Raw genomic sequence first — 57,671 nt, 5'->3', positions numbered from 1 at the left:
CTGGCTCACCGACCACGCCGACGAGGAACTGCTGGCCGTCGTCGCCCCCGACGCCAGCGACGCCTTCAGCGCGCGGGAGATCGCCGCGGCGGGCCTGGACCTCGGAACGGACACCCCTGCCCGGCGGGAGTTCGACGGCACCGGCGGCCTCGTCCCGCACGCCGTCGACCTGAACCCGGTGACCCGGGCCGAACTGGCGATCGCCCAGCTCCTGCGGCGGGGCGACGCCGAGTCCGAGGCCGGCTGGAACCACTCGGCGGCGGACCTGCTCCCGCTGCTCGCCGCCCGGACCTTCGGCGTGCGCGTCACGGTGGTCCGGAGCGACGGCGGCTTCCAGGACTTCACTCCCGGGACCCCCGCCGGGGACAGCGGCCTTCAGGGGCTGGTCGAGCCGCCCGACCCCACCGGGCCCACCGGCGGGCAGGTGGTGCTCAGCCTCGACGACCGCCACTACCGACTGGCGCTGCCGACGAGCCGGACCTCGCCGAAGGGCACACAGCCCCCGCCGGAGGGTACGCAGCTCTCGCCGAAGGGCACACAGCCCCCGCCCTCCCATGTCCCCGCTCCGCCGGACGTGCCGGACGTGCCGGACGTGCCGGACGTGCCGGACGTGCCGAAGGCGCTGGACGTGCCGGACGGCAAGAAGGGGCCCGGGCCGAAGCCGGCCGACAGCGTCCGGGCGAGGGGGCGCCGGGTACGGGTGCCCGGCACGGGGGAGTGCCTGCTCTACTCCTTCCTGGCCGGCGACCCGGTGCACCTGCGCAGCCGGCTCAGCGCTCTCGCCGCCACCGACCGCGCCGCGTACGACTGGCTCGCGAACCCCGACGCGGTCCGCGGTGAACTGCGCCGCCGGGCCGCGGTCCGCGGCCCGGCCGACCGGCGCACGGCCGGCCCCGCACAGACCGTGCTCCGGGCCATGCGGTCCCACGTGGAGGACTATGTGGGGCGCAGCGGGGGGCGGCTGCATCCGCAGATCATCGGCCAGTTCCGGCAGACGGTCGCCGACGCGTTCGCCGCCCGCGTCCGGGGCATGAACCGGACACAGATGCTCGCCCAGCTCAGCCACCACGGCGTCCGGCACGACCCCGTCGCCGTCCCCGAGGCCCTCGAACCCGCCGAACTGCTCAAGCGGTACGTCGACGCCCGCATGGCGTCGGAACCCGCCGCCCCGGACCTCTCGGCCCAGGATGCCAGGGCCGTCCAGGAGGCCGTCGCCGAGAACCTCAGCCCGCGCCAGATGTTCGCGCACCTCGCGGAACACGGCCTGCTCCCGACCCCGGACGACCTCGACGACACGGCACTGAGCCGGCTGCTGCGTACCGTCTACGTGGAGAGCGCCGCGCCGCTGGACGCCCAGGAACTGCCCAGGCTGCTGGACGCCGTCGTCAACTGGGAGCAGCGCTGGTGGACACCGGCGGGAGAGATCTTCCTGCCGCTGCTGGCGCACGCCTTCCAGACGCGGGTCGACGTGGTGCAGTCGCTGCCGACCGGTAACCGGCGGGTCAGCGAGGCGGGGCCCGTCGACGCCCTGCGGCGCACGGAGGTCTACTACAACGGCGTCAACCACTACGACGGCAGCGACGCCGCACCCCGTGACAGGTTCGGCGACGCGGTCCTCCCGAAGCGGATCAAGGACGAGGAACGCGACCCGCTGGACAAGGAGATACGGCTGAACCCCCTGTGGGTGCCGCTGGACGAGGTGGACCCGAACCTGGTGATCACCGGAAACCGGGATGCGGTGTGGCTGTACACCGTCACCGACGACGGCCGGGTGATCCTGGGCACGGAGGAGCCGGGCCAGATGGTGACGCAGGAGCAGTTCGACGCGTTGCTGGCCGGTATGCGCAGAACCGATCCGGCGCTGACGGCGGAGTCGCTGCGCAAGGCGATGGACGGGCTGGGCCACACCGGCATCGCCGCCGGCTTCGCGCCGGCCGACGGCGGGGCGAAGGCCGGCCGGACGCTGACGGGGCGCAGCCGGGTGTCCGGCGAGTTCCGCTGGAGTGCGGAGCAGCGCTCCTGGGTGGTGAACGACAAGTCCGGCCGTTACATGAGTGACCAGGTCCGGCCGGACCTGGACGCCGACGAAGCCGCGGACTGGCTGGCCAACGTGGCGGCCATGTTCAGCGACCGACTCGGCGTCGTGGTCCGGACCGACCAGGTGAAGACGGCCGCACCCGTCCCGCCCCCGGCACCCGTCCCCATCCCCGTCCCCGTCCCCGTGCCCGACCCGGGACAGGGTGCTCCGGAACCCGAGGGCCTGCGGACGGTGGCACTCAGCCCCGACGGTCCCACGGACGCGCCCACCGACACCCCCACCGACACCCCCACGGAGGCGCCCACCGACGCGCCCACCGGGTCCGAGTCCTCCCCGGAGCACGCGCCGGAAGGCCGGCCAAGCACCACTGCCACGCGGGGCACCACCGCCCGGGTCGCCTTCGCACATCGCCACCGGGACGTCACCGATCCGGCTCACCGGCAGCATGTGGCCGAGCTGGCGGAGGAGATCGTGGTGTCCGGACTGCGGGACCTCAGGGCCGGTCTCCGCATCCCCCGGATCACGGTCACCGGTTACAGCAACGGCCCGCGCTTCGCGCTGTCCGGCGGTGCCGTCGAGCACGCGGGGACGGTCGGCCGGCAGCGGGCCGACGCGGTGCGAGATCTCCTCCTCGACGAGATCCGACGGCAACTGGAGCTGCACGAGGAGGCCGTGCGCAACGTCGAGAAGGTGCGCGGCGGAAAGGTCCGGGCCGAGGACTTCCCGATCAGCACGGAGAGCGGCGGCCGGGACATCAGTGCCGTGGGCCCGATCGACGGCGCCACCGGGCGGGCCGCACGGAGACAGGCGTTGATCACGGTCGACCGGTCCCCCCTGTCGGCCGCAGTCGACCGGCTGGCGGAGCTGAGTCCGCAGGACTTCGGCCCCTCGGACTACTTCACCGGTCCGGACCGGCTCGCCACACAGCTCCTGCACCTGGACGACAACCCCGGGGACGACCCCGACTCGGACAGCGACTCCGAGAGCGACTCGGACAGCGACGCCGAGAGCGAAGCCGACAGTGTCATCGATCCGGACGAGGTCGTGTCGGACGACGAGCCCACCCGCTCCGCCCCGGAGCCGGAGCCGGAGCCGGAGCCGGAGCCGGAGCCGGCACGCTTCGACGTCGACAAACTCTCCACCCGGGTGCGCAGGATGTACGAGCTGGTGGACGAGGCCATGACGGCGGGCCGGGCGACCGGCCGGGCCGCGCTGACCGCGTACCACCTGGGCAAGCAGGGCCTGCTGTCCGAAGCCACCGGCCTGACCGCACCGGACGGCACCCCGCTCGGCCGGAACTGGACCGGCCGGCCCGTGCGGGACGTGGACGTCTTTGCGTACGACGTGGTGGACGGCGCCGACGCGGACACCCGGCAACCGCTGTGGGCCCGGCAGCCCGACGCCCCCCTCCCGTACGTGATCGGGACGAAGGACGGCGACCACGAGAAGGTCAGGCTGTCCCTCCCGGACGGCAGCAAGCGGTGGACGCTGTCGCCGGAGGAGTTCGCCGAACTGCTGGCACAGGACGGGGAGCTGGCGGGCCGCGGTGCCACCGCCGAGGTGGTGCTCGTCTCGCCGAACGCCGGTGCCATGGGCCTGGACCTGCCGCGCAGGGCCGCGGCCCGGTCGCGCCGGACGCTGTGGTCGCACAGCGGCGAGGTCGGCCTGCGGTCGGACCCCGACACCGGCCGGCACCGTATCGAGGTGACCGACGACCGTGTCTTCGGCGGCACGCCGCTGGGCGAGTGGATCGGCAGCGAGCCGGACGACCTGGGGCCGGACGAGGGTGTGCCGGAATCCGGCGAGGACGCCCTGCACACCCTCGACGGGAAGACGCTCCGGGACGCGGAGGTCAAGTCCTTCACCCTCACCGACGAGGGCCGGCCCGTCGGCCGGGCGGTGGTCGACGGCAACGACTTGTCACAACGCGAGCCTTGGCTGCAGCAGTTGACCCGCTCGACCGAATGGCATGCCTACGACCCGGTCACCGGCAAGCCGTTCGGGGGCGCCCGGCCGGTGCCGTGGAAGGGCCGGAAGCCCTACTTCTTCATGGTCCACGGGCTGCCGGGCCGGACCCACATGGTCGAGAAGATGTTCGAACGCACTACTCCGGTCCGGGGCCCGGAGGCCGGTGGCTTCCTCCGCCGGCGCCCGAGCCTGGCACGACTGGACCGGGACACCCCCATCGTCTTCCTGTCCTGCTGGGCGAACCAGGCGGAAGGCCCCACCACCGCCACCGACACCACCACCGCCGCGCGCGGACCGAGGCGGCGGCGCCCGTTCGTCCCCGACCCGCTCGCCGCCCCTTCCGCGGCCCAGGGCGTCTCCAACGTGACCCGGCGCGACGTCTACGCCCCGAACGGGGAGCACCTGAGCCGCTACGCCGACGGCAGACTGCACGACCACGGGATCGGCACCCCGACGCTGAACGACCCGGTGGACATGGCGAAGCTGCGCCCCGAGCCGACCCCGGACGAACTCGACGCCCTGGCCGTGGCGGCCGGCCTGGAAACCGCCGCCGACTTCACCCCCGCCCAGGCCCGGGACACGGCCCTGCGGCTGGTCCGCGCCCTGCGCGCCACGTTCGGCGTCGAGGTGGAGCACGACAAGGACGACCCGGCCGGCACCTACCACCGGCTGCTGCGCGGTATCGGAGCCCTGGAGGTCATGCGCCGCGGCGACGAGAACCTGCGGGAGCACGGGGAGCTGACACTCGACCTGCTCGACCGGGTCACCCGCGCACACCACGGCCCGCCGACCGCCCCCGGCACCCGGCCCGCGCCGCCGGAACCCGCCGACGTACGGACGATGCTGGAGGCCGCGTCGGCCCGGCTGGCCGCCGATCCGCGGACCGCACTGCCCGCCTTCGTCGCCCTGCCCTCGGTGGACCGGGCCCGCGCGCTGATCGAACAGGACGGTGCGGACCTCTGGGTCCGTCAGGTGCTGGGGTTGCGCCCGTCGACGCCGATCACCGCGGCCCACCGGCAGTACGCCCTGTGGGCCACGGTCCAGGCGGTGGAGAGCGTCGAGAACCATCCCGACCCCGACGCCCTGACGACGAAGGCACTCCATCTGCGTCCCGGCGAGGACCCGCGGGACGAGGCCCGGCGGGCGGACCTGCTCCGGACGGCGGCCACGGCGGCGGCCCTCGGCCGCGACGCCCACGATGCCACCGCGCTCGCCGCGTACGACCTCGAACGCAACGGGGCGCTCGACGACCGCACCCTCATCACCTCCGTCAACGGTACGAAGGCCGGGCGGAGTTGGACGGGGCGGCGGGGTCCCGACCGCTTGTGGGCGGACCGCTACGTGATATCGCCCAGCGGCGGCCTGAAGGACGGCAAGGGATCGTTGGCGCCCTGGCATCGGAACGACGCCGGGAAGAGCACCCACCCCGGCGGGTACGTGCTGGACATGGTCGGCACCACCCCGGGACAGGTGGACATGCCCTGGCCGGACGGCAGCACCCGCCCGGTGCCGTACGAGGAGATCGCCGAGTTGCTCGCCCACGACCCCGTCCTGACGCAGTTGGACCGGGACGTCACCGTCATCCCCGTCGGGACGGGGGAAGGGGATCTCGCGCTGGCCGAGGCGGTCGCCGCCCGGGCGGGCGCGGCCCGGACGGTGTGGCTGCCGACCCGGCCCCTGAAGCTGCTGGACCGCCGGCCGGCGGTACAGGAGACCCTGCTCGTGCTGACCGCACCCCTGGACGGCACGGAGTACTGGTCGCAGACACATCCCCCCGAGCCGGCCGAGCGGTCCACCGCCACCACGCCCACGGACGTCGCCACGCTCGCCGAGACACCCCCGGAAGCCGAGGGGACGGCCGAAGCCGAGGGACCGGCCGAAGTCGAGGGAGCGGCCGAAGCCGAGGGACCGGCCGAAGTCGAGGGGGCGGCCGACATCAGTCTCCAGCGCCAGTGGGTCGCCGAGCAGGTGACTGCCGAGGACCTGTCCGGGACTGCGCCCCGGTTCGACGGTGACGACACCGTGGATCCGGCCGAGCTGAGGGCGGCGGGAGTCGTGGTGACCCCCGGCATGGAGGTCGAGGCCCAGCTCGGCGGCGGTCTGCGCGGCAGCGGACTGGCACCGCTGGACCAGGTGCGGCTGCTGCTGGCCCGGTCGGGCCCCTGGCCGGCCGCCGTCCGGGCCGTCGCGGCCGCGGTCTCGCGGCGGATCTGGCAGTCGGCGTTCACCGACTTCCGAAACACCCTCCCGGCCGGGACCGCCGGGACCGCCGGGAACGCCGAGGAGACGAGTCCGGATGCCGTCCGGGCCTGGGAGACGGCCGTCGGGCTGGTGCTGCCGGGCGAGGCGGACTCCGCGCTCGCGGACGTCCGGTACGCCGGCCAGGAGTACCGCGACGCGGTGCGGCAGGTGGCCGAGTTGTTGGCGGCGGACCTGACGGACCTGCGGTCCGCCGGTCTGCTCGCCGCCCGGCTCCGGAACGCGATGACGGTCACGAACGCGGGGAGAGCACATGCGGGTCGATGAGGCGAGTGAGCGCGGCAGGGCGGCGACGCCCACGCCGCCCGAGGACATCGTCGAGGCCGCGCGGCTCGCGCCGGAGCACTGGATCAGCATGATCGACCCCGGCTGGCACGACGAGGGCGTACCCCCCGACCGGGTCGTGATCGGCCGTTGGCGCACCGGCGTCACCGGCGAGATCGAGGAGTGGGAGGAGAACGAGGCGTACCGCCCCTCCCCGGAAGCGCTCGGCTGGCCCCGGGCCACCGACCCCGTCGACGAGGCCCTCCAGCGGGCGGTCACCGGTTACGGCCCCGACGAGGACGTCCTGCGCGCGCTGGCCGACGCCGAGGTGGCGGTGCTGACCCTGGTGGACGGCACACCGGTCACCGCCGCCGTGGCGGACGGCAGGCCCGTGGTCCCGGTCTTCACCTCCGCGCCCCACCTCGACACCGCGGGCGGCTTCGCCTTCGCCCTCGTCACCGTCCCCGACCTCCTGGACCGGGTGCCGCCCGGCCACGCGCTGTACGTCAACCCGCCCAGCCCCGCGGGCACCGTGCTGGAGACCGACGCCCTCGCGAAGACGGTCGCCGCCCGCCCGGGTGCCGACCGGGCCGCCGGGTGACAGTCTGCCCGACCCGCTACCTGACAATGAAAATGATTACCGATAGCGTGGCCATCGCATAGCCCGCTCCCTCCGCTCGGAGGTGTCGTCGGGCTGCCCTGATGTCAGAACCGCGCCGTACAGGCGACATGGAATGGGGAGCTGTGGCTCATCTGCTGGTGGTCGAGAGCTGGGTCGGATCGATGAGCAGGCTGCTGCCACGGGCGATACGGGAGAGTGGGCACGAGTTCACCTTCCTCACCCGTGACCTGCACCACTACCTGCGTCCGGCACCCGAGGGCGTGGCGCATCCGCTGCTCGGGGCGCGCAATGTGATCACGGCGGACACCAACGACACCGAGGCGCTGCTGCCTCAGGTCGAGCGACTGCACGCGGTGTTCGGCTTCGACGCGGTGATCACGTCCTGCGACTACTACCTGCCGACGGTGGCGCGCGCGGCCGTCCGGCTCGGCCTGCCCACCCCGAGCCCCGAGGCGGTCGAGAACGCCTGCCGCAAGGACGCCACCCGCCGCGTCCTCGCCGACGCCGGGGTGCCCGGACCGAAGTTCGCGGTGCACGAGGAACCGGCCGGCCTCGCGCGGGCGGCGCGGGAGATCGGCTACCCGCTGGTCGTCAAACCCGTCGACCTGTGCGCGGGCATGTACGTCCGGCGGGTGGACGACGAGGAACAACTCGCCGCCGCCGTGCAGGCGCTGTCCGACTTCCCGGTCAACGCGCGCGGGCAGCGCCGGGCGCCCCTCGTCCTGCTCGAAGAGTTCCTGGACGGGCCGGAGGTGAGCGTCGAGACGGTGTCCCACGCGGGCACGGTCCAGGTGATCGGCGTGACCGACAAGAGCGTCGGCGGAGCACCCGCGTTCATCGAGACCGGCCACATGTTCCCCGCCGCACTGCCGGCCGCGGAAGCCGAGGCGGCGGTACGGACCGCGGTGGGCGCCCTTGAGGCGCTCGGCCTGACCGACGCTGTGGTGGCGCACACCGAGATCAAGCTGACCTCCGATGGTCCACGCGTGGTCGAGGTCAACCCGCGCCCCGCGGGGAACCGCATCACCGAACTGGTCCGCCACGTCACCGGTATCGACCTCGCCGCGGCCTTCGTGGACGTCACCCTCGGCCGCGCACCCGACCTCGGGCGCACGGACACCGGGCTGCGCAGCGCCGCCGTCGGCTTCCTGGTGCCGGACACCCCGGGCACGCTCGAAGCCCTGGACGGCGGCCGCCTGCGCACCGAGCCGGACGTGCTGGAGGCGCGGTTCGCCGAGCCCGGCACCCGGGTGCGGGCGGCGGGCAGCAACAACGAGTACCTCGGCCATGTGATGGCGGGCGACCCGGACGGCACCGGCGCCCGCGCCCGGGTCGAGTCGCTGCTCGACGAGGTGCGCTCCGGGCTGGTGATCCGGTGACCCCCGCCCCCTCGGTGACCGCCCGCGCGACGACGTACGACGAACTCCTCAGGCGGGTCCGGGCCGGCGGGCTCGGACCGGATCCGGCCGCGCTGCGGATCTCCGTCGCCTTCACCACCCGGCAGGCCGTACGGCACGACGGGCGTGGCACCGGCTACCGCAACGAGGTGCTCAGTCTGCGGCTCGCCGAGGCCGTCGGGAGCTGCGCGGTCGAACCCGGCACGCTCCACGACAGCGCGGTGGAGGAGTGCGTCGGCGCGGACCTGGCCCGCCTGCTGGAGCACCCCCTGACGCCGGTCCGTGTGGCCGCGCTCGACGCCTACCTGATGCACGTCACCCCGCACACCCCCGACCACGGGGCCCAGGCCGTGCCCCTGCCGGCCGGGCCCTCGCTGGAGAAGTCCCGGGCCCGGGCCCGGACGGTGGTCGACCTGCTCGACCTGGCACCGGGGTCGACGGTCCTCGTGGTCGGCGTGGTCAACTCCCTGCTGGAGGCGTTGCGTGCGCGGGGGCTCCGCTATGTTCCGTGCGACCTCAAGGGCGGGATCACGGAGTGGGGCGAGACGGTCGTCACCGACGCCCTCGCCGCGACCGACCGCTGTGACGCGCTGCTGGTGTCCGGGATGACACTGGGCAACGGAACCTTCGAGGCGCTGCGGGAGCACGCGCTGGCGCGGGGCCGGCAACTGGTGATGTTCGCCCAGACCGGCAGCGCCGTGCTGCCCCGGTTCCTGGGTCACGGGGTGAGCGCGGTGTGCGCGGAACCGTACCCCTTCTTCTGGCTGGACGGCGGCCCCGGCACCCTCCACCGCTACCGCGCCGCCGACCACCCGGGAGGCACCCGGTGACCACCACCGCCCCGACCACCACCGCCCCTGTCCCGGCCACCGTCCCTGTCCCGACCACCGCCCCTGTCCCGGCCACCGCCCTTGCCCCGGCCACCGCCCCCGCCCTGTCGCCCGACGCCCGACCGGAACTGCTCACCCTGCTCGGCCGCAGCCCCGTCGTCCGTATCACCGCCGGCCTGCCCGGACCGCACCCCGGCTTCTGGGCCAAGCTCGAAGGACTGTCGGCGGGCGGCATGAAGGCCCGGGCCGCCGTGTCCATGCTGATGGGCGCCCGTGAACGCGGCGAACTGCGGCCCGGCGCCCCCGTGGTGGAGTCCACCTCCGGCACCCTCGGCCTCGGACTCGCCTTCGCCGGACAGGCCCTCGGCCACCCCGTCGTCCTGGTCGGTGACAGCGAACTGGAGCCGTCCATGCGCCAGTTGCTGCACGCTCACGGTGTACGGCTGGAGATCGTGGCCCGGCCCGCCCCCCAGGGCGGCTGGCAGGCCGCCCGGCTGGCCCGGCTGCGCGAACTGCTCGCCGTACTGCCGGACGCCTACTGGCCCGACCAGTACAACAACCCCGACAACACCGCCGGTTACGCCTCGCTCGCGGCCGAACTCGCCGTCCAGCTCGACCACCTGGACACCCTGGTGTGCAGCGTCGGCACCGGCGGCCACAGCGCCGGCCTCATCGGCCCGCTGCGCCGCCACTGGCCCGGCCTGCGGCTGATCGGCGTCGACGCCACCGGCTCCACCATCTTCGGCCAGCCCGCCCGCCCGAGGCTGATGCGCGGCCTCGGCAGCAGCATCCACCCGCGCAACGTCGCCTACGACGCCTTCGACGAGGTCCACTGGGTGGGACCCGCGGAGGCCGTGGACAGTTGCCGCCGCCTGGCCCGTACCAGCTTCGTCAGCGGTGGCTGGAGCACCGGCGCCGCCGCCCGCGTCGCCGCCTGGGCCGCCCGCGTCCACCCCGGCACGGTCGTCGCCGCCGTCTTCCCCGACGGACCGCACCGCTACCTCGGCACCGTCTACGACGACGAGTTCACCGCGGCCCACGGCCTCGACCCGGCCGCGGCGGCCGTCCGCCCCGTGGAGATCCCGCACCCGCGGGCGGCCGAGGCCACCGGCTGGCTCAGGTGCGCCCGCGTCACCGACCCGCTGAAGGCCGCACCCCGAACGGAGCTGAAACCGTGAAGACCGGCCTGCACACCGTACGGCTCGAACTCACCGAGCCGCTGCGCATATCCCGCTCCACCATGTCCGCCCGCGAAGCGGTCCGGCTGAGCGTCGAGCACGACGGCGTGACCGGCCACGGCGAGGCCGTCAGCAGCGTCTACCAACGCCTCGACGCGCAGACCCTCGGCCGCCTCCTCACCACCGCCGGCACCGACCTGCTCCGCTTCCCCGATCCGGAGAGCGCCCTGGAGGCCCTGCGGACCGGCGAGTCGCTCAGCCCGTCGCTCAGCCCGTCAGCCAGCACCTCGCTCGGTACGGCGGCCGGTGACGCACCTCCCCCCGCGGTGACCGCCGCCGTGGAGGCGGCCCTGCTCGACCTCGTCGGCAAGCGCGCCGGCCGTCCCGTCCACCGACTCCTGGGCACCACCGACCCGCCCCGCGCGGCCACCGCCCGCACCCTCGGCATCTCCTCCCTCGCGCACGCGGCGGCGCGGGCCCGCGCCCTCGCGGCGAGCGGCTTCGAAGTGATCAAGGTGAAGGCCGGGGCCGCCGACCCCGAGGACGACGTCGAGCGCGTCCGGGTCGTGCGCGACGCGGCGCCCCGGGTCCGGCTGCTCCTCGACGCCAACGGTGCCTGGTCCACGGCGCGGGCCCGGGCACTGCTGCCCCGGTTCGCCGCACTCGGCGTGGCAGCCGTCGAACAGCCCCTCGCCCCCGGCGATCCCGAGGCCCTGGCGGCCCTGGCCGCCCGCTCACCGCTGCCCGTCATCGCCGACGAGGACGCCGTGGACCTGGCAGACGTGCGCCGCCTGGCCGGACGTGTGCACGGCGTGAACGTCAAACTCGCCAAGTGCGGCGGGGTGTACGCGGCCCTGCGCATCGCCGCCCTGCTCGACGGCAGCGGCACCGACCTGATGCTGGGCTGCCTCACCGCCAGCAGCCTGGGCCTCGCCCCCGCCGTCCACCTCGCCGACCGGGCCCGCTGGGTCGACCTCGACGGGCATCTGCTGCTCGCCCACGACCCGTGGACCGGTATCGGCGGCGAGAACGGCCGGGTGCACGCCGGCGGCCTGCCCGGACTGGGCGTCGAACCGCGCCGAGCCGGGGGAGATACGGCGTGAAAACCTGGCGTGAGCTGCGGCGCTTCCCGCTCGCGGTCCAACTCCTGCTGGTCAACCAGCTCGGCGTGAACACCGGCTTCTACCTTCTCGTCCCCTACCTCGCCACCCACCTCACCGAGAACCTGGGCCTGTCGGCCGCCCTCGTCGGCATCGTCCTGGGCGTGCGCAACCTCAGCCAGCAGGGCCTGTTCCTCATCGGCGGCTCCGCCTCCGACCGCCTCGGCGCACGCGGCGTCATCATCGCGGGCTGCGCCCTGCGCACCCTCGGCTTCGCGCTGTTCGCGCTCGGCGACGACCTGCCCGTCCTGCTCGCCGCGTCCGTCCTCAGCGGGCTGGCGGGCGCGCTGTTCAACCCCGCCGTGCGCACCTACCTGGCGCAGGAGGCCGACACCCGCAGAGCCGAGGCGTTCGCCCTGTTCCAGGTGTTCGCCACCGCGGGAGCACTGATCGGGCCACTGCTGGGAAGCGCGCTGCTCCTGGTGGGCTTCCGCGCCTCGGCCCTGACCGCCGCCGGGATCTTCGCGCTCCTCACCGTCGCCCAGGCCCTGGTGCTGCCCGCCCGGAAGGCCACCCCGCACGGGAGCACCGTGCTCGCGGACTGGCGCGAGGTCCTCGGCAACCGCGCCTTCCTCGCCTTCGCGCTCGCCATGGCCGGCCTGTTCACCCTGGAGAACCAGCTCTATCTGCTGCTGCCCGCCGGAGCACGGCAGGCGACCGGCTGGGACGGCGCCGCCGGTCTCGTCCTCCTCGTCGCCACCCTCGCCGGTCTCACCTTCCAACTGCGCCTGACCCGTGCCCTCGCACCCCGCGGGGACCGGGTCCGCTGGATCGCCACCGGTCTCGGCCTGATGGCACTGGCCTTCCTGCCGCCCGCACTGGTCGCGGACGTGTCCGGCGCCCCGGACGGCCCGGCCGACGCTGCGCTACGGGTCCTGCCCGTGCTGCTGGGCGCCCTGCTGCTGCACCTCGGGGTGATGGTCGCCCAGCCGTTCGTGCTGGAACTGATCCCCGGTTTCGGCCGCCCCGAACTGACCGGCACCCGCTTCGGCATCTTCTACGCCGTCTCGGGCGTCGCCGCCGCCCTGGGCAACGCGGCGGTCGGGTGGGCCATGGACACCGGAGAGCGGGGCGGCGCCGGCTGGCTGCCGTGGGCGGGCTGCGCGCTGTGCGGACTCGCCTCCGCACTCGGCGTGGCCCGGCTGCGCCGGCGGGGATCGCTGCCCACGACGCCGAAGCCCGCCGTACCCGTCGCGGCCTGAGGCCGCAAGGACGAAGGACACCGACATGGCCTCCGACACCGACATGGCCGTCACCCCTACTCCCACCCCCGCCTCCACCCGCACACCCACCGGGGCCGGCCGCAACCTGCTGACGGACAACCCCGGCCTGTACGAGGCGCGTTTCCCCGACGCCGGCCGGCTGGCCGGGCGCTGGGCGGAGGACTGCCTGCGGCGGCACGACGCGGGCCGGCGCGTGCTGGACATGGGCTGCGGCACCGGCCGCGACGCCGCCCATCTGCACCACGCCGGCCGCCGGGTCACCGGCGCCGACCTCTCCGAGGCGATGCTCACCCACGCCCGTGCCCATCACCCCGGCCCCGCCTACGTCCGGGCCGACCTGCACCGGTTCGACCTCGGACAAGGGGCGTTCGACGCCGTGGTGTGCCTGGACAGCACCCTGTTGTACTGCCACACCGACGACCAGCTCGACGGCTTCCTGTCCTCCTGCCGCCGCGCCCTGACCCCGGGCGGACTGCTGATCGCGGAGATGCGCAACGGCGCGTACTTCCTCGGCCGCGGCGACCTGCTCGACGCGCCCGCGGCCGACGAGTTCACCTGGCGGGGCACCGTCCACCGGTCCACCACCACCCTCACCGTGGACCGCACCGCCCAGTTGCTGCGCCGCACGCGCGTCTGGACCACGGACGACGGGGCCGGGCCCGTCGAGCAGCGTTCGGCCTGGCGGCTGCTGTTCCCGGGGGAGGTACGCCGTCTCCTGGCCGCGCACGGCTTCGAACTCCTCGAACTCCACGACGGCCCCGGCCCGCGCACCGAACCGCCTTGGCACGAAGGCCTCCTCCCCGGCCGGACCACCGACGCCGATCGGCTCCACGTACTGGCCCGGGTGGTCGGGGACCGCCCCACCGCCTGACCCCGCGCCTCCGCACCACCTCACCACCTCACCGAACCGCCACCTCCGCATCTTCTGAGGACACCCACGTGCAAACCCACCCGCAGGATGAATCCACCCGTCGGCCTTCCTCGCCGGACCGCTTCCCGGGACTGCGCCGCCGCGGCTTCCTCGCCGCGACCGGCGCCGCCGCCCTCGCCCCACTCACCCTGGCCGGATGCGGCTCCGGTCCCGACACCGACACTGGCGCCGGCAAGGGCGACGGCACCCCCAAGCGCGGCGGCCGCCTGCGCGCCGCCTTCGCGGGCGGCGGCGCGAGCGAGACCCTCGACCCGCACCTGGCCAACCTGTTCGCCGACGTCGCCCGTGCCAAAGCCCTGTTCGACAAGCTCGCCGACTACGGGGCCGACCTGTCCGCCCGGCCCCGCCTCGCCGAGAAGTGGGAACCCGGCAAGAACCTGGACCGCTGGCAGGTCACCCTCCGCAGGGCCACCTTCCACGACGGCAGCCCGGTCACCGCGAAGGACGTGCTGTACAGCTACCGGCGCATAGCCGATCCGAAGCAGGCGTTCCGGGCCAAGGCGTCCCTGGAACCCGTCGACCTCGACGCCAGCCGCGCCACCGGCGAACGCACCGTCGAGTTCGTCCTCAAACGGCCCACGGCCGAGTTCCCCAACATCCTGGCCGCGTTCGGCGCGTACATCGTGCCCGAGAACGCCACCGAGTTCGACCGGAAGCCGATCGGCTCCGGACCGTTCCGCTTCGTGTCGTTCGCCCCGGGCCGCTCCGCCCTCTTCCGCCGCCACGACGACTACTGGGAGGGCGCCCCGCACCTGGACGAGCTGGAGTTCGTCGTGGCGAACGAGGAGTCCGCCCGCGTCAACGCGCTGCTCGGCGGGCAGGTCGAGTACGCCCACGAACTCGACCCCACCACCGCCCGCGCCCACGAGGGCCGGGGCCGGATCGAGATCGTGCGCCTGCGCAACAGTGCCATGCAGGCGTTCTGCATGAAGACCGACCGGCCGCCCTTCGACGACGAGCGGGTGCGCCAGGCGTTCTTCCTCATCGCCGACCGCCAGGAACTGGTCGACGGCGCCCTCTCCGGCGCGGGCGAGATCGGCAACGACCTGTTCGGCAAGGGCTACGAGTACTACGCCGAGGGACTGCCGCAGCGCACCCAGGACCTCGGCCGGGCCCGTGCCCTGCTCAGACAGGCCGGCGCCGAGAACCTGAAGGTCACCCTGGACACCTCGGCCGTCGCCACCGGATTCACCGAGGCCGCCGGCATCTTCCGCGACCAGGCGAGGAGAGCGGGGGTCACCGTCGACGTCAGGACGGGCAGCGAGGACTCCTACTGGAGCGACATCCTCGACGGCGGCACCCTGTGCTGCTACCGCTCCGGCGCCATGCCCCTGGAGGCCCACCTCTCCCAGCGCCTGCTCACCGACTCCTCCACCAACGCCACCAAGTGGCGGCACCAGGACTTCGACGCGCTCTACCAGCAGGCCCAGTCCACCCGCGACAAGAGCGAACGCGCCGCCGTGTACGCGCGCATGCAGCGCCGTCTGCACCGCGAGGGCGGCTTCCTCGTCTGGGCGTTCGCCGACTGGATCATCGGAACCACGCCCAAGCTCGCGGGTGTCGAGACGGACGCCCCCGCCAACACCCTCGACTGGGCCCGCTTCGACAAGGTGTGGCTCGGGTGAGCGGACTGCGTTCCTTCGTCGCCCGGCGGCTGCTCCTCGGCGCCGGGCAGACCGCGGCCGTGGTGCTGCTGGTCTTCGCGCTCACCGAGGCGCTGCCGGGCGACGCCGCCGTCGCCCTCGCCGGGGACCAGCCCGACCCGGAACGCATCGCGGCGATCCGCGAGACCATGCGCCTGGACCGGCCTGCGGGGGAGCGGCTGGCCGACTGGGCGGCGGGCCTCCTCCGCGGCGACCTCGGCACCTCCCTGGTCTCCGGCCGCCCGGTCGGCCAGTACCTCGCCGACGGCTTCGGCCCCACCCTGCTGCTGGCCGGGCTCACCATGGCACTTCTCGTGCCGACCGGCCTGGGACTGGGGATGCTGGCCGCCCGCCACGAGGGCCGGCCCCTCGACCGGCTGATCAGCTCGGTGACGCTCGCCGTGTACGCCGTTCCCGAGTTCGCCCTCGGGGTCCTGCTGGTCACCGTCCTCGCCCTGCGTCTGGGCTGGCTGCCGCCGACCGCCGTCGGTTACGGCACCGACCTGCTCGCCCACCCGGCCGCGCTCGTCCTGCCCGTCCTGGTGCTGCTGGCCCGGCCCGTGTGCTCACTGGTCCGGCTGGTGCGGGCCGGCCTGATCGACGCGCTCGCCTCCCCGTACGTGGCGCACGCCCGCCGCCACGGCGTCTCCGGCGCCCGGATCCGGTACGCGCACGCGCTGCCCAACGCCCTGGCCCCCGCCGCCCAGCAACTCGCCCGCACCCTCGACTGGCTGCTGAGCGGCGTCATCGTCGTGGAGGCCCTGTACGTGATCCCCGGGCTCGGCACCGTCCTGCTGGGCGCCGTCGCCGAACGCGACGTGCCCGTCGTCCAGGGGCTCGCGGTCGTCTTCGGCGTCCTGACCGTCGTACTGAACCTGGGCGCCGACCTGGTGGTCCACCGGCTCGCGCCCCGGGCGGGGGTGGCCGCGTGAGAATCGCGCACACGGGCCGGTTCGCACTCGGCCTCACCCTCGTCGCCGTGCCCCTCGCCCTCGCCCTGCTCGGCCCCCTGGTGGCCGGCCCCCCGGGCCCGCGGGCGGTGTCCTTCACCCTGGGCGACGGGCACCGGCTGGGCACCGACTTCGTCGGCCGTGACGTCTGGCGGCAGGTGCTGCACGGCGGCCGGCCGGTCGTGCTGGCCGCCCTCGCCGCGACCGCCCTGGCCTACCTCGTGGCCCTGCCCATCGGCCTGGCCGGCGCGCTCACCCACCGCCGCCCGGTGGAGGAACTGCTCATGCGGCCGCTGGACGTGCTGCTCGCCGTCCCGTCGCTGCTGCTGATCCTGCTGGCCGCCACGGTGTTCTCCCCGGGGGCGGTCGGGCTCACCCTGCTGGTCGCCCTGGTCAACGTGCCCGACGCGGCCCGCCTCGTACGCGCCGCCGGTGCGGAGGCCGCCGCCCGCCCGGCGGTCGAGGCGCTGCGCATGCAGGGGGAGACCTGGTGGCGGCTGGCCGTCGGCTACGTCGGCCGCTCCATGCTCCGCACCCTGACCGCCGACGCCGGCACCCGGCTGACCGGAGTCCTCTACCTGGTCGCCACGGCCGCCTTCCTCGGTGTCGGCGTGGCACCGGACGCCGCCGACTGGGCGGTCATGGTCGACCGCAACCGCACCGGCCTGTTCGTCCAGCCCTGGGCCGTGGTGGTGCCCGCCCTGCTGATCGTCGCCCTGACGACGGGCACGAACCTCCTCTTCGACGCCGCACTGGACAGGGGCGGGAGAACACCCCCATGGAAGCGAGGAAGCCGATGAAGCCGGCGGACCCGATGGACGCAGCGGAGCCCGCGGCTCCCGTCGCCGAGATCCGCGACCTGCGCGTGGAGGTCGACGGAAGGGCGATCGTCGACGGGGTGAATCTACGGGCGCTGCCCGGCAGGGTCACGGCTCTGGTCGGCGCCTCCGGCAGCGGCAAGACCACCACCGGCCTCGCCCTGCTCGGCGAGTACCCGCCCGGCGCCCGCGTCACCGGCGAGGTACGCCCGGCGGCCGGCGGCCTCGTCGGCCACATCCCCCAGCACCCGGCGGCCGCCCTCAACCCCGCCCGCCGGATCTCCGCGCTCCTGACCGACATCGCCCGCGGCCGGGTGGGCCACCTGCCGCGCGGGCAGCGCCGGGCGGCGGCCCGCGCACACGTCCTGCACGCCCTCGCCGAGGCCCAGCTCCCGGCCGCCGAGGCCCTGCTGCGGCGCTATCCGCACCAGCTCTCCGGCGGCCAGCAGCAACGCGTCGTCCTCGCCCAGGCACTGCTGCTCGGCGCCCGCGTCGTCGTCGCCGACGAGCCCACCACCGGCCAGGACGCCCTCACCAAGAGCCGGGTCGTCGGCCAACTCGCGGCCGTCGCGGCCCGGGGCATCGCCGTCGTGCTGCTCAGCCACGACCTGGACGTCGTCCGCGCACTCGCCGACGACGTGGTGGTCCTGCGCGCGGGCCGGGTCGTGGAGTCGGGCCCACCCGGACGCGTCCGACTCGGACCGACCCGCCCCGCACCAGCCGAACAGCCCAACCCCCGCTATCTCCCCGCTCTCCCCGATCTTCCTCATCCCCTCGATTCCCCAGACCTCCCCGATCCCCCGGTACCGGCCGGCCCGACCACTACCGGACACCCCGTCCTGCGGATACGCCACCTCACCGCCCGCCACCGCGACGCCGGCCGCGGCACCGCGCCGGTGCTGCGCATCCCGGCACTCGACCTGTGTCCGGGGGAGTGCCTGGCCGTCGTCGGCCGGTCCGGCAGCGGCAAGACCACCCTCGGCCGCGCTCTGGCCGGCCTCCACCGCGACCACGACGGCGACATCCTGCTGGACGGCACACCGTTGCCCCGCAGCGTGCGCGACCGGAGCCGCAGCCGGCTCGCCGCCGTCCAGTACGTCTTCCAGGACGCGCGCGCCGCCTTCGACGAGCACCGTGCCGTCCTGCACCAGGTCGCCCGCACCGCGGTCCGCCTGCGCGGCACCGACGCGGACACGGCGGCACGGGAGGCCCTGACCACCCTCGCCCGCCTCGGCCTCCCCGGGGACCTGGCCCGCCGGCGCCCAGCTCAGCTCTCCGGCGGTGAACTGCAGCGGGCCGCCCTGGCCCGTGCCCTGCTCGCCCGCCCCCGTGTCCTGGTCTGCGACGAGATCACCTCCGGCCTGGACCCGGTCACCCGCCAGAGCATCCTCGCCCTTCTCACCGCACTGGTCCGCGACCCCGGCGGGCTCTGCCTGGTCCTCATCACCCACGACCTGGACACGGCGGCCCTCGCCCACCGCATCGCCGTCCTGGACGCCGGCGCACTCGTCGAACAGGGGCCGGCCCGGCAGATCCTGACCGCCCCGGGCCACCCCTTCACCGCCGCCCTGCTCAAGGCCGCGGCGGGTCACCGGGCCGCCGACCGGGCGGCGGACCGGTGACCCGCCGCTCCACCGCGCAGAGGGAGGTCAGAACTTCGGCGCCGGAGCCTGCGCCTCCACCATCGCCGCCGCCTCCTCGGGACTCTGCACCGAGGGCGGCGAACCCTCCAGCGGCTGTTGCGCGGTCTCCTTCATACAGGCCACCGCGACCACCCCGACCAGGGCCGCCGCCATCGCGTAGTACGCGGGCATCATCTCCGAGCCGGTCGCGCCGATCAGCGCGGTGATGACCAGCGGAGTGGTGCCGCCGAACAGCGAGGCCGACAGGTTGTAGCCGACCGACAGGGAGCCGTAGCGGACCGAGGTGGGGAACATCGCCGGCAGCGCCGCCGACATCGTGCCCAGCAGGCACACCAGCGACAGACCGAGCATCAGCATGCCGCCGGAGACGGCGAGCAGACCACCCTGCCGCACCAGCAGGAACGACGGGGCGGAGAGCACGAGGAAACCCAGCATGCCGGTCATCAGCAGAGGCTTGCGGCCGAACCGGTCGGAGAGCCGGCCCACCCGGTTGATGATCAGCATCAGCACCACCATCGTGACCACCAGGATCAGCAGCCCGTGCGTCTCGGAGTAGTGCAGCTCGTCCGAGAGATACGTCGGCATGTACGACAGCAGCATGTAGTCGGTGATGTTGTAGGCGCCGACCAGCGCGATGCAGAGCACCAGCATCCGCCAGTGCGAGCGGAAGATCTTGGCGAGGTCGCCCCGGGTGGTGGTCTCCACGGCGTCCGCCGCCTCGGAGACGTGCACATTGCCCTGCTCCAGCTTGAGGAAGGCGGGGGTGTCGTCCAGCCGCATCCGCAGATAGAGGCCGACCATGCCGAGCGGGCCGGCGACCAGGAACGGAACCCGCCAGCCCCAGGTGTCCATCGTGTCGGAGCCGAGCCACGCGGTGAGCGCGGTCACCAGGCCCGCCGCACCGGTGTACCCGGCCAGCGTCCCCAGCTCCAGGAAGCTGCCGAAGAAGCCGCGCCGCTTGTCCGGCGCGTACTCCGCGATGAACGTGGAGGCACCGCCGTACTCGCCGCCGGTGGAGAAGCCCTGGAGCAGCCGGAACAGGATCAGCAGCAGCGGCGACCAGAAGCCGACCGCGGCGTACGTCGGCAGCAGCCCGATGGCGAACGTGCCGATCGCCATCAATATCATCGTCAGCGCGAGGACCTTCTTGCGGCCGACCCTGTCACCCATCGGCCCGAAGACCATGCCGCCGACCGGACGCACCAGGAAGGCGACGGCGAACGTGGCGAAGGAGGACAGCAACTGCACGGTGTCGCTCCCGGACGGGAAGAACACCCGGCCGATGGTGCCGGCCAGATACGCGTAGATGCCGAAGTCGAACCACTCCATGGCGTTGCCCAGAGAGGCCGCCTTGACCGCGCGCTTGACCGCCCGCTCGTCCGTCACCGTGATGTCGGACCGGCGCAACCGGGGGTTCTGCCGGCGCCGGACGGCACGGAACAGGGCGGGGTGACGCTTGATCGCTGCGGAGTCGGGCAGGGGCCCGGTGTCGTCGGAGGACGTGGCTGGCTTCCTTTCCGCGGGCACAACGCTCCAAACGGAACTCATGCTGTTCACAGGCTTTCCCGGCAGAACCTGCCACAGAATCCGCGGTTCACTCGTACATACGCCAGCATGTTGATCTCGTCACAGGCCGCCGACACGGCTTCGGACCCGGCCCCGGACCCGGCCCCGGACACGGCCCCGGACACCTTGTCCGCGGGTCAGGCCGTGAGCACCTTCTCCAGCGTGCCGAGCGCCCCCCGCAGCTCGTCCTCGGTGATCGTCAGCGGCGGCGCCAGCCGGATCGTCGAGCCGTGCGTGTCCTTGACCAGCAGCCCCTCCCGCATCAGGCGCTCACTGAGGTCGCGGCCGGTGCCCAGCGCCGGGTCGACGTCCACGCCCGCCCACAGCCCGCGCGCCCGGAAACCCACCACACCCCGCCCGACCAGCGCGGTCAGCCCCTCGCGCAGCACCACGCCCAGCTCGGCCGCGCGGCGCTGGAACTCACCGGTCTCCAGCAGCTCCACCACCGCCGTGCCGACCGCCGCGGCCAGCGGATTGCCGCCGAACGTCGAGCCGTGCTCGCCCGGGTGGAGCACCCCGAGCACCTCCCGCCGGCCGGCCACCGCCGACACCGGCACGATGCCGCCGCCCAGCGCCTTGCCGAGCAGCACGACGTCCGGGACCACCGCCTCGTGGTCGACGGCGAGGGTGTGCCCGGTACGGCCGAGCCCCGACTGGATCTCGTCCGCCACGAACAGGCACCCCGCCCGGCGGGTCAGCTCCCGCACCCCGGCCAGATAACCGTCGTCCGGGATCAGCACCCCCGCCTCACCCTGGATCGGCTCGATCAGCACCGCGGCCGTCGTCCCGTCCACCGCCGCCTCCAGCGCCGCCAGGTCGTTGTACGGCACCACCCGGAACCCCGGCGCGAACGGACCGAAGCCCGCCCGCGCCGTCTCGTCCGTGGAGAAGCCGACGAGCGTCGTGGTGCGGCCGTGGAAGTTCCCCGCCGCGACCACGATCGTCGCGGTGTCGGCGGGGACGCCCTTCACGTCGTACGCCCACTTGCGGGCCACCTTGATGCCGCTCTCCACCGCCTCGGCGCCGGTGTTCATCGGCAGCACCATGTCCGTGCCGGTCAGCGCGGCCAGCCGCTCGGCGAACGGGGCGAGGCGGTCGTTGTGGAAGGCGCGGGAGGTGAGCGTGAGCCGGTCGAGCTGGCGGTGGGCCGCCGCCACCAGCGCCGGATGACGGTGGCCGAAGTTCAGCGCCGAGTAGCCGGCCAGCAGATCGAGGTAGCGCCGGCCTTCCACGTCCTCCATCCACACGCCCTCGGCACGGGCCACGACCACGGGCAGCGGATGGTAGTTGTGCGCGAGGACCGGCTCCTCCGCGCGGATCAGCTCGTCGGAGGTACGGGGGTGCGCGGGTGTGGTCATGAGCGGATCTCCTGGGTGCAGCACTTGATGCCGCCGCCCGCCTTGTGGAACTCGGACAGGTCGACGGGGACAGGGACGTAGCCGCGCTCGGCGAGCCGGCCGGCGAGGGCACGCGCCCCCGCGGCGAGGAAGACGTGCCGCCCGTCGCAGACGGAGTTCAGGCCGAACGCCAGGGCGTCCGCACGGGTGGCGGTCACCGCGTCCGGATACAGCCGCGCGAGCACCTCCCGGCTGCCCGGCGTGAACGCCTCCGGGTAGTAACAGACATTCTCGTCGTCCAGGACGAAGAGCGCGGTGTCGAGGTGATAGAAGTACGGGTCCACCAGCGTCAGGCCGATCACCGGCACCCCGAAGAACTCCTGCGCCTCGCGGTGCGCCTCGGGGGCGGTACGGAAGCCGGTGCCCGCCAGGATCCACCGGCCGGCCGGGACCAGGTCACCCTCGCCCTCGCAGACCGACTCCGCCGGGCGCACGTCGTATCCGCGCGCCTTGAACCACGCCGCGTACGGCAACGACTCCGGGCGGCGCTCGGGCGCGCGGAAGAGGGAGCCGAGGACCCGGCCCCCGACGACCGCCGCCGCGTTGGCGGCGAAGACCATGTCGGGCAGTGCGGGCAGCGGCGCGACCCGCTCGACGGTGTGGCCGCGGTCGCGGTAGGCGTCGACCAGCGCCTGCCACTGGTCCAGGGCGCGCAGCACGTCCACCGGCCGGTCGGGACGCATCCAGGGGTTGATCGCGTACCGCACGGCGAAATACCGGGGTTCGCAGACGAGATACCGCCGCGGACTCGGCACCCGGCGGTCGGACGCGGCGGCGCCGGGTACAGCGGAGTCAGGCACGGCGGAGCCGGGTACAGCGGGGGCGGACACACGGGAGTCGGGCACAGAGGGGTTCCTCCGCTTCGCTCACGGACGGTGCTGAGGGGGTGACACCACGGTAGGAACCCCGGCGGGGGCGCGACAAGCGACGAAAGCTGCGCAGCGGCGCAGGAACGCTGCGTCGTTCGGCCCTTCAGCGCAGGTCCGCTGCGCCGTGCGCGCCGATCACCGCCGCGCCGCGGGGCGCCGGCTGGCTCGCGCCCGCCTCCGGACTGTCGGGGAGCAGATGCGACAGCACCATCACACTGACCGTCTTCCGGATGAACGGCTCCACCCGGATCCGCTCCAGCACCTCCTCGAAGTGCTCCACGTCCCGCGCCCGCACATGCAGCAGCGCGTCCGCGCCGCCGGTCACCGTCATCGCCGCCGCGATCTCCGGATGGTTGCGCACGACCTCCGCGAGCCGCCGCGGCGGCGCCGCGCCCTCGCAGTACACCTCCACGTACGCCTCCGTCCGCCAGCCCAACGCGGACGGTCGTACCGTGGCCGTGAACCCGGTGATCACGCCGGTCTCCCGCAGCCGGTCCACCCGGCGCTTGACCGCCGTCGCGGACAGCCCGACCTCCGCGCCGATCTCGGCGAAGGACGCCCTGGCGTTCGCCATCAGCGCGGTCACGATCTTCCGGTCCAGCTCGTCGAAGGGGCTCGGCCTGCTGCTCATGCGGGCACTGTATCCAGCGGATACGCCCACGCCCGGCCCGTGTTCAGGTGTACGAATCACCCCTAGACTCCACGTCCATGCTGCGCGCCCTGGCTGTCGACGACGAACGCCCCTCGCTGGCGGAACTGGTGTACCTGCTGAGCGCCGATCCGCGGATCGGCACCGCGGCGGGCGCCGGCGACGCCACCGAGGCGCTGCGCCGCATCAACCGGGCCCTGGAGTCGGGCCCCGACGGTCCCGACGCCATCGACGTCGTCTTCCTCGACATCCAGATGCCCGGCCTCGACGGACTCGACCTCGCCCGGCTGCTGAGCGGGTTCGCCCGGCCCCCGCTGGTCGTGTTCGTCACCGCGCACGAGGACTTCGCCGTCCAGGCCTTCGACCTGAAGGCCGTCGACTACGTCCTCAAACCCGTCCGCACCGAACGCCTCGCCGAGGCGGTGCGCCGCGTCGTCGAGCACCGCGCCACCGAGCTGCGCGGCGGTGCCGCCCTGCCCCGCATCCCCGTGCACGAGCCCGACCCCGACCACCTCCCCGTCGAGCTGGGCGGCGTCACCCGCTTCGTGTCCGTCGACGACATCACCCACGTCGAGGCCCGCGGCGACTACGCCCGGCTGCACACCGACCGGGGCAGCCACCTGATCCGCATCCCGCTCTCCACCCTGGAGGAGCGCTGGCGCTCACGCGGCTTCGTCCGCATCCACCGCCGCCACCTGGTCGCGCTGCGCCACATCGGCGAGCTCCGGCTGGACGCCGGCACCGTCAGCGTCCTGGTCGGCGGCGAGGAACTGCAGGTCAGCCGCCGCCACGCCCGCGAACTGCGCGACCTGCTGATGCGGAGGACGTGACGGTGCCCCAGGACCCCGCCGAACGCCGCGTCGTCGTCACCGGCCCGCCCCGGCGCGCCCGCCGCGCCTCCGGCTACTACCGCCCGCGCACCGAGATCGACGAGCAGACCACCCTCGGCCACACCTACGTCCGTTCCCTGATGCGCACCCAGCTCCGCGCCGCCCTCACCGTCGTCGCCGTCCTCGTCCTGCTCGTCGGCCCGCTGCCGCTGCTCTTCGCGGCGATGCCCGACGCCCGCCGCCCGGAGTGGGCCGTCCTCGGCTTCGGCCTGTACGCCCCGCTGGTCCTGCTCGCCCGCTGGTACGTGCGCCGCGCCGAACACAACGAACGCGACTTCGTCCGCCTGGTGGAGGACCGGGTCGAGGACCGAGCGACGGACCGAGCGACGGACCGGGCCGAGGACCGCTGAGCCGACCCCCGCCATGAACTCGAACTACGCCGTCCCCGCCGTCGCCCTCGTCGTCGTCGCCACCGTCCTCGTCGGCGCCTTCGGCCTGCGCATCTCCCGCACCACCTCCGACTTCTACGTCGCCTCCCGCACCGTCGGCCCCCGCCTCAACGCCGCCGCCATCAGCGGCGAGTACCTCTCCGCCGCCTCCTTCCTCGGCATCGCCGGGCTGGTCCTCGTCCAGGGCCCCGACATGCTCTGGTACCCGGTCGGCTACACCGCCGGCTACCTCGTCCTGCTGCTCTTCGTCGCCGCCCCGCTGCGCCGCTCCGGCGCCTACACCCTGCCCGACTTCGCCGAGGCCCGCCTCGCCTCCCCGGCGGTCCGGCGCCTCGCGGGCGCCTTCGTCGTCGGCGTCGGCTGGCTCTACCTGCTGCCCCAGCTCCAGGGCGCCGGACTGACCCTGACCGTGCTGACGGCGGCGCCCGACCGGCTCGGCGGTGTCATCGTCGCCGTCGTCGTCACCGCCACGGTCGCCGCCGGCGGCATGCGCTCCATCACCTTCGTACAGGCGTTCCAGTACTGGCTCAAGCTCACCGCCCTCCTCGTCCCCGCCCTCTTCCTGATCCTGGCCTGGCAGGCCGACGGCGCGCCCAGCCGCCCCTTCGACGAACCCGCCACCTTCCGCGACCAGCGGGCCGTCCGCGTCGAGGACACCCTCACCCTGAAGCTGGACGCCCCGCTCGCCGTCACGGCCGACGGCACCGTGGACGGCCGGGCGCACGAGGGCACCCGGCTGCGGCTGCCGGCCGGCACCCATCGCATCGCCGCCGGCACCCGCCTGACCTTCGCCGCCGGCACCCCCGTCCCCGCCGCCGGCCGCGGCGTGGACGACGCCCTCTCCCCGTCCCGCGCCGAGAGCCGCGCCGAACGCCCGCTCTACGCCACGTACGGGCTGATCCTCGCGACCTTCCTCGGCACCATGGGCCTGCCGCACGTCGTGGTCCGCTTCTACACCAGCCCGCACGGCGTCGCCGCCCGCCGCACCACCGTCGCCGTCCTCGGCCTGATCGGCGCCTTCTACCTGCTGCCGCCCGTCTACGGCGCCCTCGGCCGCCTGTACGCCCCCGAACTCACCCTCCCCGGCGACGCGGACGCGGCCGTACTGCTGCTGCCCGAGCGCGTGATCGGGGGAGCCGGCGGCGATCTGCTCGGCGCGCTCGTGGCGGGCGGCGCCTTCGCCGCCTTCCTCTCCACCGCGTCCGGACTCACCCTGGCCGTCGCGGGCGTCCTCACCCAGGATGTGCTTCCCGCCCGCGGGGTCCGGCACTTCCGGCTCGGCACCCTGCTCGCCATGGCCGTGCCCCTGGCCGCCAGTTTCCTGGTCGGCGGGCTGCCGGTCGCCGACGCCGTCGGCCTGGCCTTCGCCGTCTCCGCCTCCTCCTTCTGCCCGCTGCTCGTCCTCGGCATCTGGTGGCGGCGGCTGACCCCGCCCGGCGCGGCGGCCGGCATGCTGGTGGGCGGCGGCTCCGCGCTGCTCGCCGTGGCCGCGACGATGGCCGGCCTCCCCGGCGCCGGCCCGCCGCACGCGCTGCTGGCCTGGCCCGCGCTGTGGTCGGTGCCGCTGGGCTTCCTCACCATGGTGCTGGTCTCGCTGGCCACACCGGGACGGGTACCGGCCGGGACGGCGGCGGTCCTGGCCCGCTTCCACCTGCCGGAGGAACTCCGCCGCGGCCCCCGCGCACGGCCCGACGACCCCCGCCCGCGATCCGACGAACAGCCCTCGGAGGCCACGCCATGAGCGGATTCCTGGCGGGCCTGTGCGTCGCCGTCCTCCCGCTGCTCGCGGCGGGGTTCTGGCTGGGCCGGCGCACCGCCCGCCCCGAGAGCCTCGGCGGCCTCGGCACCCCCGTCGAGCACGCCACCTTCCAGACCCTGCACACCGCCTCGCTCGCCGCGCCCCCGCTGCGGGCCGGCCTGACCGAGGAGACCGCCCGCAAGTCCGCCCGCACCCTGCGCTCCCTGCTCGGCACGGACGCGCTCTGCCTGACGGACACCAAGGAGGTCCTGGTCTGGGACGGTGTGGGCGCCCACCACCGCACCGAGATCATGGAACGCCTCGCCGGACCGCTGGAGACCGGCCGCGGCGAGGCGTTCCGGCTCACCTGCGACACCCCGGACTGCGCGGCACGCTGGGCCGTCGTCACCCCGCTCACCGTCGACGACCGGGTCCTCGGCACGCTGGTGGCCTGCGCGCCCCGCGAGTCCGCGGTGCTCGTCAGGGCCGCCGGCGAGGTCGCCCGCTGGGTCTCCGTGCAGCTCGAACTCGCCGACCTCGACCAGTCCCGCACCCGTCTGATAGAGGCCGAGATCAGGGCGCTGCGGGCGCAGATCTCCCCGCACTTCATCTTCAACTCGCTCGCGGTGATCGCCTCGTTCGTGCGCACCGACCCCGAGCACGCCCGGGAACTGCTCCTGGAGTTCGCCGACTTCACCCGCTACTCGTTCCGCCGGCACGGCGACTTCACCACCCTCGCCGACGAGCTGCACGCCATCGACCACTACCTGGCGCTGGTGCGGGCCCGCTTCGGCGACCGCCTCGCCGTCACCCTCCAGATCGCCCCCGAGGTGCTGCCGGTCGCCCTGCCCTTCCTCTGCCTCCAGCCGCTCGTGGAGAACGCCGTCAAACACGGGCTGGAGGGCAAGGCCGACAAGTGCCACATCCAGCTCACCGCGCAGGACGCGGGCGCCGAGGCCCTGGTGGTCATCGAGGACGACGGCGCCGGCATGGACCCCGACCTGCTGCGCCGCATCCTCGCCCGCGAGGTCAGCCCGTCGGGCGGCATCGGCCTGTCCAACGTCGACGACCGGCTCCGCCAGGTGTACGGCGATGAGCACGCACTTGTCATCGAGACCGCGGTCGGCGCCGGCATGAAGATCACCGTCCGGCTGCCGAAGTACCAGCCGGGCGTCCACTCGGCGACGGCCCGGCCGAGCCGCGCCTGAAGCCGCTAGGTGCTGCGGGTCGCGACCATCCCCAGGGTGATCAGCCCGAGGACGACCCAGCCGAACCACAGCCAGCCGTTGCTGCCGAGCGCCACCGTGTAGGCCGTCACCGCGACCAGGCCGCCGATGGTCAGCGCCCCCATCGTCTTCGTGGAACTGTCCGTGGAACCGGGCATCGCGACACCCTCCTCATGGTCCGTTCCCCTCCATGGTGCCCTTGTTCCGGCTCCGCACGGCGCGAACGACGAGATGCGTGCGCGTTTTCCGCTGCCCGGCGCCGGCCCGCGAGCCCGCTTCGTACGGAGAAGGACCGAATCGGCAGCCGTGCGGCGCCGCGTCCCGGGGCGCGGACCGGGACGGCCGCGGTACGGGCCCGGGCGAGCGCGACCCGTACGCCCGGTCGGGTGAAAGCGAGCGGCGGTCACCCCCCGCGCGCCTCATGCCGCGGCACGGCGCCGCCGCTCAACCACCGCGGGTGTTCAGTGAGGCCAGGTAGGCGTTGTACGCCTGGAGCTCCTTGTCGCCGTCCCGGTCGGCGGCCCGGTCCTTGCGCCGCGCCTGCCGCTGGTCGGAGGCGTGCCACTGGAACAGCAGCGCCAGCAGCACCAGGACGGACGGCACCTCACTGAACGCCCAGGCGATGCCGCCGGCCGCGTTCTGGTCGGCGAGGGCGTCCACGCCGAGCGAGGCGGGCGGGTTCTCGAAGGTGCCGACCATGGGGGCGGACGCCATCATCAGCGCGATACCGAAGAAGGCGTGGAAGGGCATGCCCGCGAACAGCTCCAGCATCCGCATCAGGTAGCCCGGCCGGTGCGGGCCCGGGTCCACGCCCATGATCGGCCAGAAGAAGACCACGCCGACGGCGAAGAAGTGCACCATCATCGCCAGGTGCCCGGCCTGGGAGCCCATGAGGAAGTCGAACAGCGGCGTGAAGTACAGCGCGTACAGGCTCGCGATGAACAGCGGGATGGTGAAGACGGGGTGGGTGATGATCCGCATGTAGTGGCTGTGCAGCAGCATCAGCAGCAGCTCGCGCGGCCCCTTGCGGCCCCGGGCGGCCGGCGGCAGCGCGCGCAGCGCGAGGGTGATCGGGGCGCCGAGCAGGATCAGGATCGGCGAGACCATGCTGATCACCATGTGCTGCACCATGTGCACGCTGAACATGACCATGCCGTAGTCGTTGAGCTTGGTGCACATCATCAGCGCGACGCTCAGCACACCGGCGGCGAAGGCGACGGTCCGCCCGACGGGCCAGGCGTCCCCGCGCCGGACGAGCCGGACGACACCCCACCCGTAGAGCGCGAGCCCCAGCACGCAGGCGACCAGGAAGAAGGGGTCCGCGGACCATCCCAGCCCCCGGCCCAGCGTGAACGGCGGCAGATCCGACATCATGCCGTGCCCGCTGTGATCCATCCGCCGGCTCCGTTTCGTGGGGGTTGAGCGCCGTCTGTCCGCACCAGACTAGAACGGCCCCCGGCCACTTCCGTGACCGGGGGCCGTACTACCGCGACCTCACAGCGCGCAGTCCGCCTCCGCGAACCGCGTGTCCGGAACCGTCTTCAGCGTCTCCACCGCCTCCGCGAGCGGCACCATCACGATGTCCGTCCCCCGCAGCGCGGTCATGTTCCCGAACTCACCCCGGTGCACCGCCTCCACCGCGTGCCACCCGAACCGCGTCGCCAGCACCCGGTCGTACGCCGTCGGCGTCCCCCCGCGCTGCACGTGCCCGAGTATCACCGGCCGGGCCTCCTTGCCGAGCCGCTGCTCCAGCTCCAGGGAGAGCTGCCGGGCGATGCCGGCGAACCGCTCGTGGCCGTAGACGTCCTTGCCGCCCTCGTCGAAGGCCATCGTGCCGGTCGCGGGCTTCGCCCCCTCCGCGGCCACCACGATCGCGAACCGCTTGCCCGCCGAGAACCGTTCGCCGACCTTCGCGGCCAGCTCCTCGATGTCGAAGGGCCGTTCCGGCACGACCACGGCGTGGGCGCCGGCCGCCATCCCGGAGTGCAGTGCGATCCACCCCGTGTGGCGGCCCATGACCTCCACGATCAGCACCCGCTGGTGGGACTCGGCGGTGGTCTTCAGCCGGTCCAGGGCCTCGGTGGCGACCGTGACGGCCGTGTCGAAGCCGAAGGTGACGTCGGTGCCGGCGATGTCGTTGTCGATGGTCTTCGGCACCCCGACTATCGGCAGGCCGTTGTCGGAGAGCAGCCGGGCCGCCTTCAGCGTGCCCTCGCCGCCGATCGGGATGATCGCGTCGAGACCCAGCTCCCGCACATGGCCGCGGGCCCGCTCCACACCGTCCCGCAGGTGCTCGGGACGGACCCGGGAGGAACCGAGGATGGTGCCGCCGCGGGCGAGGATGCCGCTGACCGCGTCCAGGTCGAGCTTGAGGTAGTCGCACTCCAGGAGGCCCTTCCAGCCGTCCCGGAAACCGATGACCTCGTCGCCGTGGTCGACCACGGCACGGTGTACGACGGACCGGATGACGGCGTTCAGGCCGGGACAGTCGCCGCCGGATGTGAGGACACCAATGCGCATAGCCCGAATACCTTCTCGATGGGGGCCGGGGACCGGACCGCGCTGTCCGGCTCGGACCCCGCCACCCTAGCGGCATGGCGGGGCAGGTCCGTACCTCGCGTCCGCCTGCTGGACGTGCCCGCTCACCTGTGCGGACGGGGCATCAGAAGGGCCGCCGGCGCGCGGGTGGACGAGCGCCGGCGGCCCGTGGACCGGGGGGTTACGCGGGCTGTTCGGCGGCGTTGATGCGTTCGGTGCGCAGGGCCTCGTACCAGCGGTCGTCGGTGGGCGGCAGCGCGTTCACGTCGAGCGCCAGCTTCAGCAGCAGGTCCGCGATGAGCGGGTTGCGGGCCAGCACCGGGCCGTGCATGTAGGTGCCGAAGACGGTGTCGTTGAACGCGCCCTCGGTGCCGTCGCCCGCGCCGTTGCCGTTGCCGAAGCGGACCTGGGCGAGCGGGCGGGCGGTGGGGCCGAGGTGGGTGACGCCCTGATGGTTCTCGAAGCCGGTCAGCGGGGGCAGTCCGAGGCGGGGGTCGATGTCGCCGAGGACGTCCCCGACGCAGCGCGCGCCCTCGCCGCGCACCGAGACCACGTCGAGCAGGCCGAGGCCGGGCTCGCGCTGGCCGAGGTCGTTGACGAACTCGTGGCCGAGGATCTGGTAGCCGGCGCAGACCGAGAAGACGATCGCGCCGTTCTCCACCGCCCGCTGCAGCCCGCCGTCGCGGCGCAGCCGCTCCGAGGCGAGCCGCTGCGGGCGGTCCTCACCGCCGCCGATCAGGTAGATGTCGCCGGAGGTCGGGATCGGCTGGTCGCTGCGGACGTCGAGCCGGGCCACGTCCAGACCGCGCTGCCGGGCGCGGCGCTCCACGACGAGCACATTGCCCTGATCGCCGTAGGTACTGAGCAGGTCGGGGTAGATCCACACGATCCGCAGTTGGTTGTCGCTCACTTCAGGTCCCCTACAGGAGTCGTGGTCAGTTGCCGACGCGGCGGCGCAGATCCTGGAACGCGGTGTAGTTCGCGATGACCTCGACCCGGCCCGGCGGGCACTGCTGGACCGCCTGGTCGAGGTTGTCGCACACCTGGAACTGCTGGTTCGCGACTTCCAGACGGACCGCGAGGTCCAGCTTCCGGTCGCCGACCACGCAGATCGGGTGGCCGGTCAGACGCGTGTAGTCGACGTCCCAGAGCCACGAGGTGTCGGTGCCGTCGGCGCCGCGCGCGTTGACCGAGAGGATCACCGGCGCGGGCGGCGGGTCGATCAGGGAGAACGTCTCCAGCCAGCCCGCCGGGTTCTTGGCGAGCAGCAGCCGCAGGTCCCGGCCCTGGAACTGGACGACGTCGTAGCGCCCGGCGACCGCCTGCACCTGGTACATGCGCTCCAGCGCGACCTGCGGCGGCACCCCGAAGACGGCCGCGACGGCCGCCGAGGAGGCGGCGTTGGCCTTGTTGGCGCGGCCCGGGAGCTGGAGGTGGATCGGCCAGGCGGAGCCGTGCGGGTCGATGACGTGGTCACCGGAGAGCGCCCAGCTCGGGGTGGGGCGGCGGAAGCCGCACTCGCCGCAGAACCAGTCGTCGCCCGGACGCTGCATCACCCCGCCGCAGGACGGGCAGGACCAGGCGTCGTCCTTCCACATCTGCCCGGCCGCGACCCAGATCACGTTGGGGGAGGAGGAGGCGGCCCACACGACCAGCGGGTCGTCGGCGTTGGCGACGATCACGGCCTTGGAACCGGCCAGTCCCTCGCGCCAGTTCTCCGCGAGCATCCGGGTCTCGGCGGCCCGGTCGAGCTGGTCGCGGGAGAGGTTGAGCAGCGCGATGCACTTCGGGTCGGTGTCCCGGGCGACGCCGGCGAGGTACTTCTCGTCGACCTCGATGACGCCGAACCGGGACTCCGAGCCGCCCGCCAGCGCCGAGGTGATACCGGCCGGCATGTTGGCGCCGAGCGCGTTGGAGACGACCGGCCCGGCCGCCTTGAGCGCCTCGGCGATGAGCCGGGTGGTGGTGGTCTTGCCGTTGGTCGCCGAGACGAGAGTCACGTCCAGGTGCTGGGCGAGCCGGGCGAGCAGGTCGGGGTCGAGTTTCAGCGCGACCCGGCCGCCGATCACCGAACCACTCCCGCGCCCCGCGGCCCGGGATGCCGCCGCGACCGCCTTGCCCGCGGTCACGGCCAGCTTGGCCCGCGGCGTGAGCGGGTCCGAGTTGCCTGCCATCAGTTCTCGATCCTCCTTGCGTACGCGCCGCGCCTGAAGCCTGTGGAGCCTGTACGGCCACGTGGTGTGGACTGCAGCCTATCGAGATCCATTCGCTCTCCCGAATCCGCGGCCCGCACCTGCGCGCCGGGGCGGGGCCGAGGTGACCGTACCCTTGCGCCCATGCGACACGGCCCGATCCGGGGCGCCCGCGGGCGCGTCCGGCCAATGACCCTGCTCGGAGACACGGTACTGCGCGAGTCGTGCCGGGAGGTCACCGAGTTCGGCTCCGAACTCTCCGCCCTCGTGGAGGACTTGTTCGCCACCATGTACGCGGCCCGCGGCGTGGGCCTGGCGGCGAGCCAGATCGGGGTGCCGCTGCGGGTCTTCGTCTACGACTGCCCCGACGACGAGGACGTGCGTCACCTGGGGCATGTGGTCAATCCGCGGCTGGTCGAGGCCGGCGGGGTGGTGGTGCGCGGCCCGGAGGGCTGCCTGTCGCTGCCGGGCCTGGAGGCCGGGACCGAGCGGTACGACCACGCCGTCGTCGAGGGGGTGACCCTGGCCGGCGAGCCGGTCACCGTGTCCGGGTCGGGGTTCTTCGCGCGCTGCCTCCAGCACGAGTGCGACCACCTGGAGGGCCGCCTCTACGTCGACCGCCTCTCCGGGTGGCGGCGCCGGCGGGTGGAGCGGCAGGCGGCCAGGGCGTCCTGGAGCCGACGGGAACCGGACACGCCCTAGTGGGGCGTGTTTCGCCTTAGAAGCCGGGGCCGCCGGTCCGGTCGTCGGCCGCCGCCAGCCGGCCCCAGAGCAGGTCGGCGAGGCTGTGCACCAACTCCTGCCGCGGGCAGGGGCGTTCGCCGAGCCACCAGTCGCCGGCCGCGTGCATCATGCCGACGATGCCGTGGCCCCACACCCGGGCCAGTTGCTGGCTGCCCGGTCCGAGGTCGAGGCGCTCCTCGATCACCTGGGCCAGTTCCTCGCCCATGCGGCGCAGCAGTGGCGCGGAGTGCTTGCCGACGTCGAAGCCCTGGGTGATGCCGCCCTCCGCCGGGTGCATCAGGAACCGGTACACCTGCGGGCGGGCCTCGATGGCGGCCAGGTAGGTGTCCAGGGTGGCCTCGACGCGCTGCCGCCGCTCCGCCGGGGCGTCCAGCGCCGCCCGCAGCGAGTCCAGCAGGGCGTCGGTGTGCCGCTGGGCGAGAGCGGCGTAGAGGCCGCCCTTGTCGCCGAAGTGGCGGTAGAGGATCGGCTTGGTGATGCCCGCCTCGGCGGCGATGGCGTTCATCGAGGCGTGCGGGCCGTCACGGAGCACCACCCGGTCGGCGGCCTCCAGCAGCTCACGCCGTCGGCTGTCGGCGGACCGCTGTTGATCGGTCCGCTGAGTGGTGTCCATGGTCTCTCCCCACCTGTGCTGATTCGGTGACGCCTGCGCAAAATAGCACTGACCGTCCCCTCATGATCGAACGGGCTGCCGACGGCCGGAGGGGAGTTGACTTTTCCTACCCGTCGGTAACAGACTGCCTGTTACCGCAAGTAACACGCATTGTGCCGCTGGAGGGGTCATGGCCGAGTTCACCATGGAGCTCAACGACGAACAGAAGGAGGTCCGGGACTGGCTGCACGGCTTCGCCGCCGACGTCATCCGTCCCGCCGCCGCCGAATGGGACGAGCGTGAGGAGACTCCCTGGCCGGTCATCCAGGAGGCCGCCAAGGTCGGCATCTACTCGCTCGACTTCTACGCCCAGCAGTACTTCGACTCCACCGGCCTCGGCATCCCCATGGCGATGGAGGAACTGTTCTGGGGCGACGCGGGCATCGCCCTGTCGATCGTCGGTACCGGCCTCGCCGCCGTCGGCGTCCTCGCCAACGGCACCGAGGAGCAGATCGGTACCTGGATCCCGCAGATGTACGGCGACGCGAGCGACGTGAAGGTCGCCGCCTTCTGCTCCTCCGAGCCCGACGCCGGTTCCGACGTGGCCTCCATGCGCACCCGCGCGGTGTACGACCAGGCCAAGGACGAGTGGGTGCTCAACGGCACCAAGACCTGGGCGACCAACGGCGGCATCGCCAACGTCCACGTGGTCGTCGCGGTCGTCGACCCGGACCTCGGCTCCAAGGGCCACGCGTCCTTCATCGTCCCGCCGAACACGCCCGGTCTCGCCCAGGGGCAGAAGTTCAAGAAGCACGGCATCCGCGCCTCGCACACCGCCGAGGTCGTCCTCGACGACGTCCGCGTCCCCGGCTCCTGCCTGCTCGGCGGCAAGGAGAAGCTGGACGCGCGCCTCGCCCGGGCCCGGGAGAAGGCCAGGAAGGGCGGCGAGCGCGTCAAGAACGCGGCGATGGCCACCTTCGAGGCGTCCCGCCCGGCCGTCGGCGCGATGGCGGTCGGCACGGCACGGGCCGCGTACGAGGTGGCGCTGGAGTACGCGCAGACGCGGCAGCAGTTCGGGCGGCCGATCATCGACAACCAGGGTGTCGCCTTCCAGATCGCGGACATGCGGACCTCCATCGACGCGGCGCGGCTGCTGGTGTGGCGCGCGTCCTGGATGGCCATCAACGGCAAGCAGTTCACGGCCGCCGAGGGGTCGATGTCCAAGCTGTTCGCCAGCGAGACGGCGAAGAAGGTCACCGCCCAGGCGCTCCAGATCCTGGGCGGCAACGGGTACACCCGGGAGTACCCGGTGGAGCGGATGCACCGGGACTCCGCCATCTACACGATCTTCGAGGGAACGAGTGAGATCCAGCGGCTGGTGATCGCCCGCACGCTGTCCGGGATGCCGATCCGGTAGCGCGGAGCCGGTCACCGGTGCCGGAGCGGGGTGAGCTGCTCGATGTCGTACTTGGCCCGCAGCGCCTCGATGGCGGTGTGGTCAGGTTCGCCCCCGTATCGGAGGATCTCCAGGAGTTCCTCGAAGTAGCGCTCGTGGTCCGGGGGCGGGCTCGCCTGGAAGAACATCTTCGCGGGGGAGTCCGTCGGATTCGCGAAGGCGTGGGGGCAACCGGGGGGCACGACGATGACCGTGCCCGGGGTGGCGCGCACCACCCGGCTGCCCGCGTCCGACTCCCAGTGCCGCCAGTTGTCCGGCGTGCGCACCCGCGGCTCGAAGGCGAGCACGTCCAGCTCGCCCTCCAGTACGTAGAACAGCTCCTCGCTGCGGGTGTGCACGTGCGCGCCGACGTCGAAGCCCGGCGGCACGATCACCTCGAACGTCGACGCCATGCGCGAATGCGAACCCGTGACCTTGAAGGTCACGTGCTGGGCCGGCGCCTCCACCACCCGGCCGTGACCGGGCGGCACCAGCAGCCCCTCCGTCGCCGTCATCGCTCCCTCACCAGGTGACCGGCAGGGCTTCGGGCCCCCGGATCAGCGCGCCCTTCTTGAAGGGCACCTCCTCGGGCGGGACGGCGAGCCACAGGCCCGGCACCCGGTCCAGGAGCGCGTCGACCAGCAGCTCGGACTCCAGCCGGGCCAGCATGCCCCCCGGGCAGTAGTGCGGGCCGAACCCGAAGGCGACATGCGGGTTCGGGCCGCGGGAGAAGTCGATCGCCTCCGGGTCCGGGAAGACCTCCGGGTCGCGGTTGGCGGCCAGGTACGACACGTAGACCGCGTCCCCCGCCCGGATCCGCACGCCCCGGACCGCCACGTCCTCCAGGGCGATCCGGGAGAGCCCGACCGCGTTGCGGTGCGGGATCCAGCGCAGCAGTTCGTCGATGGCCCGGGGCCGGATCTCCGGCTCGGCGCGCAGCCGGGCGGCGAGTTCGGGGCGGGTCAGCAGGGTGTAGAACATCTGCCCGCTGTTGTTGGTGACCGCCTCGCCGCCGATCTGGAGCAGCACCGCGAGCCCCACCGCCTCGGCCAGCGTGATCCCGCCCCGGCCCACGGCGGCACCGAGCAGCGAGGACACGTCCTCGCCGGCGCTGTTCTCGCGCAGGCCGATCAGATCGGCGAAGTAGGCGCCCATCTCCTGTTTGGCCCGCTCACTGACGTCCGCGCCGTGCGAGGAGGACAGGATGAGCTGGGTCCAGGTGTGCATGCCGTGCCGGTCGGCGGCCGGGACGCCCATCAGCTCGCAGATCACCGCGATGGGGAAGGGGCTGAGGACCGCCTCGGTGAGGTCGGCCGGCGGCCCCTGGGCCAGCATCGCGTCGATCAGCCCGTCGAGCATGGCCCGCGACTGCTCGCGGACCCGCTCCACGCCCCGCGCCGTGAAGGCCGCCGCCACCGACCTGCGCAGCCGGGTGTGGTCGGGCGGGTCCAGGAAGCCGACCGCGCCGCGGGCCGGGATGAAGTGCGGTGCGAGCCGGGTGACCGGCCGGTCCATGACCGGCTCCCGGCCGAACCGGGGATCGTTGGTCACGAACCGCACATCGTCGTAGCGGGTCACCAGCCAGGCCCAGCCCTCGCCGTTGGGCAGCGAGATCCGGGTGAGGGGCCCCTCGGCCATCAGCTCGCGCAGTACCGGGTCGAAGTCGGTGCCGGGCAGGTCGGGGACCGGCCAGTCCCGGACGGGCGGCGCGGTCCGCGGGATCGTCTCTTCGCTCACGTTCGTCTCACGCTCTGGGTCTCGTCGGCGGTCTGCCACCGGCCCAGCGTCATCTCCGCGGTGATGCCCGGACCGAAGCCCGCCATCAGCCCGCGGGCCCGTTCGGGTGCGCCGCCCTCGTCGAAGAGCCGGCGCAGCGCGTCCAGGACGACGGCGCTGGCGATGTTTCCGTACTCGGTCAGTGTTGCCCGGCTGAACCGGAACGCATGCGGATCGACCTGGAGGAACTTACTCAAGTCGTCCAGAATCCGGGGGCCGCCCGCGTGCACGACGTAGAAGTCCAGGTCGGTGGCGTCCCAGCCGTGGTTGTCGGCGAGCTGGACCAGCGCGGGGGCGAGGGGCTCCATCGTGGCCGGCACCCGCTTGTCCAGCAGGAAGTGGAAGCCGGTGGCCTTCACGTCATACATGATCCACTCGGCGGTCTTCGGGATCAGGTACGAGCCGTTGCGCTCCAGCCGGACACCGGTGCCGCCCCGGCCGCGGACGACCGCGGCGGCGATGCCGTCGCCGAACAGGCCGTTGGAGAGCAGCGAGCCGATGCCGATGTCGGTGGGCTGGTAGCACAGCGAACAGAACTCGCAGGCCACGATCAGCGCGTTGGCCTCGGGGTAGGCCGTGCAGAAGTCGTGGGCCCGGTTGATCGCCGCGCCGCCGGCCGCGCAGCCGAGCTGGGCGATGGGTATCTGCCGCGTGGTGCTGTCGAAACCCATCTCGTTGATCAGCCACGCCGTGAGCGAGGGCATCATGAACCCCGTGCACGAGACGTAGATGATCACGTCGATGTCGGTGGGCAGGACTTCCGCGTCGTCCAGGGCGCGCCGGATGACCGCCGGGACGCGTGCCTTGGCCTCCGCCTCGTAGAGCTTGTTCCGCTCCTCGAAGCCGGGGTGCTTCAGGGTCTCCTCGATGGGCTGGACGATGTGCCGGGTACGTACGCCGGTGTTCCTGATCAGCCGGAGGGCCAGCGGCAGTTGCGGGTGGTCGGCGTGGCGCTCGCGCGCCAGCTCCAGCGTCTCCTCCATCGTGATCACATGCTCCGGAACGGACACCGAGGGTCTGCACAAAGTCGCCATACCGTGCCTGCTTTCGCCTCCCGGAAGGCCCTGCGCCCCCCGGTCAGAAAGTGGTGCACCCCTGGGGGTGTTCACCCAACGATCACCCGGCGGGACGCCGATCTCTCGCCGGGCTACTCCGTTACGGGGACCCTGTGGGTGTGGGACCTTGACCACAGGCCCCGGGCGACGGAGGAGACGATGGCGACGACGGCACGGCAACTGCTGGAGAAGACCACCGGGAAACTGGCCCCGGACCCGGCCGCCAACCGGTTCGTGCCGCTGCTGGCACGCGGTGCGGCGGGCAAGGAGACACTGGCCGCGCTCGCCCTGGAGCAGCGCTGGGTGATCGCCGCCGACCACCGCGCCTTCCAGTACCTGGCGCACCGGGCGGCGGGACGGCCGGAGACCGCCGCGTGGTTCACCGCGCTGGCCGAGGGGGAGGCGGCGGCCGGACGCCACCTGGAGGCGTTCGCCGCGGCCTGCGGGGTGCACGAGGAGCGGACGGTGGCGTACGCGCCGCTGGCGGGCTGCCAGGCGTACCCGGCGTACGTGGCCTGGCTGGCGCTGAACGGCTCACCGGCGGAGACGGTCCTCGCCGTGCACGCCAACTTCTCCGCCTTCGGCGGCTACTGCGCGACGATCGCCGCCGCGCTGCGGCGCCACTACGGGTTCCCCGAGGACGCCTGCGCCTTCTTCGACTTCTTCGCCGAGCCCGCGCCCGAGCTGGAGCGGCGGGCGACGGCCGCGGTGCGGGAGGGCCTGGAGGCCGGCGGCCTCGACGAGGGACTCGTACACCGCTACGGGCGGCTGCTGCAGTCGTACGAGGCGATGTTCTGGCACACGCTGTGGGAGCTGGAACGGCCCTAAGTGGAGCGGCCCTAGGTGGACCGGTCGCTGCTGTGGGCGATGCAGGCCACGTCGATGCGGTCGGCCAGCTTGGCCAGCTCGATGGTGAGGGCCGCGACGGTGTCCTCGTCCAGACGCTCCTCGCCGGTCTCCACCAGCCGCAGCCAACGGCCGCCCATCGTGCGCAGCAGTTTGCTCACGTCGGCCGCGGCCACCTGGAGGGTGCCGCGGTCGTCGACGATCAGGGGGAGGGTCACTTCGCGGGTCACAGAAAGGGATCGTAGCCGCGCGAGCCTCACGCCCCGTGCCATACGGTGGTGATGTTGCAGAACTCCCGGATTCCGTGCCCGGACAGCTCACGTCCGTAGCCCGACCGCTTCACCCCGCCGAACGGGAACGCCGGATGGGAGGCCGTCATCCCGTTGACGTAGACGCCCCCGGCCTCCAGGTCCCGGACGAAACGGTCCACGTCGGCCTCGTCCCGCGTCCATACGTTGGAACTGAGACCGAAGTCGGTGTCGTTGGCGAGCAGCACCGCCTCGTCCAGGTCGGCGACGCGGTAGAGGGTGGCGACCGGGCCGAAGGTCTCCTCGCGGTGGATGCGCATCTCGCGGGTGATGCCGGAAAGCACGGTCGGCGGGTAGTACCAGCCGGGGCCCTCGGGGCGTTCGCCGCCGCACAGGACGGTGGCGCCGCCGCGCACGGCGTCCTCGACCAGTTCCGCCAGGTCCCGCACGCCCTGCTCACTGGAGAGCGGGCCCACGTCGGTGCTCTCCTCCATCGGATCGCCGACCTTCAGCGCCTTCATGCCGGCGACGAACCGCTCCGCGAACGCGTCGTACACGTCGGTGTGCGCGAGGAAACGCTTGGCGGCGATGCAGGACTGCCCGGCGTTCTGCACCCGCGCGGTCACCGCCACCTCGGCGGCCCGGCCGACGTCGGCCGACGGCATCACCACGAACGGGTCGCTGCCGCCCAGCTCCAGCACCGTCTTCTTGATCATCTCCCCGGCGGTGGCGGCGACCGCCCGCCCGGCCGGCTCGCTGCCGGTGAGGGTGGCGGCCCGCACCCGCTCGTCGCGCAGGATGTCGTCGACGGCCGCCGAGCCGATCAGCAGGGTCTGGAAGCAGCCCTCGGGGAAGCCCGCGCGGTGGAACAGGTCCTCCAGGTACAGCGCGGTTTGGGGCACGTTCGAGGCGTGCTTGAGCAGGCCGACGTTGCCCGCCATCAGCGCGGGCGCGGCGAAGCGCACCACCTGCCAGAGCGGGAAGTTCCACGGCATCACCGCGAGCACCGGGCCGAGCGGCCGGTAGCGCACCAGCGCCCGGGAGCCGCCGGAGTCCTTCACGTCCGCCTCGGCCGGCGTCTCGTCGGCCAGCAGTTCCGCCGCGTGGTCGGCGTACCAGCGCATCGCCTTGGCGCACTTCGCGGCCTCGGCGCGGGCCTGCTTGACCGGCTTGCCCATCTCGGTGGTGATGACCCGGCCGATCTCGTCCTGGTCGCCCTCCAGCAGGTCGGCGGCCCGGTGCAGCAGCCGTGCCCGTTCGCCGAAGGAGGTCGTCCGGTAGGTCCGGAAGGTGGCCTCGGCGAGCTGGAGCCGGCGTTCGATCTCCTCCTCGCCCATGGCCTCGTACGTCTGGACCGTCTCACCGTTGGCCGGGTTGACCGTCGCGATGGGCATGGCTGACCTCCCTTGCAGAGCGGGGCTGTGTCTCCACCTTCGCGCCGGGCACGGCGTGCCGCGCGCCGAAGGACGTCCCTCAGGCCGAGTGCTCCGCCAGGCGGTCGAGAAACGCGGTCTGCGCCGTGACGATCACCTCGCGCGCCCGGTCGAGGGAGAGCCACGCCACCCGGTCCAGCTCCGGGAACTCCTGGATCCGCCCCGACCTCGGCGGCCACTCCATGCGGAACGTGCCGGGGACGACCGCCGCCGGGTCCAGGTCCGCCTCCACCGCCCAGACCGTGACCAGCTTGCCGCCGGACTGGCGGACCTCGCCGAGCGGGACGGCGTCGTCGCCGTCGGGCGGCTGGAGCCCCAGCTCCTCCTGGAACTCGCGGCGGGCCGCGTCCCACGCCGGTTCGTCGTCCTCGTACTCACCCTTCGGCACGGTCCAGGCGCCCCGGTCGCGCCGGGCGAAGAAGGGGCCGCCCAGGTGGCCGAGGAGCACCTCCACACCCTCGCGGGTGCGGCGGAACAGGAGCAGGCCCGCGCTGCGTCTCACGGCCGCACCCCCGGGTGGGCGGCGAGCAGTGCCTCCACGGTGTCGGCCTCCTCGGGGCGCTTGTCCTCGCGGTGGCGGAGCACCCGGGCGAACCGGAGGGTGACGCCGGCCGGGTACCGGGTGGAGCGCTGCAGTCCGTCGTAGGCGATCTCCACGACCAGTTCGGGGCGTACGGTCACGCCCCAGCCGTACTCCTCGACGGCCAGTTCGCCCAGGCGCGCGGTCTGCCAGGCCAGCATCGCGTCGGTCAGTCCCTTGAAGGTCTTGCCGAGCATCACGAGGGAGCCGTCGGCGGCGCGGGCGCCCAGATGCAGGTTGGAGAGCTTTCCGGTGCGGCGGCCGTGGCCCCACTCGGCGGCCAGGACCACCAGGTCGAGGGTGTGCACGGGCTTGACCTTCAGCCAGGACGCGCCGCGCCGGCCCGCGCTGTAGGGGGCGTCGGTGCCCTTGACCACCACGCCCTCGTGACCGCGCGCCAGCGTGTCCGCGAGGAACCGCTCGGCCGGGCCGGTGTCCCCGGCTCCCGTCACGAGCGTCCGGCGCACCCGCATCGGCTCCGGCACCAGCCGCGCCAGTTCCGCGTGCCGCTCGGCCAGCGGCAGATCGAGCAGGTCACGGCCGTCGACGCAGAGCACGTCGAAGAAGACGGGGGAGACGGGGACCGTCCGCGCGGCCGTGGCGACGTCGGTACGCGAACCGACGCGCCCGGCGGTCTCCTGGAAGGACCGGGGGCGCCCGTCGGCGTCGAAGGAGAGCACCTCGCCGTCCAGGACGAACCGCTCGTCCGGCAGCGACAGCGCGGCCGCCGTCACCTCCGGCAGGCGGTCGGTGATGTCGTCCAGGGTGCGGGTGTACAGCCGTACGGTGTCGCCGTCGCGGTGCACCTGGACACGGATGCCGTCGAGTTTCTCCTCGACCGCCGCGACGCCCAGCTTCCCGACCGCCTCGGCCACCGAGGACGCGCTGTGCGCGAGCATCGGCAGCACCGGGCGGCCGACGGTGAGCCGGAACCGGCCGAGCGCCCGGGGGCCGTCGGCGAGCAGCGCCTCGGCCACCGTCCGCAGGGAACCCGCGAGCATCACCGCCCGGCGCACGTCCGCCGAGGCCGCCCCGGTGGCCTGCGCGAGACCCTCCGCGGCGACCGCGTCCAGCGCGCCCTGGCGGACCTCGCCGGTGAGCAGGCCGAGCAGGAAGCGCTGCTCGTCCTCGGTGGCCGCGCCCATCAGCTCCCCGACCAGCCGGGTCCGCTCGGCCTGCGAGCCGGGGCCGGAGACGGCCGCGAGACGGGTCAGCCGGTCGTCCACCTCGCGCACGGTGAGGGACGGCTCGGCGGCCGGGTCGACGCGGGCGCCCAGCACCTTCCAGCCGACGCCGATCCGGCCCTGCGGGAGCCGCCCCGCGAGGTACGGGATGACGACCGGGACGTCCGCCGCCTCCGCCTCCCGGAACAACTCGGCGAGCAGGGCCGTCTTGCGGGACCGCGCCGAGGTGGCGGCGACCTCCTGGGACACACGGGCCAGCCGGGCAAGCAGCATGCAGTCATGGTGCACCGGGAGCGCCCCTCCCACACCTGGTCCCGGCCCGGTCAGTCCTCCAGGGTGGCGTCCAGGTCGGACATGATCAGGTCGCCGACGATCGCGGACGCCGCCCGGTAGCCGCCGCTCACCGCGTGCACGACCTGTTCGGCGAAGCCCATCGCGTTGCCCGCGGTGTACACGCCGGGCACGCTGGTCAGACCGGTCGGGTCCACGACCGGGTAGGCCCCGAACGGCGTCTCGGCCAGTTCGACGCCCAGGCTTTCCAGCAGGGCGGTCCGCGGCAGTGCGCGCGGGGCGACGAACACCACCGAACGCGAATGCACGGTCCCGTCGGTCAGTCGTACCCCGGTGATCCGGTCGTCCTCGACCACCAGCCCGGCGACCTCCCCGGGCACCACCTTCACCTGGGCCGCGGCCAGTCTGCGCAGGTCCTGGTCGGACAGCTCGGACTCGTCGACGGTGTGCAGGAACAGGGTCACGTCCTTCGACCAGCCGGTCACCATCAGCGCCTGGTGCACGCTCATCGGGCCGGCGGCGAGCACCCCGAAACGCTCGTCGCGGACCTCCCAGCCGTGGCAGAACGGACAGTGCACCACGTCCCGCCCGAACCGTTCGGCCACGCCCGGCACCTGCGGCAGCTCGTCCTTCAGACCGGTGGTGACGACCAGACGCCGCGCGTACACCGTGCGCCCGCCGGCCAGCCCCACCGCGAAGCCCCGCTCGCCCCGGGTGACCGCCACCGCCCGGTCCCGGACCAGATCGACGCCGTAGGACGCGATCTCCTCCCGGCCCCGGGCCAGGAACTCGGCCGGGGACATGCCGTCCCGGGTCAGATAACCCTGCATGTGGGCGGCGGGCGCGTTGCGCGGCTCCCCCGCGTCGACGACGAGGGTGCGCCGCCTCGCCCGGCCCAACGTGAGCGCCGCGGACAGGCCGGCGGCTCCACCGCCGACCACGATCACTTCGTACGTCTCGTCGCTGCCGTTCTTCTGGGTCACCGTGACCACCTCCACGACAGACGGTGGCCCGGACGGTGCGGTATTGACAAACATATTTGCCGGTTCTGCAATAAGTACATGACGAAGAACGACACGACGGCGGACGGCACGACGAAGGACGGCGCGACGAGGGGCGGCGCGACGAGGGGCGCCGCGACGAAGGGCGCCGCGACGAAGGACGACGTGCTCGCGGGAGTCGGTCCGCGGCTGAAGCGGCTCCGCAAGGAGCGCGACGTCACCCTCGCCGCGCTCGCCGAGGTCACCGGCATCTCGCTGAGCACCCTCTCCCGCCTGGAATCGGGACTGCGCAAGCCCAGCCTGGAGCTGCTCCTGCCCATCGCCCGGGCCCACCAGGTGGCGCTGGACGAACTGGTCGGCGCCCCGCCGGTCGGCGACCCGCGGGTGCGGGCCGAACCGCTGGTCCGCCACGGCCGCACCTACCTGCCGCTCACCCGGCAGCCCGGCGGCCTCCAGGCGTTCAAGGTGCTGGTGCCCTCGCGCCGGGAGGAGCCGGAACTGCAGACCCACGAGGGCTACGAGTGGATCTACATGCTCTCCGGACGGCTGCGGCTGGTGCTGGGCGAGCACGACCTGATCGTGTCCGCCGGGGAGGCCGCCGAGTTCGACACGCGGGTGCCGCACTGGTTCGGGTCGACGGGGGAGGGTCCGGCGGAGTTCCTCAGCCTCTTCGGACCGCAGGGCGAGCGGATGCACGTAAGGGCCCGCCCCACCCGTTCGTGACGTCCCGGACGGTTCCCTCATCGACAAGCGACCGCTTAGTATGCGCTTGACCCCGGACGGACGACGCAGTCGGTGGAGGCCCCGCATGCAGGCATGGCAGGTGCACGAGAACGGCGAGCCCGGCGAGGTGATGCGCCTCGCGGACGTGGCGCCGCCGACCCCCGGCGAGGGCCAGGTCCTGCTGCGGGTCCGCGCCGCGAACATCAACTTCCCGGACGTGCTGATGTGCCGGGGCCAGTACCAGGTCAGGCCGCCGCTGCCGTTCACGCCGGGCGTGGAGGTCTGCGCCGAGACCGAGGACGGCCGCCGGGTCCTCGCCAACCCGGCGCTGCCGCACGGCGGCCTCGCCGAGTTCACCGTCGCGGACGCCGCCGCGCTGCTGCCCGCCCCGGACACCCTGGACGACGCCGAGGCGGCGGCCCTGCACATCGGCTACCAGACCGGCTGGTTCGGCCTGCACCGCCGGGCCGCCCTCCGGGCCGGCGAGACCCTGCTCGTGCACGCCGCCGCGGGTGGGGTGGGCAGCGCGGCCGTGCAGCTCGGCAAGGCCGCGGGCGCCACCGTGATCGGCGTGGTGGGCGGTCCGGAGAAGGCCGCCGTCGCCCGTGAGCTGGGCTGCGACGTCGTGATCGACCGGCGCGCCGAGGACGTGATCGCCGCGGTGAAGGAAGCCACCGGCGGGCGCGGGGCCGACGTGATCTACGACCCGGTGGGCGGCACCGCCTTCCAGCAGTCCACCAAGGTGGTCGCCTTCGAGGGCCGCATCGTGGTCGTCGGCTTCGCCAGCGGGGACATCCCCGCCGCGGCGCTGAACCACGCACTGGTGAAGAACTACGGCATCCTCGGCCTGCACTGGGGCCTGTACAACACGAAGAACCCCCGGCTGGTCCGGGAGTGCCACGAGCAGCTCACCGAGCTGGCCGCGCGGGGCGCGATCAAGCCCCACGTCAGCGAGCGGGTACCGCTGGCGGAGGCCGCCGGAGCCGTGCAGCGGGTCGCCGACGGCGTCACCACCGGCCGGATCGCCGTAATCCCGGAGAAGGGAGCCACCGCATGACCACCGACGCCGGGGAACTGCGCCGCCGCACCCGGGAACTGCTCGCCGCGCATCCGCCCGCCGACACCGACCGCCTGGACTTCCTGCGGGCCCGCTTCGACGCCGGCCTGGCCTGGGTGCACTTCCCCGAGGGCCTCGGCGGACTCGGCGCCGCCCGCACCCTCCAGCCCGTCGTGGACGCCGAACTGGCCGCCGCGGCCGCCCCGGACAACGACCCCCGCCGCATCGGCATCGGCCTCGGCATGGCCGCGCCGACCCTCCTGAAGTACGGCACCGAGGAGCAGAAGCGCCGCTTCCTGCGCCCGCTGTGGACCGGCGAGGAGGTGTGGTGCCAGCTCTTCTCCGAGCCCGGCGCCGGCTCCGACCTGGCCGCGCTCGGCACCCGCGCCGTACGGGACGGCGAGGACTGGGTGGTGGACGGACAGAAGGTGTGGACCTCCAGCGCGCATGTCGCCCGCTGGGCCATCCTCATCGCCCGCACCGACCCGGACCTGCCCAAGCACCGGGGCATCACCTACTTCGTCTGCGACATGACCGACCCGGGCGTCGAGGTCCGGCCACTGCGGCAGATCACCGGCGAGGCCGAGTTCAACGAGGTCTTCCTCACCGGCGTCCGCATCCCCGACGACCGCCGCCTCGGCGAGGTCGGCGACGGCTGGCGGGTCGCGCAGACCACGCTGAACAACGAACGCGTCGCCATCGGCGGCGCCCGGCTGCCCCGCGAGGGCGGCATGATCGGCCCGGTCGCCAGGACCTGGCGGGAACGACCCGAGCTGCGCACCCCCGACCTGCACCAGCGGCTCCTCGGCCTCTGGGTGGAGGCCGAGGTCGCCCGGTTCACCGGCGAGCGGCTGCGCCAGCAGCTCGTGGCCGGCCACCCCGGCCCCGAGGGCGCCGGCATGAAGCTCGCCTTCGCCCGCCTCAACCAGCGGATCAGCGGACTCGAGGTGGAACTCCTGGGCGAACAGGGCCTGCTGTACGACGACTGGACCATGCGCCGCCCGGAGTCGGTGGACTTCACCGGCCGCGACGCCGGCTACCGCTATCTGCGCTCCAAGGGCAACAGCATCGAGGGCGGGACCAGCGAGATCCTGCTCAACATCGTCGCCGAGCGGGTCCTCGGACTGCCCTCCGAGCCGCGCACCGACAAGGACGTCGCCTGGAAGGACCTCGCCCGATGAGCCCGACGACCACACCCCCGGACCTGCTGTACACGGAAGAGGAAGAGGCGCTGCGCGCCGCCGTCCGCGACCTGCTCACCGACCACTGCGACCCGGCGGGCGTGATCACCCGCACCGAGTCGGACGTCCCGCAGGACCTGTCGGTGTGGAAGTCCCTCGCCGAAGGGATGGGCCTGGCCGGACTCCTGGTCCCCGAGGAGCGCGGCGGCCAGGGCGCCACGCACCGCGAGGCCGCCGTCGTACTGGAGGAACTGGGCCGGTACGTCGCCCCCGTGCCGTACCTCACCAGCGCCGTCGTCGCCACGGAGGCGCTGCTGGCCTGCGAGGCGGCCGGTGACCTGCTCACCGAGCTGGCGTCCGGCCGGCGGATCGGCGCCCTCGCCGTCGGCCTGCACACCGCCCCCGACGCCGCCTTCCCCGCCGTGCGACTGGCGGACGGCACCCTGCACGGGGAGTTGACCGGGGTCGCGGACGCGGTCGTCGCCGACGTCCTGCTCGTCCCGGCCGACGACGGCGGGTTGTACGCCGTGGAGGCCGCCGCCGCGACCGTCGTCCCGCAGACCTCGCTGGACCTCACCCGGCCCGTGGCGAAGGTCCTGCTCGCCGGAGCGCCGGGGCAGCGGCTGGGCGAGGCCCGCCCCGCCGTACGGCGGGCGCTGCGGGCCGGGGCCGGGCTGCTCGCCTCGGAGCAACTGGGCCTGGCCGAGTGGTCGCTGACCGAGACGGTCCGCTACCTGAAGGAGCGCAAGCAGTTCAACCGGCCGGTCGGCGGGTTCCAGGCGCTCAAGCACCGGCTGGCCCAGCTCTGGCTGGAGACCGTGCACCTGCGCGCCGCCGCCCGGGCCGCCGCCGACGCGCTCGCCACCGGCCGGGACACCGAGGTGTCCGTCGCCGTGGCCCAGGCGTACGCCGCCGCAGTCGCCGTCCACGCCGCCGAGGAGGCGGTGCAACTGCACGGCGGCATCGGCATGACCTGGGAACACCCCGCCCACCTCTACCTGAAGCGGGCCAAGGCCGACTCGATCGCCTACGGCACGGCGGGTGCCCACCGGGCGGCACTGGCCACGCTGGTCGACCTGCCGGCCTCCTGACCCGCGAGCCGCGTCCCGCCTTCCATGTTCCGCTCACCGCGGTTGCGCGAGCGGCCCGCCCGGCGCCGGGCGGGCCGCCCGCGCGTGAAGTGAACAGGTGGCGGCTCCCCGGCCAATTCACCACCCGGCGGCGCCGCTTCGGGCGATCCGGCTCGCATACTCACTGGGGTCCCGTATGGCCTACCAGGGAGGCAGAGCATGGCCCGCACCACCCGTCGCAGAGCCCTCACCACCCTCGGCGCCGCCCTCGCGGCCTCGGTCGCCCTGCCCGCCGGCACCGCGCTGGCCGGCGAACGCGCCCACCGCCCCCGCCCCTTGTGGCGCGCCCACGCCCACAACGACTACGAGCACCCCCGCCCCCTCCTCGACGCCCTCGACCACCGCTTCGGCAACGTCGAGGCCGACATCTACCTGGTGGACGGCCGGCTCCTCGTCGCCCACGACGTGGTGGACCTCGATCCGTCCCGCACCCTCGCCTCCCTCTACCTCGACCCGCTCGCCGCCCGCGTCCGCGCCCAGGGCGGCTCGGTGTACCGGGGCCACCACCGCCCCCTGCAACTGCTGATCGACATCAAGACCGAGGGCGCGGCCACCTACCTCGCGCTCGACCGGGAACTCCGGCGCCACCCGCACCTGTTCACCACCTACGCGCACGGCCGGGTGCGCCCCGGACCGGTCACCGCGGTGATCTCCGGCGACCGCGCGGCCCGCGTGCCCATGGAGGCGCAGACCACGCGCCGCGCCTTCTACGACGGCCGGCTCACCGACCTCGGCGCCGCCGCGCCGGCCTCCTTCATCCCGTTGATCAGCGACAACTGGACCAACAACTTCACCTGGCAGGGTGTCGGCGCCTTCCCCGCGGCCGAACGGCGCAAGCTCCACGACCTCGTCGCCGCCGCGCACGCCCGGGGCCGGCGGGTCCGCCTCTGGGCCACTCCCGACCTCGCGGGCCCGGCCCGGGACGCGGTCTGGGCGGAGCTGCTCGCCGCCGGTGTCGACCACCTCAACACCGACGACCTGGCCGGCCTGGAGGCGTTCCTGGACGCGCACCGGAGCGCGTGACCCACGGCAACATCACACGTTCGGAGGACAGGTCAGCCGCCTGGACGGCCCCTCCGCTACGCCACACTTGCGGCCGAAAGCCGCGAACCGGACAAGTGACGTGGCGGAGGAGGTTGACGATGGCCATTTCCATCTCTGTGGTGCTGCTGTTCACGATCCTGGCGGTGATCTTCGTGCGCAACGGGGGCCTGAAGGTCTCGCACGCGCTGGTCTGCCTCGTGCTGGGCTTCTACCTCGCGGGCACGAGCATGGCCCCCACCATCAGCAGCGGCCTCACCGCGACGGCGGACATCGTCAGCGGCCTCAGGCCCTGACCCGGGCGGTGGGGGGGGGCGAGGTGGGGCGGCTCACGGCGAGTGTGAGCCGGGCCGGGCGTGGGTCGGGCGGGCGCGGGTCAGGTCGGTCGGGGGCCGGGCGCGGGTCAGGCCGTCGAGAAGACGCCGATCCCGTTCGGGACGGCGCGCTCGGTACCGCCGCTGGGGTGGTTGCGCACCGTGACCTGGTCCGCCCCCGCGTTCCGGGCCACCAGGGTCGACGAGCCGCCCCCGTCCAGGTTGAAGCCGTCCGACGCGCCCAGACCACTCAGCGTCTTCGCCACTTCGGCGATGGTCAGGCCGCTCCGGTAGGCGGCGGCGCCGTCCACCGCGAGCAGCAGCACCCGCCGCCCGCCGTCCGCCACGCCGACCGCGGTCCGCACGGCCGAGGTGGTCGCGTCCAGGCCGGGCAGCGGGCTGCCGCCGGAGAGCACCGGGTAGCCGCCGACCGCGAAGTCGAGCGGGTCCTGCGACCCGGACGCCACCAGCCGGTGGGTGACCTCCACGGCTTGCCCGGTCGCCAGCTCCCGCAGCCGTTCCGCGCCCGCCTCCCGGCCGACCAGCACCGTCGTCCCCGGCTCGATCGGGCCGCTGCCGGGCGCCTCGGACGTGGACACCACCCGGCCGTCGCGGACCGTCACCTCGTAAGTCTCCGTACTGCACGGGGCGGCCCGGTCGGTGTCCGTGCCGCAGGTGGCGCGCTTGCGGGCGGCGGCGCCCCAGACGCTGGTGAACGCGCCGACCGAGCCGACCGGCAGCGCGTACTGGTTGAGCCCGCCGAGCGGCACCGTGCCCTGCGGGGTGGAGAGCGACCCGTCGAGGGCGAGCCGGTCCAGCCGGGCGCGGCGGTCGGTGCCCACGGCGAACACGTCCTCGGTGCTCGTGCCGGACGGCAGCTTCGGGCCGAAGCGCTGCCCCTTGGGCACCGCCGCCTTCAGCGCCTTGCCCTCGGCTACCGCCGGTCCCACGCTCGCGCCGGTCGCCGCGACGCCGGGGTGACTGCTCTCGGTGAGATGGAAGAAGTCGCCGTTGACGCCCCCGACGGCGCGCTGGGCGCCGGCCAGCCCCGAGACCGTGGCCCGCGCCGCGACCGTCCCCGGGTACAGCAGGCCCAGCCGTACCCGTGGCTCGCCCAGGTCGACGGCGAGCACATGGACATGGGTCGTCCCCTTGGCCGCCTCGACATCGAACTCGTCGTAGGTCACGCCCGGCGCGACCTCGGCGGCGCCCCGCGCGGCGGCGGCCGGTGCCGCGCCCACCAGGGCGGCTCCGGTCAGCGTGCCGAAGGCCAAGAGGAGGGCCAGTACGGGTCTGCCCGCCCGGAGCCGCGTCCGGCCCGGACTCGCGCTACGTGTCACTGGAACCCCTGATGTCTCGTCAACCGCTACGGAAATCAGGGGAAGTGCAGCAGACCCGGGCCGCCCGGAAGCGGCCGTGCGCCGTAGACCGCCCGAAAGAGCGGGAAAAGGCACTCCCTCGGGTGACCGGGCAGCCCGGGTCGGCCGCCGGGCTTCTGCCCGCTCGTCCTCACGGCCCCGCTCAGCCGTCCAGAACGCCGTCGCGGTGGAAGACCGTGACGCGGTGGTAGTTGCAGCCGGCCGGCGGTTCGGCCGCGGGCCGGGTCTGGTGGGCCTTGAGCGCGATGCTCACCAGGCTCATCAGCAGATCGACGTCCGCCTCGCAGTCGAGGTGCACGGTCACCCAGCGCGAGTCGGGGACCAGGTGGATCGCGCTGGAACCGCCCAGGTCGTAGTGGAAGCGCTGGATCGCCCGGTGGGTCAGATGCAGGTCCACGTCCCGGTACGAGTGGAAGTGGACGATCTCGTCGCGGACGGAGCAGAGCGCTCGCCCCGTCCCGCAACTGGCCGACCCCGCCGAGAGGTCGGGCCAGTCCTGCAGGCGCTCCAGGGCGCGCTGGGCCAGAGTCATGTCCCCATCGTCGCCTGATCACCCTCCGGCAACCAGTAGTTGAGCGATTTGTAACCGGCGCGTGAGGTGCGGCCGGACCGGAGACAGGCACGGGGAAGCGCCGCGCGGAGCCCGCGCGGCGCTCGGACGTGCAGGTGGGAGGGGTCGGGCGGGAGGCAGCGGCGGGGCTACGGGGTGACGCAGCCGATCGTCCCCGCCGGGAAGTCGTTGCCCGCGGACTTCGCCGTGAACCCGAAGGTCACGCTGGAGTCCGCGGCGATGACCCGGTTGTGATCCACGTTCCGTACCGTCACGGTGCCGTCGGACGCGGTGGACAGCGAACCGTTCCACACGCCCTCCAGCCGGGTCCCGGTACCCGGTTTCCACTGCACGGCCCAGCCGTTACGGGGTTCCGTGCCGTGGTTCATGACCTCGACGGAACCCTGGAAACCGCCGCTCCAGGAGTTGTCCACGTGGTAGACGGCCATGCAGGAACCCGTGTGCGGCGGGTCGGTCGGGTCCGTGGGGTCTGTCGGGTCCGGGTCGGCCGGGTCGGTCGGTTCCGGCGTGCTGCCGGAGCCGCGGATGCCGGTGACCTCGCCGTTCCCGCCGTCGAAGACGATGTCGGAGCAGGAGAAGAAGTTCTCCTGGCTGTCGGATCGCACCCACTGGACGAAGAGCACCGCGTCACCGGAGCGGCCCGAGGGCAGTGCCAGGTCCCAGTAGTAGTGGCCGCCGTTGGTGCCCGGCGAACCCTGCTGCGGCGGGTTGGTGACCGTCTGGATCAGTTCCAGGTCGTCCCAGCCCAGCTCGGACGTGGGCGACCAGCCGGGCTCGGTCAGATAGACCCGGAAGTCACCCGGGTGCGCGGCCCAGTTGCTGTACTGGACCTTCATCGTCGACCCGGACGTCAGATGCGTCTTCGGCCAGTCGGCGCGGGGGGTGTTGTAGGCGGAGAAGTTGTACGGGGACCGGTCGCCGGCGCTGCACAGGGTACCGTCCGGTACGTAGCCGGCGCCCCGGCCGCCCGCGTTGGAGTCGAGCACCGCGAACCAGTTGTACAGCGCGTTGGCCCCGCTCTGGTCCAGCGCGTCCTGACAGGCCGGGTTGGCCGGGTCCAGGGCGCCGGTGCCGGTGATGGCGTCCAGTTGACACAGGTACGTGCGCGAACCGGGCGTCATCGCCACTCCGTGGGCCTCCGCCCGGCCCTGCCAGAGGGCGGTGAGCCCGAGCGCGCCGAGCAGGGTGGCCAGTACCGCCGCGAGGGAGAGGAGTCTGCTGCGTCGAGCCATGGAATCTCCTGTTCCGGGATGATCGTGGGGGTGGGTGGGTGACAGGGATGACAGGCGTGTCAAGGGTGTGAGGTGTGACAGGTGTGACAGGTGTGACAGGTGTGACAGATGGGGCAGGGGTCAGTCGCTGGTGCAGGGTGTGCCGTTGAGGCGGAAGTCGTCGGGCGCCGTGAACGTGCCGCTGTAGGTGCCCTGGAAGCCGAAGGTCTGGTTGCCGCCCGGCGCTATCCGCCCGTTGTGCCCGAGCGCGCTCGCGGTGACGGCACCCGTGCCCGGGGCGACCGTGGCGTTCCACGCCTGGGTGATCCGTTGCCCGGAGGGGAGGGTGAAGGCGAGCCGCCAGTCGTCCACGGCGGCCGTGCCCGCGTTGCCGACGGTGACGTTCGCGGTGTAGCCGCCCTGCCAGACGTTCGTGGCGTAGCGCACCTCGCAGGCGGCGGGCGTGCCGGGCTCCTCGGGCTCCTGCGGTTCCTCGCCGCCGGTCTCGACGGCGGCGGAGAAGGAGTCGACCGAGAGCCCCGCCCCGTTCTGCCAGGGCTCGAACCCGGCCTGCACGCTCGTCAGGTACCAGTCGTCGCCGGCCAGCCCGCGCGAGACGGCCTGACGGACGAAGTCCAGCACGTCGAAGCTCCAACTCGTGATGGCCGCCGGGGCGACGAACGACAGCACGTCGTTCGCTCCGTTGCCGCCCGACCACACCTCCCAGGTCCGCCCGGCCACGGTGGCCGTGCCGACCTGCGAGCCGATCGGCTGGATCGGACCGACCCGGTTGAACCAGATCATGATCTCGGTCCGGTTCACCCCGTCGGTCCGCGGCGCCGGGTCCAGCCAGATGTCGTACGAGGCGTTGTACACGGCGTCGCCCACATAGCCGTACGAGACGCTGCTGGGTACGGCCGATATGTCGGAGACCCGGGCGGGCAGGGCGGTGCCCGGCGAACACGTGGTGTAGTGGCAGCCGTCGAAGACCGACGGGTACGACTTCGGGGCGCCGTTGGTCGGCACCGATCCGTCGGCCCTGCTGAGCCGGAAACCCGAGTCGGTCACGGTGACGCACTGCTCGGCGGCGGTGCCCCAGCGGTTGTTCTGGACGACGTACCGGCCCTGGATCGTGGCCGTCGCGTACTGGTCGCAGAGCGTGGTGTCGGCGGCTCTGGCGGGCGCCGCCGTCGTCATGAGCGACGCGAGGAGGACGAGCGCCGCGAACAGCGCTCCTAAGAGACCGCGCGGGGCGGAGGCATGGGGGGAGGGCGGGCGCATGCGGGGGCCTCTCTGGGAGGGGGCGGGGGCGTGAGGGGGCGGGGGCGCGCCCGGATCTCCATGAGTGGGAGCGCTCCCATAAGTCGGCTCGAACGGGGACTGTAAGAGCGGCCCATGTCCCTGACAAGACTCCGCGCAACAGACCGGGCGGGTAATTTCCGGGCCGCCGCACGCCGAGCGGCGGCCCGGGCCGGTCAGGCGAGGTTGACCAGTGCGAGGTAACGGGTCCAGTCCCACAGCGGGCCCGGGTCCGTGTGGTCGCTGCCCGGCACCTCGTGGTGCCCGATGATGTGCGCCCGGTCTCTGGGGATGCCGTACGTCGAGCAGATCGCCGCCGTCAGCGCCGCCGACTGCTCGTACAGGGCGTCGGTGAAGTACTCCGGGCGGTCGACCCACCCTTCGTGCTCGATGCCGACACTCCGTGTGTTGTAGTCCCAGTTGCCCGCGTGCCAGGCGATGTCGGCCTCGCGCACGCACTGCGCGAGATGCCCGTCGGCGGAGCGCACGACGTAGTGCGCGGAGACCTTCCGCTGAGGGTTCTGGAAGATGGCCAGTGTGTCGGCGTAGGTCTCCTGGGTGACGTGGATGACCACGCGGTCGAGGGAATGGGAGCCGGGCCGGCTCGCCTTGGTGTAGTTCGAACCGCTCGCCGGCTGCCACTCGGCGCCCGGACGGTCGACCGATTCGGCCCCCCTGCCGGCGGGCGTCCGGGTGCCGGTGCGGGGCCGGTCGGTGGTGCGGGGCCGGGCGTCCGCCTGGACGGACGACAGCAGCGTGTACGGAGCCGCGGCGAGGGCGGCGCCGCCCGCGAGGAGTCGTCGTCTGCTCGGTAGCGGTCGTGCTCGTTCCATGGGAAGTCGCCTTTCACGCGTGGGGAGGGCGGGGCGGACCGTCCGCCCAGCGTGGCGTCCGGACCGGCGCGCGCACGGTCGCGACCCGGTCACCCGTCCGTATGCGGACCGGTCCGACGGCCGTGGCCACCCGCCGGAAGCGGCTGCGGTCCGCGTGAATCACGTTACGGCGAAGGCGGGTTGGGCGTGAGCGTGCGGCGTGACTCGGTGGACGGGCAGGCCGTTGTGGAGAACTTCGCCACCCGTTCGAGTGAGGGCCAGGAGTGTGGGGTGGACCGCGGGAGGTGCCGGCCGGGCGGGCAGGCGCTCAGGTCTTCGCCTCAGCCTCAGCCTCAGCCTCAGCCTCCGGCTTTTCCGTTGCCGTTGCCGTTGCCTTGGGCCTCGGCCGCTGCCGCCGGGTCGTCCAGCACCTGCCGAACCACCGAATGCGCGGCGCCCAGCAGCGGGCCCTGCGAGCCCAGGCCGGACACGGACACGGGGCAGGCGGGGCCCGCCGTCCGGCGGGCCAGTTCGTCGCGGAGGGACGGCAGCAGCCAGGGCGCGAGCTGGGCCAGAGCGCCGCCCAGCACCACCCTCTCGGGGTCGAGCAGGTTGACCGCACCGGTCAGAGCGATGCCGAGGGCCGTGCCGGCGTCGGCCAGGGCACGTCGTACGTCCTCGTCGTCCTCGGCCGCGCGTCGCGCGAGCACGCCGACCCGGTCCTCGCCCGGCTCCAGACCGGCCGCGCGCAGGACGGCCTCCTCACCGGCGTACTGCTCCAGGCAACCGCGTCCGCCACAGGCGCACTCAGGACCGTCGGGGCGCACGGGTATGTGGCCCAGTTCGCCCGCGAAGCCACGGGTGCCGCGCAGCAGCCGCCCGTCCATCATCACGGCCGCGCCGATGCCGATCTCGGCCGACACGTGCAGGAAGTCGCGCGGCGTGCCGGCACCGAGCCAGAGTTCGGCGAGCGCACCGAAGTTGGCCTCGTTGTCCACGGTCAGCGGCATGTCCACCGCCAGCAGTTCGCCGAGATCCGCGTCGTGCCAGTCGAGGTTCGGCGCGCGCACGACCGTCCGGGCGTCCCGTGCCACCAGGCCCGGCACCGCCACGGCCAGCCCGGCGGGCCACAGCCCCTGTTCCCGCGCCGCCCCGGTGAGCTGCCGGACCAGGTCGCCGAGCCGGTCGACGACGGCACGCGCGGGGCGCCCGCGATGGGAGCCGTGCCGTACGGCGCGTGCCCGGACCCGCCCGCGCAGGTCGACCGCGCAGACCGCGAGGTGGTCGACCCCGACCTCCGCACCGATTCCGGCCGGACCGTTCGCGCTGACCGCGAGCGCCGAACCGGGCCGGCCCACGCGGCCCGGCCGCTCCGGGCCCAGTTCCTCCAGCAGGCCCGCCCGGACCAGTTCGTCCACCAGAGTCGACACGGCCGCACGCGTGAGGCCGATCCGGGAGGCGACGGCGGCCCGGGACAGGGGTCCCTCGGCGCTGACGGTGTGCATCACCCGGGCGAGGTTGCGGCGGCGCATCCCCTGCTGGGTGTCCGGCAGCCCGCGCCCGGGACCGTCGGGGTGCGCTGTGTGCGGCGGAGCGGTCATGCCCCCTCGGTCCTTGGTCGGTGCGCCGGCCGGTGCCGGCCGGCGCTGGTGGCCGCTCGCGCGGTGGTGTCGCAGGCGGCGCCGGCCGGCGGTTCGTCAGCGGTCGGCGGGGTCCCTGTCCAGCAGGGGAGCCGCATCGGAGAGTACCCCGGAGATCCTGGACAGGGCCGCCTCGTCCCGTTCCACCGCGTCCAGCACCGGACCCGCGGCTGTGTTCCAGCGCCGGGCGACCGCCGCCGGGTCCTCGCCGGTCAGCAGTCCGGCCGCCTGTGCCGCGGCGCCGAGCGCGACCAGCTCCCGGGCCTCGGGGATCTGCACCGGCCGGCCCGACAGCCGCCGTACGGTCTGCTGCCAGGCCGCGCCCCGGGCACCGCCGCCGATCAGCAGCAGCGGAGCGGAGGTGTCCGCCTCCGAGTCGAGGACCAGGTCCAGTGCGCCCAGCAACGCGTGCACGGCGCCGTCGTAGGCGGCCTGCAGCACCTGCCCGGCGGTCGTGTCGTGCCGCAGCCCGTGCAGCAGGCCGGAGGAGCGGGGCAGGTTCGGGGTGCGCTCGCCGTCCAGGTAGGGCAGCAGCGTGACGTCCGTGCCGGGCTCGACGGCCTCCCGGTCCAGGCCGAGCAGCGTGGCGACGCGGTCGACGGCGAGCGTGCAGTTCAGGGTGCAGGCCAGCGGCAGCCAGTCGCCGCGCGCGTCGGCGAAACCGGCCACGGTCCCCGTCGGGTCGGCGGCCCGGTGCCGCGACACGGCGTACACCGTGCCCGAGGTCCCGAGGCTCATCACCGGCACACCGGGGCGGATGCCCAGGCCCAGCGCGGCGGCGGCGTTGTCACCGGTGCCGGGGGCCACCAGGGTGCCCTTGGCGAACGGCAGGCCGTGGCTGTCGCGGACGGTGCCGGCCATCTCCCCGGGCCGCACGATCCGGGGCAGCAGGGCCGGATCGAGCCCCACGCGTGCGAGCGTCTCCGCGTCGTACGCCTCCGTCCCGGACGCCCACCAGCCGGTCCCCGAGGCGTCACCGCGGTCGGTCGTCCCCTCGCCCGTGAGGCGTTCGGTGAGGTAGTCGTGGGGGAGGCGGACGGCACGCGTGGCGCGCACCGCCTCCGGCTCGTGCTCGGCGAGCCAGGCCCACTTGGTGACCGTGAACGAGGCGCTGGGCACGCTGCCCGTGCGCTCCGCCCACGCCTTCGGCCCGCCCAGCTCCTCGACCAGGCGTCGCGCCTGCGGCGCCGAACGCACATCGTTCCAGAGCAGGGCCGGACGTACGGGATCACCCTGGGCGTCCAGCGTCACCAGTCCGTGCTGCTGCCCTCCGATCGACACCGCGGCCGCCTCGCGGGCCGGTTCGCCGCACTGGTCCAGGGCGGCGCCCAGGGCGTCCCACCACTGGCGCGGATCACTCTCGCGGCCCTCGCCCGACGAGACGGTGTGCGGAGCCTGGCCACTGGCGACGATGCGGCCAGTGCTCGCGTCGACGACCAGCGCCTTGGTGGACTGGGTGGACGTGTCCACGCCGACGACGAGCGGACCCTCGGCTGCTGACATCGGGCTTCTCCCTCTTCCGTGGCCCGCCTACGGCGGTCCCGCACGGCTCTGAACTGGGGTTTTTCCACGGCCGGCCCGGGTCGGAACGGCCCGGACACGCCATCGGGGACACCTTGTCCCTTCCCATGAGTGCCTCCGCATACTAATTTGTAAAGTGGCATGACGAAATAGCTTCGACCAGGCGAGGAGCCGCAGCATGAGCTACCAGCCCACTCCCGAGGACAGGTTCACGTTCGGTCTGTGGACC

Annotated in this window: 50 protein-coding genes (1 of these 50 running past the window's edge); 25 read left to right on the top strand and 25 right to left on the bottom strand. The window is 73.5% G+C overall.

Annotation, left to right across the window (positions count from 1 at the left end; genetic code table 11):
- The 12 genes from ABEB00_RS09030 to ABEB00_RS08975 form a co-directional block, all read left to right on the top strand.
- Window positions 1–6,532 carry the 3' end of a lonely Cys domain-containing protein gene (locus ABEB00_RS09030; protein WP_345618597.1) on the top strand. Its footprint begins 10,463 nt before the window's first position, so only the last 6,532 of its 16,995 coding nucleotides appear in the window; the start codon falls outside the window, past its left edge; the stop codon is at window positions 6,530–6,532.
- Window positions 6,519–7,130, top strand: a complete 612-nt coding sequence (locus ABEB00_RS09025) for a type VII secretion system-associated protein (protein WP_345618595.1) — start codon at window positions 6,519–6,521, stop codon at window positions 7,128–7,130. The genes ABEB00_RS09030 and ABEB00_RS09025 overlap by 14 nt, the downstream gene beginning before the upstream one ends.
- A 143-nt stretch (window positions 7,131–7,273) precedes the next feature.
- Window positions 7,274–8,530 (top strand): ATP-grasp domain-containing protein, encoded by a 1,257-nt coding sequence (locus ABEB00_RS09020; protein ID WP_345618593.1) that lies wholly within the window; start codon window positions 7,274–7,276, stop codon window positions 8,528–8,530.
- Window positions 8,527–9,378 carry a Rossmann-like domain-containing protein gene (locus tag ABEB00_RS09015; RefSeq protein WP_345618591.1) on the top strand — a complete coding sequence of 284 codons (852 nt, stop codon included), beginning with the start codon at window positions 8,527–8,529 and terminating at the stop codon, window positions 9,376–9,378. Before ABEB00_RS09020 ends, ABEB00_RS09015 begins: the two co-directional genes overlap by 4 nt.
- Before the next feature lie 104 nt (window positions 9,379–9,482).
- On the top strand, window positions 9,483–10,556 hold the full coding sequence (locus ABEB00_RS09010) for a PLP-dependent cysteine synthase family protein (RefSeq protein ID WP_345618629.1): 1,074 nt from the start codon (window positions 9,483–9,485) through the stop codon (window positions 10,554–10,556).
- Entirely contained in the window at window positions 10,553–11,659 is a 1,107-nt protein-coding gene (locus ABEB00_RS09005; protein ID WP_345618590.1) for a dipeptide epimerase, read from the top strand. The genes ABEB00_RS09010 and ABEB00_RS09005 overlap by 4 nt, the downstream gene beginning before the upstream one ends.
- Entirely contained in the window at window positions 11,656–12,918 is a 1,263-nt protein-coding gene (locus tag ABEB00_RS09000) for an MFS transporter (RefSeq protein ID WP_345618588.1), read from the top strand. Before ABEB00_RS09005 ends, ABEB00_RS09000 begins: the two co-directional genes overlap by 4 nt.
- Window positions 12,919–12,961: 43 nt before the next feature.
- Window positions 12,962–13,810, top strand: coding sequence for a class I SAM-dependent methyltransferase (locus ABEB00_RS08995; protein WP_345618627.1), 849 nt, complete (start codon window positions 12,962–12,964; stop codon window positions 13,808–13,810).
- Between the two features lie 68 nt (window positions 13,811–13,878).
- On the top strand, window positions 13,879–15,495 hold the full coding sequence (locus ABEB00_RS08990; protein WP_345618586.1) for an ABC transporter substrate-binding protein: 1,617 nt from the start codon (window positions 13,879–13,881) through the stop codon (window positions 15,493–15,495).
- Complete coding sequence (locus tag ABEB00_RS08985; RefSeq protein WP_345618584.1) at window positions 15,492–16,445, top strand: ABC transporter permease; 954 nt, start codon at window positions 15,492–15,494, stop codon at window positions 16,443–16,445. Before ABEB00_RS08990 ends, ABEB00_RS08985 begins: the two co-directional genes overlap by 4 nt.
- Window positions 16,442–17,263 (top strand): ABC transporter permease, encoded by an 822-nt coding sequence (locus ABEB00_RS08980; RefSeq protein ID WP_345618582.1) that lies wholly within the window; start codon window positions 16,442–16,444, stop codon window positions 17,261–17,263. The genes ABEB00_RS08985 and ABEB00_RS08980 overlap by 4 nt, the downstream gene beginning before the upstream one ends.
- Window positions 17,242–18,903: an ABC transporter ATP-binding protein gene (locus tag ABEB00_RS08975; RefSeq protein WP_425586462.1), complete on the top strand. Its 1,662-nt coding sequence runs from the start codon at window positions 17,242–17,244 to the stop codon at window positions 18,901–18,903. Before ABEB00_RS08980 ends, ABEB00_RS08975 begins: the two co-directional genes overlap by 22 nt.
- 27 nt (window positions 18,904–18,930) lie before the next feature.
- Here the strand turns inward: ABEB00_RS08975 and ABEB00_RS08970 are convergent, their stop codons facing one another.
- From ABEB00_RS08970 to ABEB00_RS08955, 4 genes are all read right to left on the bottom strand, one after another.
- A complete protein-coding gene (locus tag ABEB00_RS08970; RefSeq protein ID WP_345618580.1) occupies window positions 18,931–20,472 on the bottom strand; it encodes an MFS transporter in 1,542 nt (513 codons plus the stop codon).
- A gap of 155 nt (window positions 20,473–20,627) precedes the next feature.
- Complete coding sequence (rocD, locus tag ABEB00_RS08965) at window positions 20,628–21,848, bottom strand: ornithine--oxo-acid transaminase (protein ID WP_345618579.1); 1,221 nt, start codon at window positions 21,846–21,848, stop codon at window positions 20,628–20,630.
- Window positions 21,845–22,642, bottom strand: coding sequence for a dimethylargininase (gene ddaH / locus ABEB00_RS08960; RefSeq protein WP_345618623.1), 798 nt, complete (start codon window positions 22,640–22,642; stop codon window positions 21,845–21,847). The genes rocD and ddaH overlap by 4 nt, the downstream gene beginning before the upstream one ends.
- Window positions 22,643–22,859: 217 nt before the next feature.
- Complete coding sequence (locus tag ABEB00_RS08955) at window positions 22,860–23,387, bottom strand: Lrp/AsnC family transcriptional regulator (protein ID WP_345618577.1); 528 nt, start codon at window positions 23,385–23,387, stop codon at window positions 22,860–22,862.
- A gap of 77 nt (window positions 23,388–23,464) precedes the next feature.
- Here ABEB00_RS08955 and ABEB00_RS08950 point away from each other — a divergent pair, with 77 nt between their 5' ends.
- The 4 genes from ABEB00_RS08950 to ABEB00_RS08935 are packed head-to-tail and all read left to right on the top strand — an operon-like array spanning window position 23,465 to window position 27,630.
- On the top strand, window positions 23,465–24,235 hold the full coding sequence (locus tag ABEB00_RS08950; RefSeq protein WP_345618575.1) for a LytR/AlgR family response regulator transcription factor: 771 nt from the start codon (window positions 23,465–23,467) through the stop codon (window positions 24,233–24,235).
- A 2-nt stretch (window positions 24,236–24,237) separates the two neighbouring features.
- Window positions 24,238–24,645, top strand: coding sequence for a hypothetical protein (locus ABEB00_RS08945; RefSeq protein WP_345618573.1), 408 nt, complete (start codon window positions 24,238–24,240; stop codon window positions 24,643–24,645).
- Between the two features lie 13 nt (window positions 24,646–24,658).
- On the top strand, window positions 24,659–26,425 hold the full coding sequence (locus tag ABEB00_RS08940; protein ID WP_345618571.1) for a sodium/solute symporter: 1,767 nt from the start codon (window positions 24,659–24,661) through the stop codon (window positions 26,423–26,425).
- Window positions 26,422–27,630: a sensor histidine kinase gene (locus tag ABEB00_RS08935; protein WP_345618569.1), complete on the top strand. Its 1,209-nt coding sequence runs from the start codon at window positions 26,422–26,424 to the stop codon at window positions 27,628–27,630. Before ABEB00_RS08940 ends, ABEB00_RS08935 begins: the two co-directional genes overlap by 4 nt.
- 5 nt (window positions 27,631–27,635) lie before the next feature.
- Here the strand turns inward: ABEB00_RS08935 and ABEB00_RS08930 are convergent, their stop codons facing one another.
- From ABEB00_RS08930 to ABEB00_RS08910, 5 genes are all read right to left on the bottom strand, one after another.
- Window positions 27,636–27,806: a hypothetical protein gene (locus ABEB00_RS08930; protein WP_189869884.1), complete on the bottom strand. Its 171-nt coding sequence runs from the start codon at window positions 27,804–27,806 to the stop codon at window positions 27,636–27,638.
- Window positions 27,807–28,092: 286 nt separating this feature from the next.
- Window positions 28,093–29,043 (bottom strand): cytochrome c oxidase assembly protein, encoded by a 951-nt coding sequence (locus tag ABEB00_RS08925; protein ID WP_345618565.1) that lies wholly within the window; start codon window positions 29,041–29,043, stop codon window positions 28,093–28,095.
- A 99-nt stretch (window positions 29,044–29,142) separates the two neighbouring features.
- The gene (locus tag ABEB00_RS08920) at window positions 29,143–30,168 is read right to left on the bottom strand and encodes a 6-phosphofructokinase (protein WP_345618563.1); all 1,026 of its coding nucleotides are present in this window, start codon (window positions 30,166–30,168) and stop codon (window positions 29,143–29,145) included.
- A gap of 199 nt (window positions 30,169–30,367) precedes the next feature.
- The gene (locus tag ABEB00_RS08915; protein WP_345618561.1) at window positions 30,368–31,096 is read right to left on the bottom strand and encodes a type 1 glutamine amidotransferase; all 729 of its coding nucleotides are present in this window, start codon (window positions 31,094–31,096) and stop codon (window positions 30,368–30,370) included.
- Between the two features lie 25 nt (window positions 31,097–31,121).
- On the bottom strand, window positions 31,122–32,360 hold the full coding sequence (locus ABEB00_RS08910; protein WP_345618559.1) for a MurT ligase domain-containing protein: 1,239 nt from the start codon (window positions 32,358–32,360) through the stop codon (window positions 31,122–31,124).
- Between the two features lie 162 nt (window positions 32,361–32,522).
- On the opposite strand from ABEB00_RS08910, the gene def reads away from it, so the two are divergent.
- Window positions 32,523–33,080: a peptide deformylase gene (def, locus tag ABEB00_RS08905; protein ID WP_345618556.1), complete on the top strand. Its 558-nt coding sequence runs from the start codon at window positions 32,523–32,525 to the stop codon at window positions 33,078–33,080.
- A gap of 16 nt (window positions 33,081–33,096) precedes the next feature.
- Here the strand turns inward: def and ABEB00_RS08900 are convergent, their stop codons facing one another.
- Entirely contained in the window at window positions 33,097–33,735 is a 639-nt protein-coding gene (locus ABEB00_RS08900) for a TetR/AcrR family transcriptional regulator (RefSeq protein WP_345618554.1), read from the bottom strand.
- A 169-nt stretch (window positions 33,736–33,904) separates the two neighbouring features.
- Here ABEB00_RS08900 and ABEB00_RS08895 point away from each other — a divergent pair, with 169 nt between their 5' ends.
- On the top strand, window positions 33,905–35,131 hold the full coding sequence (locus ABEB00_RS08895) for an acyl-CoA dehydrogenase family protein (protein WP_345618552.1): 1,227 nt from the start codon (window positions 33,905–33,907) through the stop codon (window positions 35,129–35,131).
- 11 nt (window positions 35,132–35,142) lie between these two features.
- On the opposite strand, the gene ABEB00_RS08890 is transcribed toward ABEB00_RS08895, so the two are convergent.
- Genes ABEB00_RS08890 through ABEB00_RS08880 form a run of 3 tightly spaced genes read right to left on the bottom strand, consistent with a single transcriptional unit; the run spans window position 35,143 to window position 37,959 of the window.
- Window positions 35,143–35,664, bottom strand: coding sequence for a cupin domain-containing protein (locus ABEB00_RS08890; RefSeq protein ID WP_345618550.1), 522 nt, complete (start codon window positions 35,662–35,664; stop codon window positions 35,143–35,145).
- Between the two features lie 7 nt (window positions 35,665–35,671).
- The gene (locus ABEB00_RS08885; protein ID WP_345618548.1) at window positions 35,672–36,886 is read right to left on the bottom strand and encodes a cytochrome P450; all 1,215 of its coding nucleotides are present in this window, start codon (window positions 36,884–36,886) and stop codon (window positions 35,672–35,674) included.
- Window positions 36,883–37,959, bottom strand: a complete 1,077-nt coding sequence (locus ABEB00_RS08880; protein WP_345618546.1) for a type III polyketide synthase — start codon at window positions 37,957–37,959, stop codon at window positions 36,883–36,885. The genes ABEB00_RS08885 and ABEB00_RS08880 overlap by 4 nt, the downstream gene beginning before the upstream one ends.
- Before the next feature lie 180 nt (window positions 37,960–38,139).
- Between ABEB00_RS08880 and ABEB00_RS08875 the strand changes: the two genes are divergently transcribed.
- Window positions 38,140–38,808: a thiaminase II/PqqC family protein gene (locus tag ABEB00_RS08875; protein ID WP_345618544.1), complete on the top strand. Its 669-nt coding sequence runs from the start codon at window positions 38,140–38,142 to the stop codon at window positions 38,806–38,808.
- 11 nt (window positions 38,809–38,819) lie between these two features.
- Here the strand turns inward: ABEB00_RS08875 and ABEB00_RS08870 are convergent, their stop codons facing one another.
- The 5 genes from ABEB00_RS08870 to ABEB00_RS08850 form a co-directional block, all read right to left on the bottom strand.
- Window positions 38,820–39,056: a DUF6213 family protein gene (locus tag ABEB00_RS08870; RefSeq protein ID WP_345618541.1), complete on the bottom strand. Its 237-nt coding sequence runs from the start codon at window positions 39,054–39,056 to the stop codon at window positions 38,820–38,822.
- Window positions 39,057–39,082: 26 nt separating this feature from the next.
- Window positions 39,083–40,468, bottom strand: a complete 1,386-nt coding sequence (locus ABEB00_RS08865; RefSeq protein ID WP_345618539.1) for an NADP-dependent succinic semialdehyde dehydrogenase — start codon at window positions 40,466–40,468, stop codon at window positions 39,083–39,085.
- Between the two features lie 79 nt (window positions 40,469–40,547).
- Window positions 40,548–41,009 (bottom strand): NUDIX hydrolase, encoded by a 462-nt coding sequence (locus ABEB00_RS08860; protein ID WP_345618537.1) that lies wholly within the window; start codon window positions 41,007–41,009, stop codon window positions 40,548–40,550.
- Window positions 41,006–42,544, bottom strand: coding sequence for an ATP-dependent DNA ligase (locus ABEB00_RS08855; protein ID WP_345618535.1), 1,539 nt, complete (start codon window positions 42,542–42,544; stop codon window positions 41,006–41,008). Before ABEB00_RS08855 ends, ABEB00_RS08860 begins: the two co-directional genes overlap by 4 nt.
- Before the next feature lie 50 nt (window positions 42,545–42,594).
- Window positions 42,595–43,560, bottom strand: coding sequence for an NAD(P)/FAD-dependent oxidoreductase (locus ABEB00_RS08850; protein WP_345618534.1), 966 nt, complete (start codon window positions 43,558–43,560; stop codon window positions 42,595–42,597).
- Between the two features lie 63 nt (window positions 43,561–43,623).
- Between ABEB00_RS08850 and ABEB00_RS08845 the strand changes: the two genes are divergently transcribed.
- The 6 genes from ABEB00_RS08845 (at window position 43,624) to ABEB00_RS08820 (ending at window position 48,991) form a co-directional block, all read left to right on the top strand.
- Window positions 43,624–44,286 carry a helix-turn-helix domain-containing protein gene (locus ABEB00_RS08845; protein WP_345618533.1) on the top strand — a complete coding sequence of 221 codons (663 nt, stop codon included), beginning with the start codon at window positions 43,624–43,626 and terminating at the stop codon, window positions 44,284–44,286.
- An 85-nt stretch (window positions 44,287–44,371) separates the two neighbouring features.
- Window positions 44,372–45,343 carry an NADPH:quinone oxidoreductase family protein gene (locus ABEB00_RS08840; RefSeq protein ID WP_345618532.1) on the top strand — a complete coding sequence of 324 codons (972 nt, stop codon included), beginning with the start codon at window positions 44,372–44,374 and terminating at the stop codon, window positions 45,341–45,343.
- A complete protein-coding gene (locus tag ABEB00_RS08835; RefSeq protein ID WP_345618531.1) occupies window positions 45,340–46,524 on the top strand; it encodes an acyl-CoA dehydrogenase family protein in 1,185 nt (394 codons plus the stop codon). The genes ABEB00_RS08840 and ABEB00_RS08835 overlap by 4 nt, the downstream gene beginning before the upstream one ends.
- On the top strand, window positions 46,521–47,615 hold the full coding sequence (locus ABEB00_RS08830; RefSeq protein WP_345618530.1) for an acyl-CoA dehydrogenase family protein: 1,095 nt from the start codon (window positions 46,521–46,523) through the stop codon (window positions 47,613–47,615). Before ABEB00_RS08835 ends, ABEB00_RS08830 begins: the two co-directional genes overlap by 4 nt.
- Window positions 47,616–47,813: 198 nt before the next feature.
- Window positions 47,814–48,677 (top strand): phosphatidylinositol-specific phospholipase C/glycerophosphodiester phosphodiesterase family protein, encoded by an 864-nt coding sequence (locus tag ABEB00_RS08825; RefSeq protein WP_345618529.1) that lies wholly within the window; start codon window positions 47,814–47,816, stop codon window positions 48,675–48,677.
- Between the two features lie 119 nt (window positions 48,678–48,796).
- Window positions 48,797–48,991 carry a hypothetical protein gene (locus ABEB00_RS08820; protein ID WP_345618528.1) on the top strand — a complete coding sequence of 65 codons (195 nt, stop codon included), beginning with the start codon at window positions 48,797–48,799 and terminating at the stop codon, window positions 48,989–48,991.
- A 107-nt stretch (window positions 48,992–49,098) separates the two neighbouring features.
- On the opposite strand, the gene ABEB00_RS08815 is transcribed toward ABEB00_RS08820, so the two are convergent.
- From ABEB00_RS08815 to xylB, 7 genes are all read right to left on the bottom strand, one after another.
- Window positions 49,099–50,349, bottom strand: a complete 1,251-nt coding sequence (locus ABEB00_RS08815) for a phosphodiester glycosidase family protein (RefSeq protein ID WP_425586461.1) — start codon at window positions 50,347–50,349, stop codon at window positions 49,099–49,101.
- Between the two features lie 181 nt (window positions 50,350–50,530).
- On the bottom strand, window positions 50,531–50,920 hold the full coding sequence (locus tag ABEB00_RS08810) for a luciferase domain-containing protein (protein ID WP_345618527.1): 390 nt from the start codon (window positions 50,918–50,920) through the stop codon (window positions 50,531–50,533).
- A 167-nt stretch (window positions 50,921–51,087) separates the two neighbouring features.
- Entirely contained in the window at window positions 51,088–52,191 is a 1,104-nt protein-coding gene (locus ABEB00_RS08805) for a lytic polysaccharide monooxygenase (RefSeq protein ID WP_345618526.1), read from the bottom strand.
- 120 nt (window positions 52,192–52,311) lie between these two features.
- Complete coding sequence (locus ABEB00_RS08800; RefSeq protein WP_345618524.1) at window positions 52,312–53,451, bottom strand: glycoside hydrolase family 12 protein; 1,140 nt, start codon at window positions 53,449–53,451, stop codon at window positions 52,312–52,314.
- Window positions 53,452–53,645: 194 nt separating this feature from the next.
- Window positions 53,646–54,302: an N-acetylmuramoyl-L-alanine amidase gene (locus ABEB00_RS08795; protein ID WP_345618523.1), complete on the bottom strand. Its 657-nt coding sequence runs from the start codon at window positions 54,300–54,302 to the stop codon at window positions 53,646–53,648.
- Window positions 54,303–54,640: 338 nt separating this feature from the next.
- Complete coding sequence (locus tag ABEB00_RS08790) at window positions 54,641–55,882, bottom strand: ROK family protein (protein ID WP_345618521.1); 1,242 nt, start codon at window positions 55,880–55,882, stop codon at window positions 54,641–54,643.
- A gap of 96 nt (window positions 55,883–55,978) precedes the next feature.
- Window positions 55,979–57,424, bottom strand: a complete 1,446-nt coding sequence (gene xylB / locus ABEB00_RS08785) for a xylulokinase (RefSeq protein WP_345618520.1) — start codon at window positions 57,422–57,424, stop codon at window positions 55,979–55,981.
- Between the last annotated feature and the right edge of the window lie 247 nt (window positions 57,425–57,671).

Origin of the sequence: Streptomyces ziwulingensis (genome assembly GCF_039542605.1) — a bacterium.
GTDB classification, from domain to species: domain Bacteria; phylum Actinomycetota; class Actinomycetes; order Streptomycetales; family Streptomycetaceae; genus Streptomyces; species Streptomyces ziwulingensis.
This window is presented reverse-complemented; position numbering and strand designations above follow the sequence as displayed.

Coding starts and splice junctions, on each gene's coding strand:
- ABEB00_RS09025 (WP_345618595.1), top strand. CDS start 6,519: ATGCGGGTCGATGAGGCGAGTGAGCGCGGCAGGGCGGCGACGCCCACG.
- ABEB00_RS08995 (WP_345618627.1), top strand. CDS start 12,962: ATGGCCGTCACCCCTACTCCCACCCCCGCCTCCACCCGCACACCCACC.
- ABEB00_RS08975 (WP_425586462.1), top strand. CDS start 17,242: ATGGAAGCGAGGAAGCCGATGAAGCCGGCGGACCCGATGGACGCAGCG.
- ABEB00_RS08970 (WP_345618580.1), bottom strand. CDS start 20,472: ATGAGTTCCGTTTGGAGCGTTGTGCCCGCGGAAAGGAAGCCAGCCACG.
- rocD (WP_345618579.1), bottom strand. CDS start 21,848: ATGACCACACCCGCGCACCCCCGTACCTCCGACGAGCTGATCCGCGCG.
- ABEB00_RS08955 (WP_345618577.1), bottom strand. CDS start 23,387: ATGAGCAGCAGGCCGAGCCCCTTCGACGAGCTGGACCGGAAGATCGTG.
- ABEB00_RS08950 (WP_345618575.1), top strand. CDS start 23,465: ATGCTGCGCGCCCTGGCTGTCGACGACGAACGCCCCTCGCTGGCGGAA.
- ABEB00_RS08940 (WP_345618571.1), top strand. CDS start 24,659: ATGAACTCGAACTACGCCGTCCCCGCCGTCGCCCTCGTCGTCGTCGCC.
- ABEB00_RS08935 (WP_345618569.1), top strand. CDS start 26,422: ATGAGCGGATTCCTGGCGGGCCTGTGCGTCGCCGTCCTCCCGCTGCTC.
- ABEB00_RS08930 (WP_189869884.1), bottom strand. CDS start 27,806: ATGCCCGGTTCCACGGACAGTTCCACGAAGACGATGGGGGCGCTGACC.
- ABEB00_RS08925 (WP_345618565.1), bottom strand. CDS start 29,043: ATGGATCACAGCGGGCACGGCATGATGTCGGATCTGCCGCCGTTCACG.
- ABEB00_RS08920 (WP_345618563.1), bottom strand. CDS start 30,168: ATGCGCATTGGTGTCCTCACATCCGGCGGCGACTGTCCCGGCCTGAAC.
- ABEB00_RS08910 (WP_345618559.1), bottom strand. CDS start 32,360: ATGGCAGGCAACTCGGACCCGCTCACGCCGCGGGCCAAGCTGGCCGTG.
- def (WP_345618556.1), top strand. CDS start 32,523: ATGCGACACGGCCCGATCCGGGGCGCCCGCGGGCGCGTCCGGCCAATG.
- ABEB00_RS08900 (WP_345618554.1), bottom strand. CDS start 33,735: ATGGACACCACTCAGCGGACCGATCAACAGCGGTCCGCCGACAGCCGA.
- ABEB00_RS08895 (WP_345618552.1), top strand. CDS start 33,905: ATGGCCGAGTTCACCATGGAGCTCAACGACGAACAGAAGGAGGTCCGG.
- ABEB00_RS08890 (WP_345618550.1), bottom strand. CDS start 35,664: ATGACGGCGACGGAGGGGCTGCTGGTGCCGCCCGGTCACGGCCGGGTG.
- ABEB00_RS08880 (WP_345618546.1), bottom strand. CDS start 37,959: ATGGCGACTTTGTGCAGACCCTCGGTGTCCGTTCCGGAGCATGTGATC.
- ABEB00_RS08875 (WP_345618544.1), top strand. CDS start 38,140: ATGGCGACGACGGCACGGCAACTGCTGGAGAAGACCACCGGGAAACTG.
- ABEB00_RS08865 (WP_345618539.1), bottom strand. CDS start 40,468: ATGCCCATCGCGACGGTCAACCCGGCCAACGGTGAGACGGTCCAGACG.
- ABEB00_RS08855 (WP_345618535.1), bottom strand. CDS start 42,544: ATGCTGCTTGCCCGGCTGGCCCGTGTGTCCCAGGAGGTCGCCGCCACC.
- ABEB00_RS08845 (WP_345618533.1), top strand. CDS start 43,624: ATGACGAAGAACGACACGACGGCGGACGGCACGACGAAGGACGGCGCG.
- ABEB00_RS08840 (WP_345618532.1), top strand. CDS start 44,372: ATGCAGGCATGGCAGGTGCACGAGAACGGCGAGCCCGGCGAGGTGATG.
- ABEB00_RS08835 (WP_345618531.1), top strand. CDS start 45,340: ATGACCACCGACGCCGGGGAACTGCGCCGCCGCACCCGGGAACTGCTC.
- ABEB00_RS08830 (WP_345618530.1), top strand. CDS start 46,521: ATGAGCCCGACGACCACACCCCCGGACCTGCTGTACACGGAAGAGGAA.
- ABEB00_RS08825 (WP_345618529.1), top strand. CDS start 47,814: ATGGCCCGCACCACCCGTCGCAGAGCCCTCACCACCCTCGGCGCCGCC.
- ABEB00_RS08820 (WP_345618528.1), top strand. CDS start 48,797: ATGGCCATTTCCATCTCTGTGGTGCTGCTGTTCACGATCCTGGCGGTG.
- ABEB00_RS08810 (WP_345618527.1), bottom strand. CDS start 50,920: ATGACTCTGGCCCAGCGCGCCCTGGAGCGCCTGCAGGACTGGCCCGAC.
- ABEB00_RS08805 (WP_345618526.1), bottom strand. CDS start 52,191: ATGGCTCGACGCAGCAGACTCCTCTCCCTCGCGGCGGTACTGGCCACC.
- ABEB00_RS08800 (WP_345618524.1), bottom strand. CDS start 53,451: ATGCGCCCGCCCTCCCCCCATGCCTCCGCCCCGCGCGGTCTCTTAGGA.
- ABEB00_RS08795 (WP_345618523.1), bottom strand. CDS start 54,302: ATGGAACGAGCACGACCGCTACCGAGCAGACGACGACTCCTCGCGGGC.
- ABEB00_RS08790 (WP_345618521.1), bottom strand. CDS start 55,882: ATGACCGCTCCGCCGCACACAGCGCACCCCGACGGTCCCGGGCGCGGG.
- xylB (WP_345618520.1), bottom strand. CDS start 57,424: ATGTCAGCAGCCGAGGGTCCGCTCGTCGTCGGCGTGGACACGTCCACC.